Here is a 57,671-nt window from a genome sequence, read left to right as displayed (position 1 = left end):
GCCTGGCCGAGATCGCCCTCAAGGAGACCAACGAGACCCTGGAGGAGCGGGTGCGCGAGCGCACCCAGGCGCTCTCCGAGGCCAACGCGGCCCTGCGCCAGGAGAACCTGGTACGCGCCGAGGCCGAGCTTGCCCTGCGCCAGGCCAAGCAGCTGGCCGAGGATGCCAACGCCTCCAAGACGCGCTTCCTGGCGGCCGCCAGCCACGACCTGCTGCAGCCGCTGAATGCCGCGCGGCTGTTCACCTCGGCCCTCGCCCAGGAGATGGCGGCCGAGGACATGAAGCGCACCATCGGCCATATCGACAACTCGCTGCAGGCCGCCGAGGAGCTGCTCGGCACCCTGCTCGACATCTCCAAGCTGGATGCCGGCGCCCTCACCCCGCGGCGCAGCCACTTCGCCCTGGCCGACATCATCCAGCCGCTGCGCGCCGAGTTCGAGGTGATGGCCGAGGAGCGCGGCCTGGACCTGGTAGTAGTGCCGACCCGCCAGTGGGTCGACAGCGACCCGCAGATGCTGCGCCGGATCATCCAGAACTTCCTCTCCAATGCCATCCGCTACACCCAGGCCGGCCGGGTGCTGCTGGGTTGCCGCCGCCAAGGCGAGCGCATCACCATCGAGGTCTGGGATTCGGGCCCGGGGATCCCCGAGGCCAAGCAGCTCGAGATCTTCCAGGAGTTCCGACGCCTCGACCAGGCCACGCGGCACAAGGAGAGCGAGAAGGGCCTGGGCCTGGGGCTGTCCATCGCCGACCGCATGGCCCGGGTGCTCGACCATCCCATCCGGGTGCGGTCGAAGGAGGGCTTCGGCACCATGTTCTCGGTCAGCGTGCCGGTGGTCGCGCCCCGCACCGCGACACAGCAGGCCGAGGATGCCCCGAAGCGCGCCGGCAACAAGCTCGCCGGCACCCGGATACTCTGCATCGACAACGAGTCGCTGATCCTCGAGGGCATGAAGGCGATGCTCTCGGGCTGGGGCTGCGAGGTGTTCACGGCCACCACCATCGGCGGCGCCAAGTCGGTACTGCGCCACCTGGACGGCGACCCGGACGCGATACTGGCCGACTACCACCTGGACAACGAGGTCACCGGGCTGATGGCCCTGGAGGCGCTCGGCGAGCGGCTGGAAGGCGCGGTGCCCGGCATCGTGATCACCGCCGACCGCACCGAGGAGGTGGCCGAGGAGGTCAGGCGCGCCGGCTACCAGCTGCTGCTCAAGCCGGTGCGCCCCGCCGCCCTGCGCGCCCTGCTCACCCGCACCCTGCAGGCCAGCCGGGCGCCTAGCGGCGAGCTGTAAGCTGTAAGCTGTAAGCTGTAAGCTGTAAGCTGTAAGCTGTAAGCTGTAAGCTGTAAGCGATGCAGCATGACGTCATGAATAGCAGAACCCCACGATCGCATGATCCGTGGGGCTCTTTTCTTACGGCTTAAAGCTTAAGGCTTACAGCTTCTGAGCCGGCTCCGCCGGCTCAGGACTCCACCTTCGGCGGCTCGACCTCGAGCTTCTGGGCGGCGATCACCGCCTGGGTGCGGGAGTGCACGCCGAGCTTGCGCAGGATCGCGGTGACATGGGCCTTGATGGTGGCCTCGGAGACGCTCAGTTCATAGGCGATCTGCTTGTTGAGCAGCCCCTCGGTGAGCATGTTGAGCACCCGGAACTGCTGCGGCGTCAGTGAGGCGATGGCCTCGGCGAACTTGGTCTCCTCCTCGTTGGTCTCGCCCAGGGCCGCGGCCATCTCGGCCGGCAGCCAGACCTCGCCATCGAGGATCTCGCCCACCGCCTCGGCGATCAACGCCAGCGACGAGGACTTGGGAATGAAGCCCGAGGCCCCGTAGTCGATGGCGCGGCGCACCACATGGACCTCGTCACTGCCGGAGACCACCGCCACCGGGATGTCGGGCGTCTGGCCGCGCAGCTGGATCAAGCCGGAGAAGCCGTGGGCCCCCGGCATGTGCAGGTCCAGCAGGATCAAGTCGGCATCGGGATGACGGGTGACCACCTCGGTGGTGGCCTGCATGGTGTCGGATTCGACGATCTCGGCCTGGGGCGCCAACTGGCGCAGGGCCTGGGTCAGGGCCGCACGGAACAGCGGATGGTCATCGGCAACGATGAATTTCTGGGCAAAGGCCATGGATCTTCCTCCGGTTCCTCGAGCAGCTGACCGACGGTCGCCACGCTGGGCTCTACAGGTGTTGTCCGCATGTTACCCCATGGCCGCGGCGATTCCCAAGGGCTGTCGGGATATTGTCGACACTGTGCCGGCCGCCCATGAAGAAGCCGGCCCAAAAGGCCGGCTTGGCGTGTCGTTAGACGACAGGCGATGACCACCTGCCGCCGGGCGGGTAGTAGCTTCAGCGGATGGCGCGATGCTCGATCAGCTCGTCGACCACCGACGGATCCGCCAGGGTGCTGGTATCGCCCAGGCCGTCACACTCGTTGGCGGCGATCTTGCGCAGGATGCGGCGCATGATCTTGCCCGAGCGGGTCTTGGGCAGGCCCGGGGCCCACTGGATGATATCGGGCGAGGCGATCGGGCCGATGTCCTTGCGCACCCACTGGGTCAGCTCCTTCTTGAGCTCGTCGCTCTCCTCGAAGCCATCGGCCAGGGTCACGTAGATGTAGATGCCCTGCCCCTTGATGTCGTGGGGGAAGCCGACCACGGCCGCCTCGGCCACGGCCTCATGGGCCACCAGGGAGGATTCGATCTCGGCGGTGCCCATGCGGTGGCCGGAGACGTTGAGCACGTCATCGACGCGGCCGGTGATCCAGTAATAGCCGTCCTCGTCGCGACGGCAGCCGTCACCGGTGAAGTACACGCCCTTGAAAGCGGAGAAGTAGGTCTGCACGAAGCGCTCGTGGTCGCCCCAGATGGAACGCGCCTGGCCCGGCCAGGAGTCGAGGATCACCAGGTTACCCTCGGCGGCCCCCTTGAGCTCGTTACCCTCATTATCGACCAGCGCCGGTACCACGCCGAAGAACGGCAGGGTGGCGGAGCCCGGCTTGAGATCGATGGCGCCGGGCAGCGGCGCGATCATGATGCCGCCGGTCTCGGTCTGCCACCAGGTATCGACGATCGGGCACTTCCCGTTGCCGATCACCTGATGGAACCACTCCCACGCCTGAGGGTTGATGGGTTCGCCCACCGAACCGAGCACGCGCAGGCTGTCGCGCTTGCTGGAGGCCATGACGTCGTCGCCATGGGCCATCAGGGCACGCACCGCGGTAGGCGCGGTATAGAGGATGTTGACGTTGTGCTTGTCGACGATCTCGCCCATGCGGCCATGGGTCGGGTAGCTGGGCACCCCCTCGAACATCAGGGTGGTGCCGCCATTGGCCAGCGGGCCATAGACGATATAGCTGTGGCCGGTGACCCAGCCCACGTCGGCGGTGCACCAGTAGACCTCGCCCTCCTGGTAGTCGAAGACATACTGGTGGGTCATGGCGGCATGCAGCAGGTAGCCGCCGGTGGTGTGCTTCAGCCCCTTGGGCGCCCCGGTGGAGCCGGAGGTGTAGAGGATGAACAGCGGGTCCTCGGCCCCCATCTCCTCGGCCGGGCAATCGGTGGACTGCTTGGCGACGATGTCGTCATACCAGACGTCGCGCCCATCCTTCCAGTCGATCTCGCCACCGGTGCGCTTGACCACCAGCACCTTCTCGCAGACCTCGGTGCCATCGCGGGTCAGGGCGGCATCGACGTTATCCTTGAGCGGCACTTGCTTGCCGCCGCGCACGGACTCGTCGGCGGTGATGATCAGCTTGGACTCGGCCCCGATCACGCGCTGGGCCACGGCATCCGGGGAGAAACCGCCGAACACCACCGAGTGCACGGCACCGATGCGGGCACAGGCCAGCATCGCCATGGCGGCCTCGGGGATCATCGGCATGTAGAGCGTAACCACGTCGCCCTTGCCGACGCCCAGCTCCTTGAGGCCGTTGGCCAGCTGGCAGGTCTTCTCATAGAGCTCGCGGTAGGTGAGCATCTTGTCATCCTTGGGGTCGTCGCCCTCCCAGATGATCGCCGGCTGGTCGCCACGGGTCTCGAGATGGCGGTCGAGGCAGTTGACGCTGGCGTTCAGGGTGCCGTCCTCGAACCAGCGGATATCCACGTTGTGCGAGTCGAAGGAGGTGTGCTTGATCTTGGTCGGCACCTTGAACCAGTCGAGGCGCTTGGCCTGCTCACCCCAGAACCCCTTGGGGTCGTCAACCGACTGCTGGTACATGGCCTCATAGGTGGCCTTGTCGGCGTGGGCCTTGGCGGCAAACTCGTCGCTTACCGGATAGACTTTCTGCTGCTCGGTCATGGATATGCCTCTGTCCAGGGGGATGGACCCTCCAGGTGGATGTTGCCGGCCGCATAGCTATTGGGCGGGCCGGCCCCATAAAGCCTGCCCACAGCATATACGTCAGCACGCGGCCTTCCCTTTAGACATTGGTAGAAACATTTTTCTTTTTCATGACAATGACTTACAAGCGCATTCAGCAAGCGGAACGACCGAGATAGACCAAGGTCTCAGCGCAGTGCCGGCACCGATACCCCCGCCCCCGGCGGGCCAGGGCATGCCGCCGGGCGGTGAAGCCGTGTTCTCGGCAGCCGCAGCGGTAGCGATAAGGCGCCGGGCTCGCACGCCCGGTATCGAAGCGGTGGGTGGTGCGGGGCTCCAGGCCGAAGAGGCGGCGCATCACGGTCTGCCACTCGCGGCCGTGGGGCCGCGCCCGGTGGCCATCCTCCAGGTGATGCACCAGCCAGTGGGCCATCTCGTGGGGCACCACCTCGACCAGGAAGGCGAGGCGATTCTCCGCCAGCAGCACCGGGTTGAAGCGCAGCCCACCGCGACCGAAGTGCGCCTGGCCGGCGCACTTGCCCCGCAGGTCCATCCAGACCGCCGGGCGCGGCAGCGCCGGGTGCAGCTCGCGACACAACCGCCAGGCCGCCTCGACCCGCGCCATGAGCGCGCGTTGCAGGTCGGCCCGGTCGAGGGCGTCGAGCCGGATGGGGTCGGGGGCGGGAAGCGCGGGTATCGTCATGGGATGCTAGAATGGCGCCTTCGTGTCGAGGCGTAAAGCCTTCCCCCCTGCCCACGTTGTCCCTGCGAGAGCCGTCATGTCCGATGCCGAAACGCCCCTCCCCCAGCCGCTGCTCGAGGACGAGGAGCTCGACCTGCTCGACGCCTTCCTCGACTCCGAGCGGGTCGACGCCGAGGCCCTGGACCTGATCGGCGCCCACGGCTTCCTGGTCGCCCTGGCCGTGGCGCCGTGCGATACGCCCGCGGCGGCCTGGGTCGCCGAGCTGTTCCATGGCGACCCGTCCTTCACCGACGATGCCGAGCGCGAGACCATCCTGGGGCTGCTCGAGCGACTCAGGCACAACGCCATCGCGGTGCTGGAGGCGGGCGGCCTCCCAGAGCTGCCCTTCGAGCTCGAGCTCGACGACAGCGCCCCGGAGGAGACGCCGATCGGCGACTGGTGCGCCGGCTTCATGGAGGGGGTATTTCTCGACGAGGCCGCCTGGTTCGCCGACGACGAGGAAGCCGCCGCCACCCTGCTGCTGCCCTTCATGCTGCTCTCCGGGCTGTTCGATGACGAGCCCGACATGGCGGAGCTGGCCGGTGATGCGACGCGACTCGAGGGGCTCGTCACCCAGCTGCCGGAACTGGTGCTGGACCTCTACCTGCACTATCGCGTGCCCCCGGAAACGCCCAAGCCCCGGCCACGCCGCAAGCAGCCCGCCGGGCGCGACAAAGGCAAGCGGTAAGCGGGAAGCCAGCACCTGCGGGGTCAAGGTTTTTCTTCCAGCTTAAAGCTTACAGCTTATAGCTCCCGGCGAAGCCGGGCTAGCGCAGCCGCGTCAGCATCCCGTCCAGGGTCCCGTAGAGCCACTCGCGGAAGCGCTGCAAGCGTGGCCGCCGCGACCAGGCCTCGGGGTCGATCTCCGTGCTCGACGCGAAGTTGCGCTCGAACAGCCCGGCGACCTCGGCGGCGAAGCGGCGGTCATCCACCTCCTGGTTGGCCTCCAGGTTCCACTGCAGGCTCCAGTGGTCGAAGTTGCACGAGCCGAGACTGACCCAGTCATCGGCCAGCGAGAACTTGGCATGGCTGAAGATGGGCTGGAACTCGAAGATCCGCACCCCCGCTCGCAGCAGGCGGCCATAGAAGCGCTGGCCGGCATAGCGCACGCCGGGATGGTCGTGGACTTCGCCCGGCAGCAGCAGGCGCACGTCGACGCCGCGACGGGCCGCCCGGGCCAGGCGCATGCGCAGGGTGAGGGTGGGCACGAAGTAGGGGGTACAGATCCACAGCCGCTCCGCGGCCGTCGAGACCCGATGATGCAGCGAGTGGCGGATCGCCTGGTAGCGGTAGCCCTGCCCCCAGACCACGCGACCGCGCATGCCACGAAAGTCCTCGCGGCGGCGCGTCGCGAGTTCCAGCCCGCGCACCAGCGAGGCCCTGCCCGGCCCGCGACTCATGGGGGAGTCCCAGAGCCGGCAGAACAGCCGCACCCAGTCGGCCACCACCGGTCCCTCGATGCGCATCGCCACCTCGTACCAGGCATCCAGGAACTCGTCCACGGCCCCGAAGCCGCCGGTAAAGGCCTCGGCACCGTCGACCACCACCAGCTTGCGGTGGTCCCGGGTCAGGTTACGCACCAGCGACTGCGCGCCCAGGGGATTGAAGAAGCGCAACGCCACGCCCCCCTCCTCGAGACGCTGGCGGTCGGCGGTGGCGAGCCCCATGGCCCCGTAGCCGTCAAGCAATAGCAGCACCGACACGCCGCGCTCGGCCGCGCGCAACAGCGCCCCGATCAGCGCGGTGGCGAGCCGGCCGGACTCCATCAGGTAGAGCTCGATCAGCACGGACTGGCGCGCCCCGTCGACGGCCGCGAACATTGCGGGCAGGAAGAGGGCCGCCTCGGGGAGCAGTTCGAAGTGGTTGCCGTCTCGCCACATGCCGTGCATGGCACCGTCCCTGTCACATACCGTTACAGCATTGACGCATGTTTGCCGGCCGGGGAAAAGCCCGACCTCCTGACCGCCGGGAGACGGGCCGCTATACTGACGGCTCATACCCGGCACAGGCGACAGAATGGGTCTTGCACGCATGCTGGCCGACGCGCTGCGCGCGCCGCTCGAGGGACTGATGGCCCGCTGGGCCCGGATCCGGCTGATCGAGCCCGACCCCGACGCGCTCCCCCTAGAGCCGACGCTCCCGACCCTCTATGTGCTGCCGCACCCGGCGCTCTCCGATACCCTGCTGTTGGCCTCGCTGGCCCGAGCCCATGGCCTGCCAGCGGCCGGCGGCCGGCGCAGCATCGGCGCCGTTACCCTGCCCGCCTGCCTGCCGCTGCCCGCTCCGAGCCGTCGCCTGTGGCGCCGCACGCGGCGAGCGGAGGCCCCCTTCCTGTCGCTGATCGAGCAGTGCCGTGGGGACCCTGCCCGTGACGTCCAGCTGGTGCCGGTGAGCATCTTCTGGGGGCGCGCGCCGGGCAAGCGCTTCGGCCTCTGGCAGCTGCTCGCCGCGGACAGCTGGCAGCTCACCGGGCGGCTGCGCCGCCTGCTGTCGGTGATGATCAACGGCAAGGACGTGGAGGTCCATCTCGGCACGCCGCTCAGGCTCTCCGAACTGCTCGACGCGCGGGAGATCGACCTCACCAATCGCAAGGTCGCCCGGCTGCTGCGGGTGCACTTTCGCCGCCTGCGCACCCGGGTGCTGGGGCCGGACCTCTCCCATCGGCGCACCCTGATCGAGGGGATCGCCGCGAGCCCCGAGGTGCGCCGCATCATCCGCGAGGTAGCGACCGCGGAGCAGTGCTCGGTGCCGCGACTCGAAGGCCGGGCCCGCCGCTATGGCCGCGAGATCGCCTCGAGCATGACCTATCCGGTGCTGCGCTTCATGGCGGGCCTGCTGCGGCGCCTCTGGAGCCGCCTCTACGACGGCGTGGCGGTGCACGGCCTGGCGCGGGTCAAGGCCGTCGCCGGCGACCATACCCTGGTCTATGTCCCCTGCCATCGCAGCCACATCGACTACCTGCTGCTCTCCTACGTGCTCTATCGCGATGGCCTGATGCCCCCGCACGTCGCCGCAGGGCGCAACCTCGACATGCCGCTGATCGGCCCACTGCTGCGCCGCGGCGGGGCCTTCTTCATGCGCCGCAGCTTCCGCGACAACCGCCTCTATGCCACCGTCTTCAACGAGTACCTGCACCGCCTGATCGCCCGCGGCCATCCGCTGGAGTACTTCATCGAGGGGGGACGGTCGCGCAGCGGCCGCCTGCTGCCCGCCCGGCCCGGCATGCTCTCGATGACCCTGCGCTCCTACCTGCGCAGCGCACGCGGCGGCGGCCAGCCGCTGGTCTTCGTGCCGGTCTACATCGGCTACGAGCGCATCCTCGAAAGCGGCAGCTACCAGCGCGAGCTGCAGGGTGGCGGGAAGCGCAAGGAGAGCCCATGGGCACTGCTGCGGGTGCTCGGCCGGCTGCGCCAGCCCTTCGGGCAGGTCACCGTGAACATCGGCGAGCCGCTGTCGCTCTCGGCCTTCCTCGACGCGGAAGTGCCCGACTGGCGACGACGGCTCGATGACCCGCGCCCCACCTGGCTCGCCAGGGTCGTGCCCCGCCTGGGCGAGACCCTCTCACGGCGCATCAATGCGGCCGCCGCCCTCAACCCGGTCAGCCTGGTGGCCCTGGTCCTGCTGGCCACCCCCCACCATGCCATCGAGGCCAGCCTGCTCAAGCGCCAGCTGGCGCTGCTGGTGGCCCTGCAGCACCGTCTCCCGGGCGGCCACCATGTCAGCCTGCCGGAGGGCACGCCCGACGCCTGGCTCGACCGGGTGCTCGTCCTGGGGATGGTCGAGCGCCGCCCGCACCCGCTGGGCGACATCATCGTCGCCGACGACCATCAGGCCAGCCTGCTGGGCTGGTACCGCAACAACGTGCTGCACCTCTTCGCCCTCGCCGGGCTCACCGCCTTCGCGTTCCGCCACCAGGCCTGCCATGACCTGGATGGCCTGGAGGCCCTGCTCGCCCCCGGCTGGCCGATCCTCACCCGCGAGCTGATGATCGCCCCCCCGGCCTCGCTGCGCGACGACCTGGCCGGGATGCTCGCTGCGCTGGTCGAGGCGGGACTGCTGGAAGCCGAGGGCGGGAGCTGGCGACGGCCTCGGGAGTCCCTGGAGGCCGGGGAGCAGCTGCGCATGCTCGGGGGCCTGATGCAGCCTTCCCTGGAGCGCGGCTACCTCCTGCTGTCGGTGCTGTTGAGCGAGTCCTCGGGGCACTTCACCGCCGACGAGCTGACCGCGCGCAGCCGCGAGCTCGCCGAGCGGCTGGCCCTGCTCTCGGGGCTGGATGCACCAGAATTCTTCGATACCCAGCTGTTCTCCGGCCTGGTGGAGAGCCTCGAGGCACAGGGATGGTTGCACACCGAGGAGGGCCGCCTGGTGTTCGATGACCGCCTGCGCGAGGCGGCCCAGCGGAGCCGGGCGCTGTTCGACCCGGCGCTGCGCCACCGGCTGCAGCTGGTCAGTCGCCAGGAAGGGGGCTGAACTCAGGCCTCCAGGCGGCGGTGAACGTAGAGGTCGTAGCGACTGGTCCTGTCCTCGATGACGTGGCGCGGCGAGGGCCCCTCGATGGGCGGCGCCTTGCGTGGCCGCTTGACCACCACCCGATGGGTCGCCACGTCCAGTGCCGCCTCGAGCAGCCGCGGGGCGTCCGGGTCATCCCCGGCCAGGGTGCGGAAGAGCCGCATCTCCTTCTTGACCAGCGCGGACTTGTCGCGGTGGGGGAACATCGGGTCGAGATGGATCACCTCGGGGGCCACCTCGCGGCTCGCCACCAGGGTCGAAAGCTCGCGGCCGGCATCGCCGTGCACCAGGTGCATGCGCGCGGCGATCTCGCGGATCTCGGGATCGAGCCGCGCCCGCGACAGGCCGTCCTCCAGCAGCGCGAAGATCGCCGCCACCCGCTCGATCAGCAGCACCTCGGCTCCCAGGCTCGCCAGCACGAAGGCGTCGCGCCCGAGCCCCGCGGTGGCATCCACCACCGAGGGTGTGACGCCCCTGGCCAGGCCACAGGCGCGGGCCACCAGCTGGCCACGACCGCCGCCGAAGCGACGCCGATGGGCGGCACGCCCGGCGACGAAATCCACCGCCAGCGGATGGCCATAGCGTTTCGGGTCGCCGGCCAGTACCAGGCGATCGCCCTGGCGGACCAGCAGCAGCTCGGCCTCGCCCTCCGCGGCCCGGGGCAGGCCGAGACGCGCCGCCAGGGCCGGGTCCTGCACGCCCAACGGCACGGCTGACCTCATCGGCCCTTCTGCCAGGCGACCCGGTCGCGCAGATAGACCGGCTGCACCTCGTGGGCCGGTCGGGCCTCGCCGGCGACGAAGGCGTGGATCGCCAGGCGTGCCATGTCGGCGGCATCGGCCTCGAGCTCGGTCAGGCAGAGTCCCATGCCGGCCTTCACCTCGGCGGACATCTGCGGCCACAGGGTCCAGCCGGAGCCGATGCCGACCCAGTCGTGGTCGTCATGGCCGGCGGGCAGGCGCAGCCGCGCCGGTGGCATCACCGCCTCCTCGGTCAGCGCCATGGGCACGCCATCGCGGCACTGCCAGGCCGCCACGTAGATCTCGCCCATGCGGGCGTCCAGGGCGGTGATCAGCCAGCGGTAGAGGTGGCGACGATGGGCGCCCAGCGCCAGCGCCTCGAGGGTCGAGACGCCGACCAGTGGCCGGTCGAGGCCGAAGGCAAGCCCCTGGGCGACCCCCGCGGCGATGCGCAGGCCGGTGAAGGAGCCCGGCCCCCTGCCATAGGCCACGGCGTCCAGCGCCGAGGCCGGCAGGCCGGCCTCGGCGAGTACCTCGTCGACCATCGGCAGCAGCCGCCGGGTGTGCTCCCGCGGGGTCAGGGCGAAGCGTGAGATCAGTTCGTCGTCGAGGCCCTCGCGGCGGCGCAGCAGGGCGGCGGAACAGGCGCTCGAGGAGGCATCCAGGGCCAGCAGGATCGGCATGGGCAAGAGGTCGCGGCGGGAAATGTCGGGGCATTATACGCGCGCCACCGCCAACGACGAAGGCCCGCGCAGGGCGGGCCTTCGTCAAGGGACTGTGAGAGTGGGGCTCAGCCCTCCAGCGCCTCGAGCACCTGGGCGGTGATGTCGTCGATGCTGCCTACCCCTTCGACGCGATGGTATTCCGGGGCCGCCTCGGGATCCTCCTTGCCCCACTGCCGGTAGTAGTCGACCAGCGGCGCGGTCTGCTCGTGGTAGACCGCCAGGCGGTTGCGCACGGTGGACTCGCGGTCGTCGTCACGCTGGATCAGCGCTTCGCCGGTGACGTCGTCCTTGCCCTCTTCCTTGGGCGGCTGGTACTCGAGGTGATAGACCCGGCCGGAGCCCGGGTGCACGCGGCGACCGGCCAGGCGCTTGACGATCTCCTCGTCGTCCACGGCGATCTCCAGCACGTGATCGATCTTGACCTCGGCATCCTTCATGGCCTGGGCCTGGGGAATGGTGCGCGGGAAACCGTCGAACAGGAAGCCGTTGGCGCAGTCGGGCTGGCTGATGCGCTCCTTGACCAGGGCGATGATGATGTCGTCGGACACCAAGCCGCCGCTGTTCATGATCTCCTTGACCTTGAGCCCCAGCTCGCTGCCCTCCTTCACCGCAGCGCGCAGCATGTCGCCGGTGGAGATCTGCGGGATGTTGAATCGTTCGCAGATGAACTGGGCCTGAGTGCCCTTGCCGGCACCGGGGGCGCCCAACAGGATCAAACGCATCTAACAGCTCCTTATAAGTGTGTTTCTGGTCGACGAAGAAAGGTAAGGGGCGAACAATAACCGCGCCGCCGGGCGCAGACAAGCGAAGGGCCCCGACCCAGGTCGCTAAAGAGGAAAAAAGAGTGCGGCATCAAGCCGCTGCGGCCAGGTTGCACTTTGGTCTGCCCCGCTTGAGCCAAGCCCTGCATGAGGAGAGTCCCGCAAACGACAACGGCGCCTTGCGGCGCCGTTGCGTGGGTCGAGTGCTCGGGCCGAGCCAGACGGTCGACGCCTGCCTTACAGCAGCAGGCGACGGATATCCGTCAGCACCTGACCCAGGAAGGCGGTAAAGCGCGCCGCATCGGCGCCGTTGACCGCCCGGTGGTCATAGGAGAGGCACAGCGGCATCATCAGCCGCGGATGGAAGGCCTGGCCATCCCACACCGGCTTCATCTGCGCCTTGGAGATGCCGAGGATGGCCACCTCCGGGGCGTTGACGATCGGCGTGAAGGCGGTGCCGCCGATGGAGCCCAGGCTGGAGATGGTGAAGCAGCCCCCGGTCATCTCCTCCCGCTTGAGCTTCTTCGACTGGGCCTTCTTGGCCAGCTCCACGGACTCCTTGGCCAGCTCGATCAGCGACTTCCGGTCGGCATCGCGGATCACCGGCACCATCAGGCCGTCCGGGGTGTCCACGGCGACGCCGACATGCACGTACTTCTTGTGCACCAGCGTCTCGCCATCGCTCTTCAGGCTGACGTTGAACTGCGGGTACTTGCGCAGCGCGAAGGCGCAGGCCTTGATCAGGAAGGGCAGCGGCGTGAGCTTGGCGCCCTGCGCCTCGGCCTCGGCCTTCATCGACTTGCGGAAGGCCTCCAGCTCGCTGATGTCCGCCTCGTCGAACTGCGTGACGTGGGGCAGATTGACCCAGCTGCGATGCAGGTTGGTGGCGCCCATCTTCATCAGGCGACCCATCGGCTTCTCTTCCACCTCGCCGAACTGGCTGAAGTCCTGATCCGGGATCGGCGGAATGCCGCTGCCGGCGGCGGCCGGTGCCGCCGCGGCGGGCGTCTGGGCCTTGCCGTCCATGACCTGCTTGACGTAGGCGAGGACGTCCTCCTTGAGCACGCGCTCCTTGGGGCCGCTGGGCTTGACCAGCCCCAGGTCGACGCCCAGCTCGCGGGCCAGCATGCGCACCGCCGGGCCGGCGTGCACCAGTTTGCCGTCGCGCGGCTTGTGGGCGGCCATCTGCGCCTCGGGGCTCGGCGAGCCGGCGGGAGTCCCGGCCGGCGCCTCGGCCTTCTGCTGCGGTTGCTTCTGCTCGGGCGCCTTCGCCGCCGGCTTGGCGGCAGGCTTGCTGCCCGCCACCGGAGTGCCGGCCACCGGAGTGCCGGCCACCTCGATATAGCCGATCAGGTCGCCTTCGGAGACGGTGTCGCCCTCCTTGACGGTCAGCTCGAGGAGCTTGCCCTTGTAGGGGCTGGGCACGTCCATGGAGGCCTTGTCGGACTCCAGGGTGATCAGCGGGTCCTCCTCGTCGACCTCGTCGCCGGCGCTGGCGGCGATCTCGATGATCGGCACGTCGGTGGAACCGGACAGGTCCGGCACGCGGACTTCCTTGCGCTCCGGCTCGCCGCCACCGGCACTCTCGTCCTCGGCCGGGGCCTCGGCCTGCGGAGCACTCTCGGCCGGCGCGGGCGCCGACTCGGCGTCACCGCCGCCCTCGCCGGTACCCGCGTCCTCGACTTCCATGGTGCCGATGACGTCACCCTCGGAGACGGTATCGCCCTCCTTGACCGTCAGGCTGGCGATCTTGCCGGCCTGGGGGCTCGGCACGTCCATGGAGGCCTTGTCGGACTCCAGGGTGATCAGGGTGTCTTCCGCGTCGACCTGGTCGCCGGCGGCCACCGCCACCTCGATGATCTCCACGTCGGCGGAGCCGCCGAGGTCGGGCACCTTGATCTCGACGGTCTGCTTGCCGCCGCCGCTCTTCTTGGCCGCGGGCTTCTCCGGGGCCGGCTCGGGCGCCTTCTCGGGCTCGGGAGCCTTCTCGGCCTCTCCCTTGCCACCAGCGTCGGCGTCGCCGCCACCCTCGGCCTCGATCTCGACGATGTCGTCGCCCTCGGAGACGGTGTCGCCCTCCTTGACCAGCACCTTCAGCACCTTGCCGCCCTTGGGCGCCGGCACGTCCATGCTGGCCTTGTCGGACTCCAGCGTGATCAGGGTATCCTCGGGGGCGATGACATCGCCCTCAGCCACCGCGATCTCGATGATTTCCACATCGGTATCGCCACCGATGTCCGGAACTTTGATGATTTCGCTACTCAAGGTCGCGCTCCTTCAAACTCTTGACGGGGGCGGGCCCGAGGGCCCGCCATGCCACCGAATCGCTCGGGCGACGCCTCACACCGCAAGCGGGTTGGGCTTGGCCGGGTCGATGCCGTACTTCTTGAGTGCCTCGCCGACGACCTTGCGATCCAGCTCGCCACGGTTGGCCAGCGCCTTGAGCGCAGCCACGGTCACGAAGCGGCGGTCGACCTCGAAGAAGCCGCGCAGCTTCTCGCGGGTATCGGAGCGGCCGAAGCCGTCGGTCCCCAGTACATGATAGTCGGTCGGCACCCAGGCGCGGACCTGGTCGGCGAACAGCTTCATGTAATCGGTGGCGGCGATCGCCGGGCCCTTCCGGCCTTCCAGGCAGGCGGTGACGTGGGGCTTGCCCGGCTCGGCCCCGGGGTTGATGAAGGCCTGGCGATCGATCTCCAGGGCCTCGCGACGCAGCTCGTTGAAGCTGGTGACGCTCCAGGTGTCGGCGCCCACGCCCCACTCCTCGGCGAGCATCTCGGCGGCGGCCTCGACCTCGCGCAGGATGGTGCCGCAACCCAGCAGCTGCACGCGGCCCTTGTCGCCCTGGGTCTCGCGTAGCCGGTACATGCCCTTGATGATGTCGGCGGCGGGTACCTCGTCGAGGGCCGGGTGTTCGTAGTTCTCGTTCATCACCGTCAGGTAGTAGAAGCAGTTCTCCTTGTCGGTGAACATGCGCTTCAGGCCATCCTGGACGATCACCGCCACCTCATGGGCATAGGTGGGATCGTAGCTGCGGCAGTTGGGGATCATCGACGCCTGCAGATGGCTGTGGCCGTCCTGGTGCTGCAGCCCCTCGCCGTTCAAGGTGGTGCGACCGGCGGTGCCGCCGACCAGGAAGCCGCGGGCCTGCATGTCGCCGGCGGCCCAGGCCAGATCGCCGATGCGTTGGAAGCCGAACATCGAGTAGTAGACGTAGAACGGTAGCAGCGGCAGGCCGTGGTTGCTGTAGGAGGTCGCGGCGGCGATCCAGGAGGACATGGCGCCGGCCTCGGTGATGCCCTCCTCGAGCACCTGGCCAGCCTTATCCTCGCGATAGTACATCAGCTGGCCCTTATCCATGGGTTCGTACTTCTGGCCCTCGGAGGTGTAGATGCCGAGCTGGCGGAACATGCCCTCCATGCCGAATGTGCGCGCCTCGTCGGGCACGATCGGCACCACCTGCTTGCCGAAGCCCTTGTGCTTGACCAGGCCGTTGAGAATGCGCACGAAGGCCATGGTCGTGGAGACCTCGCGACCCTTGGAGCCGCCGGTTTGCGAGGCGAAGATCTTGTCGTCGAGGCCCGGGATGTCCAGTGCCTGGAAGTCGGGGTTGCGCGCCGGCAGATAGCCGCCCAGTCGCTCGCGCTGGAGATGCATGTACTTCATCTCCGGCGAGTCGTCGGCCGGCTTGTAGTAGGGCATCTCGTTTTCGATCGCTTCGTCGGAGACCGGAATGCCGAAGCGGTCGCGGAACTTCTTCAACACTTCCGGGTCGTCGATCGACTTGACCTGATGCGCCTCGTTGTCGGCCTCGCCGCCAGCGGCCCCCAGGCCGTAGCCCTTGACGGTGTGCGCCAGGATCACGGTGGGACGACCGTTGGCGTTATGGAAGGCCTCATGATAGGCCGCGTAGACCTTGAACGGGTCGTGGCCGCCGCGGTTGAGCTTCCAGATGTCCTCGTCGGACATGTCCTCGACCATCTTGGCGGTCTCGGGGTACTTGCCGAAGAAGTTCTCCCGGGTGTAGGCGCCGCCGTTGGACTTGCAGTTCTGGTACTCGCCGTCGACGGTCTCGTCCATCAGGTTCTGCAGGACGCCCTTCTTGTCCTTCTCGAAGAGCGGATCCCACAGGCGGCCCCAGACGACCTTGAGGACGTTCCAGCCGGCGCCGCGGAAGACCCCCTCGAGCTCGTCCATGATGCGCGAGTTGCCGCGCACCGGGCCGTCGAGGCGTTGCAGGTTGCAGTTGATGACGAAATTGAGATTGTCGAGCTTCTCGCGGCTGGCCAGGTGGATGGCGCCCAGGGTCTCCGGCTCATCACACTCACCGTCGCCCAGGAAAGCCCAGACCTTGCGGTCGTGCATGGGCTGCAGGCCACGCTGATCGAGGTACTTCATGACGTGGGCCTGGTAGATCGCCATGATCGGGCCCAGCCCCATGGACACCGTGGGCAGCTGCCAGTAGTCCGGCATCAGCCAGGGGTGCGGGTAGGACGACAGGCCGTCGCCATCCACCTCCTGGCGAAACTTGTCCATCTGCTCCTCGGTGAGGCGACCCTCGAGGAAGGAGCGCGCATAGATGCCCGGGGAACTGTGTCCCTGGATGAACACCAAGTCGCCCTGGAAGTCGCCGTTGGCAGCGCGGAAGAAATGGTTGAAGCCCACGTCATAGAGGGTCGCCGAGGACATGAAGCTGGCCAGATGGCCGCCGATGCCCTTGTTGGCCTTGTTGGCCCGGGTGACCATGGCGGCCATGTTCCAGCGAATCAGCGAACGGATGCGACGTTCCATGAACAGATCGCCCGGCATCGGCGCCTCGCGGTGCACCGGTATGGTGTTGCGATGCGGGGTGGTCACCGAGAAGGGCACCTGCATGCCATCGCGACGCACGCGGTCGGCGAGGCGCGTCATCAGGTACCGGGCACGATCCTCGCCCTCGCGATCCAGGACCGACTCCAGGGAATCCAGCCATTCCGTGGTTTCGACCGGATCGAGATCTTCTCTTGTTTCCAGACTCATAGACGTCTCTCCGAATGACGGTGGTGACTACGGCCCCGCAGAGGGGCGAGTGGCGCTCATGTTCAGACTTGCAGACCGAACGCGTCAGGCCTGTAGTTATTTTACTAGGCAGTGTCTGATGTGCCGCTGCTATTGGCGCGAAGATACCGTAAACACCAGGCCCTGCCAATTCAATATAGAATGGAAATAGTTTCCATATAACCCATATTGCACCGCAGCACAGCGGATTACGTGCGCCCTGCCCATCGAAATCGACCCTTCTCAGACAGTTGTAGTTAAACTACCGTATGAAGCAAGCGTGCCATTCAGACTTAATCGATTAAGCCTTTTTGACACCCTTCAGGACATCCTCTGGCCATTTCCTGGCGAAAGTAGGCCCAGTCGAAGGCGGGCCCAGGGTCGTTCTTGCGCAGCGGTGCCACCCGGGCATGGCTGGTGATGCGCGTCTCGTCGAGGGCCGGGTAGGCCTCCAGCAGCGCGCGGGTGACGGCCGCGAGCGTTCGGTACTGGGCGCCGGTGTAGGGGCGGACTTCATCGCCCTCCAGCTCGATGCCCAGGGCGAAGTCATTCAGCGCCCGGCGCTCGCGCCCTCCGTCCCGCCACCGCGAGTGCCCGGCATGCCAGGCCCGCGCCTGGAAGGGCACGAACTGCACGCACTCGCCGTCGCGCCGGATCAGCAGGTGAGCCGAGACGCGCAGGTCGGCGATGGCCGCGAAGAAGGGATGGGCCGCGGGGTCGAGCCGGTTAGTGAAGAGCCGCTCGATATGCTCGCCTCCGAAGGCCCCGGGCGGCAGGCTGATGGCGTGCAGCAGCAGCAACGAGATCTCCCCGGCCGGGCGTTCGTCCTGGTTGGGCGAGGGAAGTCGCCGGGCGCCGCGCAGCCAGCCGTCGTCGATACGCATGGTTTTTCCCTGACGTCGATGCATGGGTTTCCCTATAATGACCGTCTCAAGCTTCCCCGCACAGAGATGGACCCGCCATGCATTATCAGGACGCCCTTGCCGAAGATATCCGTGACAGTGCCGCCCGGCTGCTGGCCGAGGACGTCGGCCCCGGTGACATCACCGCCCAGCTGGTTCCCGAGAAGCAGATGGCCCGGGCCCGGGTGATCACCCGGGAGGCGGCGGTGCTGTGCGGCGTGGCCTGGGTCGACGAGTTGTTCCGGCGCCTCGATGCCCGGGTCGCACTGCACTGGCAGGCCGCCGATGGCGACCGCCTCGCGCCCGGCCAGGCCTTCCTCGAGCTGGAGGGCCCCGCGCGCAGCCTGCTCACCGGGGAGCGGGCCGCGCTCAACCTGCTGCAGACCCTCTCCGCCACAGCGACCCGCACCCGCCACTACGTGGACCTGCTCGAGGGGACCGGCGCACGCATGCTGGACACCCGCAAGACGCTGCCCGGGCTGAGGCTCGCCCAGAAGTACGCCGTAACCTGCGGCGGCGGTCATAACCACCGCATCGGCCTCTATGATGCCTTCCTGATCAAGGAGAACCATATCGCGGCCTGCGGCGGCATCGCCGCCGCCGTCGACGAGGCGAGGCGCATCGCCCGCGACCTGCCGGTGGAGGTGGAGGTGGAGACCTTTGACGAGCTGGACCTGGCGCTCGCCGCCGGGGCCGACGTGATCATGCTCGACAACTTCGGCCTCGACGACATGCGCGAGGCGGTGCGTCGCACCGCCGGGCGTGCCACCCTGGAGGCCTCGGGCAATGTCGACGAGACCACGCTGTGCGCCATCGCCGAGACCGGCGTGGACTGCATCTCCAGCGGCGCGTTGACCAAGGATGTCGAGGCCATCGACCTGTCGATGCGTATCGTCGAGCAGGCGATCTGAACGGCCCCTCAGGTCTCGACCGCGACCAGCCGCTTCTCGAGCCGCTGGCGGTAGAGCTGCTCGCCGCCGCGTTCGACCCAGTCGTCGCCCAGCCGCTGCCAGCCGCGGTGCACCAGGCCATCGACCAGCATGGCGCTGGCCTCGATGGCGGCCCGGGTCACGCCCTGTTCCAGCAGCATCCGCTCGGCATGCACCAGCAGGGTCGAGCCGATCCCGCGCCGGCCCAGCGACGGCCAGACATAGAGGGTCTCGATCCGCCCGCGGGGGATGTCCAGCTCCAGGAACCCCACGCAGCGGCCTTCGCAGTCGGCGACCAGGGTGGTGTAGAGCGCCTGGCGCGCCGCCCAGGCACTGCCATCCCGGGGCAGCGCCATCGCCCAGGCCTGGCGCTCGGCCAGCGAGTAGTGTCCCGCCGCCCCCTGCATCACGGCGTGGTGGAAGACCTCGGCCTGGTCGGCGGCGTCGCGGACCCGGGCCGTGCGATAGACGATGCGCGGACCACGGCGATGCCCGAAGGGCGGCGGCTCGGCCGGCGCGGGACCGTTATCGATGTCGGCAAGACGCATGCGAGACCTTCCTGAGATGATGATCGACCCAGCAGACTACCCAAGCCACGCCGCGGGGCCAAGCCCTGTAGGTGGACACTGTCAGGATATGCCATGAACGATCTCCCCGCCCCACTCGACGCCTTCCATCTGACGCCCATCGGCATCATCGAGAGCGACTTCCCGGACAAGTTCGGCATCCCGCGCCAGCCGGGGCTGGCAACGGCGGCCCGGGCGTCCCTGGTGCTGGTCCCGCCCTTCGATGACCCGCTGGCGGTGCGCGGCCTGGAGGCCTTCAGCCACCTCTGGCTGACCTTCGTCTTCCACCTCAGTCCCGAACAGCCCGACCCGGCGCGCTGGACCCCGCTGGTGCGCCCGCCTCGCCTCGGCGGCAACACCCGGGTGGGGGTCTTCGCCAGTCGCAGCACCCACCGCCCCAACCGCCTGGGGCTGTCGCTGGTGGAGCTGGTCGACATCGACACCACCCGCGGGGTACGCCTGCGGCTTCGCGGCGCCGACCTGGTCGACGGCACCCCGGTACTCGACATCAAGCCCTATCTTCCCTGGGCGGAGGCCCGCCCCGAGGCCCACGCCGGCTTCGCCCCCGAACCGCCGCCGACCCTGGCGGTCAGCCTCTCGCCCGAGGCAGAGGCCGTGCTGGCCGAGCGCCCCGACGGTGACGCGCTGAGTGAACTGATTCGCCAGGTGCTGGCCCAGGACCCGCGCCCCGCCTACCGCAGCGGCGCCGAGGCGCGGGTCTACGGGGTCCGGCTGCGCGACGTGGATGTGCGCTTCCAGGCCCGCATCGACGCCACGGGCGAGACGCGCCTGGAGGTCGTCCAGATCGCGTCGATTTAGACAGAGGACACATATGGCAAGAAGATGTGCTGATTCATGTTGCGAGCGATGAGAGGCTGGCCGCCGCCGGAGCACAGCCACCGGAATGTAGCCTGCTACATGAGGATGGCGACGGTCCGACGCCTCGGCACCGCCGGCGGTCAGGATATCGAGCGCAGCAATGAATCAGTGCGTCTTCAAGAGAAGTGGATGCCGATGCGCCGCCCGACCTCCTCGTAGGCCTCGATCACGCCGCCCAGCCCCTGGCGAAAGCGGTCCTTGTCGAGCTTCTCGCGGGTCTTTGCATCCCACAGGCGACAGCCGTCCGGGGAGAACTCGTCGCCCAGCACGATCTCGCCCTTGAACAGGCCGAACTCCAGCTTGTAGTCCACCAGCAGCAGGCCACCCTCGGCGAACAGCGCCTTGAGCACCTCGTTGACCCGGAAGGTGAGCACCTTCATCTCGGCCAGCTGCTCGGGGCTCGCCCAGCCGAAGGTCTCGGCCAGCGACTCGTTGATCATGGGGTCGTGCAGGGCATCGTTCTTGAGGAACAGCTCGAAGGTGGGCGGGTCGAGCACCTGGCCCTCCTCCACGCCGAGACGCTTGACCAGGCCGCCGGCGGCGATGTTGCGCACCACGCACTCCACCGGGATCATCTCGAGCCGCTTCACCAGGCTCTCGGTGTCGGAGAGGCGCCGGTCGAAATGGGTGGGGATGCCCGCCGCCTGCAACGTCTCCATGATGAAGGCATTGAAGCGGTTGTTGACCATGCCCTTGCGGGCCAGCGATTCCATGCGCTCGCCATCGAAGGCGCTGGTGTCGTCGCGGAAGGTCAGGATCAGGCGATCGGGGTCATCGGTGGCATGGACCGACTTGGCCTTGCCGGCATAGAGTTCTTGGCGCTTTTCCATGGGAGCCTCCAGAGGCGCGGATACGGATCAGGATGGTCGTTCAGCCGAGGGTCTGCCAGACCAGGCCAGCGTCCTGGGCGGCGACCCTCAGCCGGGATTCGTCGCCGTCGAGCAGCGGCACCAGGGCCTCCAGGGCCAGCTCGGGGCGGTTGTTGTGGTCGGATAGGTGGGAGCAGACGATGCGCTGCAGGCGATCGAGCCCCAGCCGGGCCAGCAGCCAGGCCGCCTGGCCGTTGGCCAGGTGCCCCCAGTCGCCGCCGACCCGTCGCTTGAGGCTCGCGGGATAGGGCCCCTCGGCGAGCATCCGCGGGTCATGGTTGCACTCCAGCACCAGGCCGTCGCAGCCGGCGAAGGCCTCGACCACATGCGCGCTGGGATGTCCCAGGTCTGTGAGCAGACCTAGGCACCGCTCGCCCGCGGCGATGCGAAACTGCACCGGCTCCCGGGCGTCGTGGGGCACGGTGACGGGATCGATGGTCAGCCCCTTGACCGCGAACCGGGCCTGGGGGGTGATCCAGTGGCGGCACGGCAGCTCGCCGAGCCGACTCGACAGCCAGGTCCCCGGCGTCAGATAGACCGGCATCCCATGGCGCCGGGCCAGGGGGCCGACGCCACGCACATGGTCGCCATGCTCGTGGGTCACCAGCAGGGCATCGAGCTGGCGGGGATGCAGCCCCAGGCGGGCCAGGCGGCGCTCGGTCTCGCGCAGGGTGAAGCCGCAGTCGACCAGCAGGTGCGTCTCGCCGTCGCTGACCAGGGTGGCGTTGCCCTTGCTGCCGCTACCCAGGGAGGCGAAGGAGAGGCACCCGCCCCCACCCGGCACCATGCTGCTCATCAGCGCAACAGGCCTGCCACCCGCTCGAGCAGCTCGCGCTGGTCCTCGGTGGAGAGCTCGCCGTCACTCGCACTCTGGGCTGTCAATACGGTCTCCTCGGGACCAAGAGCCTCCAGCACCAGGCGCACCTGCTGCGGCTCCTCACCCAGGTTGAGGGTCGCAAGCGAGCGCCAAAAACCTCGCTCTCGCTCGCTCCGTGTCAGGTATCCCACCAGGAAGCTGCGCGACGCGGGGTCGCGCTCGAGCAGCTCGCGACGCCCCTCGACCGCGAAGTCGAGTTCCAGCTGGTGGCTGAGTTCGGCCCACAGACGGTCCGCCTCGAAGGGCAGGATCACCTGCCAGTCGTCACCGCGCTGCTCGAACCGGGCACGATTCTGGGCATCGGGCCGCTGGGCGGCCAGCGAGGCGGCGCTCGACGACATGCTGCGTGCCTCGAAGTGGCGCTCCAGCGCCGTCAGGCAGGCGGCCTGGGTGCTCCCGCCCTGCTCGCAGCGAATCTCGCTGTCGCCACTGCGCAGCGCCGGGCGGACACTGATCCTGGCCTGGTCGGTTTCCAGGATGCCGCGGCGAGAGTCGCTGGCGGTGATGGTCAGGCCGCGGCTGCGCACGAAGCGCTCGAGCTCCGGCCAGACCGTTGCCGGTTCGGCGCCCACCACCAGCCAGCGCTCGTCGCCGACCGCGCGACGCTCGACATAGCCTCGCTCCATGCTGCGCCCGGGCGACAGGGCCTGGGGGAGCGGTGCCTCGACCACGCCATCCTCGGCGGGCCGCGTGCCACTCACCTCGGGGACCGGCATGGTATCCCGGTAGCGCTCGGCATTGCGGCCCTCCGGCAGCACCAAGGGCGCGTTCTCCTCGGCCTCGCCGTAGTCGAGGTTGCGGTCATGGTAGAAGCCATCACGGGCACAGCCGGCCGTGGCCAGGGCGAGCACCGCCACCAGCGGCATCCATTTCAGCGCAGAGTTCATGCGTCCACCTTGCCTAGAGTTGTGCGGGGTGCGGTGCCAGGCACCGCTCAATCGTCGATCAGGCCCGCCAGCTGCAGGGCCTCGCTGACGGTAGAGTGGTACTTCTCGGAGAGCCAGGTCAGCGGCAGCCGGATGCCGGGCTCGAGGTGACCCATGCGGTACAGTGCCCACTTGACCGGAATCGGGTTGGACTCGATCCCCAGGTTAGTGTGCAGTGGCATCAGGCGGGTGTTGATCTGGTGGGCCCGGTCGGCATCCCCGGCCACGGCAGCGCTGCACAGTTCATGCATGGCCCGCGGCGCCACGTTGGCCGTCACCGAGATGTCGCCATGGCCCCCCATCAACATGAAGTCGCAGGCGGTGGCATCATCCCCGGAATAGAGCATGAAGCCGCTGCCCCTGAGGCGCGCGATCAGATCCTCGGCGCGTTCCAGGTTGCCGGTGGCGTCCTTGAGCCCGATGATCTTGTCGACATCGGCCAGGCGCAGCACGGTCTCGTTATAGATGTCCGAGCAGGTGCGCCCCGGCACGTTGTAGAGGATCACCGGCAGGTCGCTGCTCTCGGCGATGGCCTTGAAGTGCCGGTAGAGCCCTTCCTGGGTGGGCTTGTTGTAGTAGGGTGCTACGGTCAGGCAGCAGTCCGCCCCGACCTCGCTGGCATAGCGGGCCAGCTGCACCGCCTCGGTGGTATTGTTGGAGCCGGTGCCGGCGATGACCGGAATGCGTCCGCTCACCTCCTCCACTACGGTGCGGATGACATCGAAATGCTCGGCGAACGACATGGTGGTCGGCTCGCCGGTGGTGCCGGCCGCCACGATCGCATCGGTGCCGTTGTCGAGATGAAAGTGCACCAGGCGGCGCAAGGCCTCCCAGTCGATATCGCCGTTGACCTTCATCGGCGTCGCCAGCGCGACAATACTGCCAGTGATCATCCTCTCGATTCCTCTCGATTCGCCTGCATTCTCGGCCTCTCGGACCTCGGGCAACGCCCCGGAGCCTACCCCGGTGCCAAGGGCCAAATGGTACTCAGGCCTCGGGAGCCTGTACAGCCGCGACTTTACAGTTCGCCACGGGTTGCGTGTAATCGGGACGCCTTCCCTCACCCACGACAGGAGCACGACCATGAGCGTCAGTCCCGGCGAGCCCGTTCCGGACTTCACCGCCACTGCCACCGGCGACACTACCCTCACCCTCGCCGACCTGAAGGGGACGCAGGTAGTGGTCTACTTCTACCCCAAGGCCAGCACCCCCGGGTGCACCACCGAGGGCGGCGACTTCCGCGACCGCAAGGAGGCCTTCGACGCCGCCAATACCGTGATCCTCGGCGTCTCCCGGGACGGCCTCCGCGCCCAGGAGAACTTCAAGGCCAAGCAGGGCTTCAACTTCCCGCTGATCTCCGACAAGGACGAGTCGCTCTGCCGGCTCTTCGACGTCATCAAGCTGAAGAAGCTCTACGGCAAGGAGCACCTGGGGATCGAGCGCAGCAGCTTCCTGATCGATGCCGACGGCAAGCTCGCCCTCGAGTGGCGCGGCGTCAAGGTCAAGGGCCATGCCCAGGAGGTGCTGGGCGCCGCCCAGGCCCTGCACGCCGGCTGAGCCCTTCTCTCCTGTCGGTCCGCGCGGACGACCGCCCTCGCCCCGGGGCGCTCACGGCTCGACGGTCGTCTCGGCCGACTCATGCAAGTGGCGCTGCTTGATGCCTCGCGGCCAGGCGTAGACCAGCGCCTTGAGCAGGGTCGCCAGGGGGATGGCGAAGAAGACCCCCCAGAAGCCCCAGATCCCGCCGAAGAAGAGGATCGCCAGGATTATCGATACCGGGTGGATGTTGACCGCCTCGGAGAACAGGATCGGCGACAGGACGTTGCCGTCCAGGGCCTGCAGTACGCCATAGGCGACCAGCACATAGAGGAACTCGTCCGTCAGGCCGAAATGGAAGCCGGCCACCGCCGCCACCGGCAGGGTGGTCACCGCCGCGCCGATATAGGGCACCAGCACCGAGAGGCCCACCACCACCGCCAGCAGCGCCGTATAGGGGAGCCCGAAGTAGGCGAAGGTGAAGAAGGCCACGGTGCCGACGATGATGATCTCGATGAACTTGCCGCGCACGTAGTTGGCGATCTGGTCGTCCATCTCCTCCCAGACGCGGGTCATCAGCTCGCGCCGCTGGGGCAGCAGCGATGTGGTGAAGCCCACCAGGCGGTCGCGGTCCTTGAGCATGAAGAACACCAGGATCGGCACCAGGATCAGGTAAACGATCAGCGTCAGGACGTTGCCCAGCGAGGCCAGCGACAGGGTCAGAGCGCGCTGGCCGAGCTGCGTCACCTGGCGGCCGGCGACGTCGATCCAGTTCTGCATCTGGTCGGGGGTGACCAAGTTGGGATAGCGTGCCTGGAGATCATCCAGCAAGCGCTGGCCGCTGGCGAACATCCGCGGCGCCTCCTGGACCAGCCCCACCAGCTGGTTCCAGATCAGTGGCATCAGAATGAAGGCCAGCGCCAGCAGCACCCCGATGAAGGCAAGGAACACCACGAACACCGCCAGCAGGCGCGGCATCCTGCGCCGTTCCATCCAGCTCACCGGCCCCTGCAGCAGGAAGGCGGCCACCAGGGCGATGAGGAAAGGCGCCAACATGCGCCCGAACAGGATCACCGCGGTGAAGCCCAGCACCAGCACCACCAGCAGGATCACCGCCTCCTCGTCCGAAAAGTAGTGATCCATCCAGCGCCTGAAGACCGACCTCAGGCTCATGAAGGCCGCCCCTCGCCCTTGCAGATCCAGTAGTGATAGACGTCACCGCGCTCTTCCCTGGCCGGCATCTGGTGCGCGCTCTGGGCCACAAAGGTCTCGAAGTCGCGCCAGGAGCCCGCATCGGTAGCCATTACCTCCAGCAGCTGGCCAGGCGCGAGGCGTGACAGCGCCTGCTTGGCCTTGAGCAGCGGTAGAGGGCAGGGAAGACCGCGGGCATCGAGCAGGTCATCGGGTTGCAGCGCCATGGTGTCTCCCGGGAAGATGCAGTGGCACGTGCCGGCCGTGGGCCCGCACGCAAGTCCCTGCGATTTAAAGGCACTTTGCAGGCCAAATCAATGTCAGACCAGGATACCTGCCACCCCTTGCGCTCCCCTTGACGAGGACGGCCATGCTGCGTCGAACCGGAACCTACCTCACCGCCTGCGCCCTGAGCCTGGCGCTCTCCCTGCCGTCCCAGGCCCAGTCCCCCGGCCGCTATGAAGCACCCGGCCTGACACGAAGCCCGGCGGTCGCGGCCGGGGGCGACTACGGGCTGCCCAGCCTGACCCGCCATGGGAGCCAGGCCGTCAGCGGCGAGGAGTACCGCCTGGGCCGCGCCTGGCTGCGCCAGTTCCGCGCCCGCGCCCCCGAATGGCAGGATGCCATCGCCCAGGACTACGTGGAGTCGCTGGTGGCCCGCCTGCTGCCCCACAGCGACCTGGGAGACGCCCGCACTGCCGTGACCCTGGTGGAGAGCCGCCTGCTCAATGCCTTCGCCGTGCCTGGCGGAGTGATCGGCGTCAACGCCGGGCTGTTTGCCTTCGCCGAACGCGAGGCCGAGCTGGCCTCGGTGGTCGCCCACGAACTCGGCCATCTCTCCCAGCGCCACTATGCACGCGGCCAGGCCCGCGCCGAGCAGACCCAGATCCCGGCGATGGCGGCCATGCTCGCCGGCATGCTGATCGCCGCCGGGGGCGGTGGCGATGCCGGCATCGCCGCCGCCATGGGCTCACAGGCGGCCTTCATCCAGGACCAGCTGAGCTACTCCCGGCGCTTCGAGCAGGAGGCCGACCGCGTGGGCCTGCAGGCCATGGCAGACGCCGGCTATGAACCGGGCGCCATGGTCGAGATGTTCCGCGCCATGCAGCGCATGATGAGCCTGCAGGGGGGCAATCCCCCGGAGTTCCTGCTCACCCACCCGGTGACCGAGTCGCGCATCAGCGATACCCAGGCCCGCGCCGACCAGGTCTCGGTGACGGCGCCGCGTGACGGAGACCTTCACTACCAGCTGGTGAGGGCCCGGGCGCTGCTGACGATCCACGACCGCGACCCGCAGCAGGCCACCACCCGCCTGGCCCAGGACCAGGCGCCCGAGGCAGCCCGCCGCTACCTGGCCGCGCTGATCGATGGCCGCGCCGGGCGCACCGACCAGGCGCTGGACGCGCTCGACGCCCTGGCCCGGTCACAGCCCGACCTGGCGATGCTGCCGGCCTCGGCGGCCCAGATCGCCTTCGAGGCCGGCCGCGTCGACGAGGCCATCGCGCGCAGCCGTCGTCAGCTGCGGTTGATGCCGGACTACTCGCCGGCAAGCCGGCTGCTGGGCGAGGCGCTGCTGCAGCGCGATCCCGACGAGGCCTATCGCGTACTGCGTGAGCTGGCCGACGCCCGCCCCGAGGACCCGCAGGCGTTCACGCTGCTCGCCGAGGCCGCCGGCCGCAGCGGTCACGAGGCCTGGGGCCATCTGGCCCGTGCCGAGCAACTGCAGCTCACCGGTCGCATCGACCGCGCCATCCGCCAGCTCGAGGTGGCGAAGGACGTGGCCGAGCGCGAGGGCGACAACGCCGCCGCCAGCCAAATCGAGCAGCGTCGCGAAGACTTCATCGGCTATCGGGAGACGCTGGAGAAGTTCTAGCTGCAAGGAGCAAGCTGGAAGGCAGCACCTATAGGTTCAAGGTCTTTCTTCCCGCTTCAAGCTTCCAGGCGCGAAGCGCCGCTCTTCCAGCTCCAGCGCTAGGCGAAGCCTAGCGCTGGAAGTTGAGCATCCGCTCGAGGGGCTTGAGGGCGGCCAGGCGCAGGGCGTCGTCGACGAACACCTCCCCCGTTCCCTCGCGCAGCGCGCCGGCCAGGTTATCCAGGGCGTTCATCGCCATCCAGGGGCAGTGGGCACAGCTCTTGCAGGTCGCGCCGTCACCGGCGGTGGGCGCCTCGAACAGCGTCTTCTCGGGCACCGCCTGCTGCATCTTGTAGAAGATGCCGCGGTCGGTGGCCACGATCAGCTTGTCATGGGGCAGATCCTTCGCCGCCTTGATCAGCTGTGACGTGGAGCCCGCCACGTCGGCCAGCTCGACCACCGCAGCCGGCGACTCCGGGTGCACCAGCACCGCGGCATCGGGATAAAGTGCTTTGAGGTCCTCGACGCCCTGGGCCTTGAACTCTTCGTGGACGATGCAGGCGCCATCCCAGAGCAGCATGTCGGCGCCGGTCTGCTTCTGGATGTAGCCGCCCAGGTGCTTGTCCGGAGCCCACAGGATCTTCTCGCCGCGCGCCTGAAGGTGCTCGATCACGTCCACGGCGATTGAGGAGGTCACCACCCAGTCGGCGCGCGCCTTCACCGCCGCGGAAGTGTTGGCATAGACCACCACGGTGCGCTCGGGATGGGCGTCGCAGAAGGCGCCGAATTCGTCGGCCGGGCAGCCCACGTCCAGCGAGCAGGTCGCCTCCAGGGTAGGCATCAGCACTCGCTTCTCCGGGGAGAGGATCTTGGCGGTCTCGCCCATGAAGCGCACGCCGGCCACCACCAGGGTGTCGGCCTCGTGGCGGGCGCCGAAACGGGCCATCTCCAGGGAGTCGGCCACGCAGCCGCCGGTTTCCTCGGCCAGCTGCTGGATGGCATCGTCGGTGTAGTAATGCGCCACCAGCACGGCATTGTTGGCCTCGAGCAGACGCTTGATCTCCTCGATGCGCGCCTCGTCTTCGGCGGGAATGCGGGTGGGGCAGTAGGTGCGTGCGAGCTGCTCGCGCAGATCGGCACGGGAAGTCATGATCGTCATCGTGTCTACCACTGTGACCGGCAGGGGCTCCCCCTGCGTTACACCAGGTGCCGCCGCTCGTGCACTCCGCACGGGGCAACACGCCAGAGGGTCAACCGCTGCGTCTCTCGCGATGGCCGACCCAATGTCATTCTAGACCAGATTGTCCGGCGATTGTTCGTTTCAGGCGAGGAAAGTCTCTGCCGGGGGCTGCCGGGGAGAGGCATCATGCCCCCCGGACGCAGAGCGCCCCCGCCTCACGGGGAGGCGGGGGCGCGAATCTGGTGGGTCGTGTAGGATTCGAACCTACGACCAATTGGTTAAAAGCCAACTGCTCTACCAACTGAGCTAACGACCCGGTGCTTGCGGGCAAGCATACAGGCTCGGATGGTGGGTCGTGTAGGATTCGAACCTACGACCAATTGGTTAAAAGCCAACTGCTCTACCAACTGAGCTAACGACCCCTTCCGACCCTTCCGAACGGGGGCAGATACTACTGATCTGCCCCCGTGATGGCAAGCGGTTTTTGCCTTTGGTCGCAGCTCAGCGCCCGCGCTGGGCCTTGGGCTTGCGCATGGCCTGCACCGGCCGGCGCTTGTGCTTGTCCCGGCTCCAGCGGTTCTTCTCATCCGGGGTCAACTCCGGCACCTTGCGAACCGCCAGGCCGGCCGTCGCCGACAGGTCATCGATCTCGTCCTGGGAAAGCTCCACCCACTCACCGGCCTTGGTCCGCTTGTCGAGGAAGATGTTGCCGTAGCGCACCCGCTTGAGGCGGCTGACGGTGAGCCCCTGGGATTCCCACAGGCGTCGCACCTCGCGGTTGCGACCCTCCATGATCACCACGTGGAACCAAGTGTTGATGCCCTCACCGCCGAACTCCTGAACGTCAGTGAAGCGCGCCGGCCCGTCGTCGAGCATCACGCCCTCGACCATGGCCACCACCTGCTCCTTCTTCACCTCGCCCATCACGCGCACGGCATATTCGCGCTCCACCTCGGTGGAGGGATGCATCAGCTTGTTGGCCAGCTCCCCATCGGTGGTGAACAGCAGCAGGCCGCTGGTGTTGATGTCTAGGCGGCCGATGGCAATCCAGCGCTCGCCCTTGAGGCGCGGCAGGCGATCGAAGACAGTGCGCCGTCCTTCCGGGTCCTTGCGGGTGCACAGCTCGCCCTCGGGCTTGTTGTACATGATCACCCGGCGCGGCACCTCCTCGGCGCCACGCAGGGTCACCGGGCGGTCATCGACGGCCACCCGGTCACGCATCTCGATGCGGTCGCCCAGGGTCGCCACCTTGCCGTTGACCTTGACCCGGCCATCGGCGATGGCCGTTTCCATCTCGCGGCGCGAGCCCAGCCCGGCACGGGCCAGGACTTTCTGCAGTTTCTCGCTGGTAGTGCTCATCGGTCGTCATTCTCACTGGGTGTGGATTCCGTGCCCGGGGCGGCGTCATCGTCGACGCGGCCCCGGGCACGTTCGGACAGGCGGGCCTCCAGATCAGCGAAGCTCAGCCCTGCCCGCTCGGACGCCGTCCCGGCGTGGTCATCGTCGGCCTTCCCGGCCGTCGGGTCGGTGGCCTGCGGGGCCACCTCGCCGCCCGCCTCGGGCGACGCCTGGTATTCTGCCTCACCTGCCTCGGGCGAGTCATCGACCTGCTCGTCCGCCTGGGCCAGCAGCTCGTGCTGGGGAGGCGGCGGCTCTTCCTCCAGGATCGGCTCCTCGAAGTGCCTGAGCTCATGCATCGGCGGCAGTTCGTCGAGGGTCTTGAGGCCAAAATCGTCGAGGAAGCTTCGCGTGGTGGCGAAGACCGCCGGTCGCCCCGGCACGTCGCGTTGACCCACCACGCGGATCCAGCCGCGGTCGAGCAGGGTGCGCATGATCGAGCCGCTCACCGTGACACCCCGCACCTCCTCGATGTCGCCACGGGTCACCGGCTGGCGATAGGCGATCAGCGCCAGGGTCTCCAGCAGCGCCCGGGAGTAGCGCTGGGGCCGCTCATCCCACAGCCGCGAGACCCAGGCCGAGAGTCGCGGCCGGATGCGCAGCTGATAGCCCGAGGCGGTCTCGATCAGCTCCATGGCGCCCCGCTCATGGCGGCCCCCCAGGCGCTCCAGGGCCTCGCGCAGGGCGCGCCGCGGCGGGCGCTCGTGGTCGTCGAACAGCCCTTCCAGGCGCTCCAGCCCCAGCGGCTCCCCGGCGGCCAGCAGCGCCGCCTCGAGGATCTCGTCGAGGGCATCGGGAAATTCCATAGCGGTCATGCCGGGTCGCTTCCCTCTGGGTCAACGACAGGACAGCCATCCACGGGACGGTCATCGAAGGCGCTCTCGCCGCCTTCTTCCTCAAGGAACGCCTCCTCGGGCCCCTCGTCCCGGGCGGCCCTGGCGCGCACATGGATCGGCGAGAGCGGGGCATTCTGCACGATCTCGATCATCGCCTCCTTGGCGAGCTCGAGGATCGCCATGAAGGTGACGATCACCCCGGGCCGCCCCTCCTCGAGGGTGAACAGCGTCTCGAAGGCAGTGTAGTGCTCGTCGTCCAGGCGCTCCATGATCGCCAGCATACGCTCCCGGGTCGAGAGCCCCTCGCGGCTGATCTGGTGGGCCTGATTGAGCTCGGCGCGGCGCAGGATGCCGGCCAGGGCCCCGAGCAGCTCGTCGAGCCCCACGTCGGGGTGGATCACCCGGGATTCCAGCGGCGGCAGCATGGCCCGCGCCGGAAACCAGTCGCGCCCCAGCCGCGGCAACTCGGCCAGCGACTCGGCAGCGTACTTGAGCCGCTCGTACTCCTGCAGGCGGCGGATCAGCTCGGCCCGCGGGTCCTGTTCCTCGTCGTCCCCGCCCTCCTTCGGCGGGCGCGGCAGCAGGGTGCGCGACTTGATCTCGGCCAGCATGGCCGCCATCAGCAGGTACTCCCCGGCCAGCTCGATCTCCATGGCCTTCATCAGCTCCACGTACTCGATGTACTGGCGGGTGATGGCGGCCACATCGATGGCCAGGATATCCAGGTTCTGGCGGCGGATCAGGTAGAGCAGCAGGTCCAGCGGCCCCTCGAAGGCCTCGAGGAAGATGCGCAGCGCCTCCGGCGGGATATAGAGATCCTCCGGCAGCTGGGTGATCGGCTCATCGAACAGCCGCCCCAGTACCTCGGCGTGGCCGGCCGCGGCATCGGTCTGTTGGGGGGTGGCGGTATCGGGGGTGGCGCTCACGCGGCGTGCCTCTCCGGGGACGCAGGATCAACGGGGCAGTCTAGCAAGAGCGCGGCGCCGGAGACAGTTCTGACACTCTGACTGACGTGAACGCTCGGGACTTCCCCGGCGACAATGCCTGCCTCCTTCTTCTATTACTCCACCTCGCTGGCCTTGCGGTAACGCCCGGTGTAGTCGAAGAGCTTCTCGCGCACCTGCCAGTGGCGGCCCACCTTGCGGCCCACCACGAAGTCGGGGTGGCGCAGGCGGTGGCGCTCGGCGATCACCTCCTCGGGGGAGGTGGGACGGAAGGGCACGCCCGGGGCACGCAGGTGCTCGCGCAGGAAGGCCGCGGCGAAGGCGCCGCGCTGGGCCGGGGTCTCCAGGGCGAACCACTCCGACAGGGTGGCACCGTCCTCGTCGTGGTAGGTGACCTTGAGCCGCGGCAGCCCCCGGCCGTTGACGGTGGCCTCGAGCTGCATGCCGGCGACCCGCAGCACCCGGGCATCGCGCAGGCGCAGCGCCTCCTTGAGCTTGTCGTCGGCGTCCACCAGCAGGGTCTCGCAGCCGTGACAGCACCGGGCGGCGATATCGTTCTCGGTGCCGCACTCGGGGCACACCTTGAAGCGAAAACGGAAGTCGCACTGAGTGCGCTTGCCGCGCTCGTCCTCCACCAGCCCCTGACAGCGACGCCCGAAGTGCTCGATCACCAGTTCGCCGTCTCGCCGCCCCCAGAAGAGGTTGGCGTGACCGCAGGCGGGGCACTCGACCTGCACCGGCTCACTGTCGCCGGTCGGCTTCGGCGATCCCACCTCCGGGGCATAGAGGTCCCAGGGGTTACCGGCATAGTCGAGGATCAGGCAGTCGCGCTTGCCCGGCGAAAGGCGCAGGCCGCGCCCGATGATCTGCTGGTAGAGACTCACCGACTCGGTGGGGCGCAGGATGGCGATCAGGTCCACGTGGGGCGCATCGAAGCCGGTGGTCAGCACCGCCACGTTGACCAGGTACTTGAGCTCACGCGCCTTGAAGGCGGCGATGAGCCGCTCGCGCTCGACGGAGGGCGTCTCGCCGGTGACCAGCGCCGCCTCGCCCACCGGCAGGTAGCCGAGGATCTCCTCGGCATGAGCCACGCTTGCCGCGAAGAGCATAACGCCCTGGCGCTCCCGGGCGTGCTCGACCACCTCGGCGATGATGCCCGGCGTCGCGCGGTGACCCGCCACCACCCGGTTGAGCTCCTCCTCGCGGAAGAGCCCGCTGGAGCCCGGGGCGAGGGCCGAGAAGTCGTAGCGCAGCTCTTGTCCATCCTTGAAAAGCGCGGCGTCGACGCGCCGGGGCTCGGCCAGGTAGCCCTGCTTGACCATCAGCCGCAGCGGCTGCTCGAAGACGCAGTCGCGAAAGAAGGCGTCCGCCTCGCCGCGCACCATGCCATGGTGATGGCGGTAATAGATGAACCCTTGGCCGAGTCGATAGGGGGTCGCCGTGAGGCCGAGAATCTTGAGCCGCGGGTTGGCCGCGCGCAGCTGGTCGATCACCTGGCGGTAGCTCGAGTCCTCCGCCGGCGACACCCGATGGCACTCGTCGACCACCAGCAGGGTGAAGGGGCCGCGCGGGTGGTCCGGCGCGGCGAAGCGTTCGAGGTTGCGCACCACCGACTGCACCGAGCCGAACACCACCTGGCGCCCGGCCTCCTTGCGCCCCAGGCCGGCGCTGAAGATGTCGGCCTCGAGGCCGTAGGCCAGGTACTTGGCGTGGTTCTGTTCCACCAGTTCACGCACGTGGGCCAGCACCAGCACCCGCCCCCGCGCCAGGCGCGCCAGCTCGGCGATCACCAGCGACTTGCCGCTGCCGGTAGGCAGCACCACCACCGCCGGGTCGTCGGCGCCGCGGAAATGCTCGACGACACGGCGCACCGCCTGCTGCTGGTAGGGCCGAAGGCTGGGCGGTGCGGCGGTCATGCAAGCTCCTCGAGTAGGACGCGACTTGACCCGTACCGGGACAGCCATGGTATCTAGAAGGGTAATGGGACGACTGGAACGCCATTTGCCGAGACAGGAGACACCTCTATGAAAGTGAAGACCAGCCCCGAATGCCCCAAGTGCGGCAGCCGCGAGAAACGATTCCCACCGGGTCGTGAAGATCAGTATCACGTCTACTGCGATGGCTGCGGCCACGACTTCGGCCGCTTCGACCACTTCCAGAGCCAGTTCCGTCATCTTCTCGACGACCTCGAGACCCAGCTGAAGCGCGAGGAAGCCACGGACGACGACGCCACCTGACGCTATCCACCCCCTTACCCACGACGCCCGGGCCATGGCCCGGGCGTCGTGGGTTCTCGAAGGGCGAGCATTTCAGCCCAGCCAGACCCGGGCGTTGCGGAACAAGCGCATCCAGGCGCCATCTTGGGTCCACTCGGCGGGACGCCAGGAGTTGGTCACCGCGCGTACCACCCGCTCGGGGTGAGGCATCATGATGGTGACCCGGCCGTCGGGGGTGGTCAGGCCGGTGATGCCGGAGGGCGAGCCGTTGGGGTTGGCCGGGTAGCGGGTGGTCACCTGGCCATGGTTGTCCAGGAAGCGCAGGGCGACCTGGCCGCTGCCCTGGATGCCGCGCAGGTGGGCACTGTCGCGGAACTCGGCGCGGCCCTCGCCGTGGGCCACGGCAATGGGCAGGCGCGAGCCCTCCATGCCGGCCAGCAGGATCGACGGGCTCTTCTCCACCTGAACCATGGAGACCCGGGCCTCGAACTGCTCGGACTCATTGCGCACGAAGCGCGGCCAGGCCTCGGCGCCGGGGATCAGCTCCTTGAGCTGGGCGAGCATCTGGCAGCCGTTGCACACCCCCAGCGAGAAGCTGTCGTCGCGCTCGAAGAAAGCCGCGAACTGCTCCCGGGCGCGGGGGTTGAACAGCACCGACTTGGCCCAGCCGCCGCCAGCGCCCAGCACATCGCCGTAGGAGAAGCCGCCGCAGGCCACCAGGCCCTTGAACGGCTCGAGGTCGATACGCCCTTCCAGGATGTCACTCATATGCACGTCCACGGCCTCGAAGCCGGCCCGGTCGAAGGCCCAGGCCATCTCCAGCTGGCCGTTGACGCCCTGCTCGCGCAGCACCGCCACCGCCGGGCGGGCCGTGTTGACCTGGGGTGCCTGGACCTGGGGTGCCTCAAGATAGGGGGCGGTGATGTCATCGTCGACATCGAAGGTCGGCTGAGCGGAGAGCCCGGGGTCGCGGCCATCGAGCAGGCCGTCGAACTCGCTCTTGGCGCAGTCGGCGTTGTCACGCAGCGCCTGCAGACGGTAGCTGGTCTCGGCCCAGGTCCGCTCGGCGAGCAGCCGGGTGGTCTCCAGCAGCGGCTCCTCGAAGAGGGTCACCCGCACCTGGTCGTCGTAGCGCGGCCGGGCGATGACGCCGCAGGTCTCGATGCCGGCAGCGGCGAACTGGGCCAGCACCGCCTCGGTGTGCTGGCGGTTCACCTGGATCACCGCCCCGAGCTCCTCGGCGAAGAGCGCGTTGAAGGCGTCGACGGGCTCGTCGATCAGCCAGTCGAGCTTGATCTCGAGGCCCGCATGGGCGGCGAAGGCCATCTCCAGCAGCGTCACCAGCAGGCCGCCGTCGCTGCGGTCGTGGTAGGCCAGCAGCGTGCCCTCGGCATTGAGCCCCTGGATCACCGCGAAGAACGCCTCGAGGTCCTCGGGGTCGTCCAGGTCCGGGCACTCGTTGCCCACCTGGCCATAGACCTGCGCCAGGGCCGAGCCGCCCAGACGGTTCCGGCCGCCGCCCAGGTCGATCAGCAGCAGGTCGGATTCGTCCTGCTCCAGGTTGATCTGCGGGGTCAGGGTCTGCATGGCGTCGCTGACCGGCGCGAAGCCGGTCACGGAGAGCGACAGCGGCGAGGTGACGCTCTTCTCCTCGGCCTGCCCGTCTTCCGCGCCACTCTCCTCCTGCCAGGCGGTGCGCATGGACATGGAGTCCTTGCCCACCGGGATGGCGATGCCCAGCGCCGGGCAGAGCTCCATGCCCACCGCCTGGACGGCGTCATACAGCGCCTGGTTCTCGCCCGGGTGGTCGGCGGCGCTCATCCAGTTGGCGGAGAGCTTGATGTCGCCGAGCTTGTCGATGGGCGCGGCGGCCAGGTTGGTGATGGCCTCGGCCACCGCCAGGCGCGCGCTGGCCGCCGGGTCGATCAGCGCCACCGGCGGACGTTCGCCCATGGCCATGGCCTCACCGGCATGGGTGTCGAAGCTCGCCGTGGTCACGGCCACGTCGGCTACCGGCACCTGCCAGGGGCCGACCATCTGGTCGCGGGCCACCTGGCCGGTGATGGAGCGGTCGCCGATGGTGATCAGGAAGCTCTTGGAGGCCACGGCGGGCAGACGCAGCACCCGGTCCATGGCCTCGCGCAGATCGAGGTTGTCGAGCATCACCCCGGAGAGGGTATTAGCCTGGCGCTGGAACTCTCGAGTCATCTTCGGCGGCTTGCCGAACAACACGCTCATCGGCAGGTCCACCGGCTGGCTCTCGAAGTGGCCATCGGTCACCGCCAGGTGGTGGGGCTCGAGGGCTTCGCCCACCACGGCATAGGGACAGCGCTCGCGCTCGCACAGCGCCTCGAAGGTGTCGAGGTCCTCCGGCGCCACCGCCAGCACATAGCGCTCCTGGGCCTCGTTGCACCAGATCTCCAACGGGCTCATGCCTGGCTCGGCGTTGGGCACGGCACGCAGATCGAACAGGCCGCCGCGCTCGCCATCCTTGACCAGCTCCGGCAAGGCGTTGGAGAGGCCGCCGGCGCCCACATCGTGGATGAAGCGGATCGGATTCTCGCTACCCAGCGCCCAGCAGCGGTCGATGACCTCCTGGGCGCGGCGCTCCATCTCGGGGTTGCCGCGCTGCACCGAGGCGAAGTCCAGGTCGGCGCTGGAGGCCCCCGAGGCCATGGAGGAGGCCGCGCCGCCGCCCAGGCCGATCAGCATCGCCGGGCCACCCATCACGATCAGCTTGCCGCCCACCGGGATCTCGCCCTTCTGGACGTGACCGTCACGGATATTGCCGTAGCCGCCGGCGAGCATGATCGGCTTGTGGTAGCCGCGGCGCTCGATGCCGTCGTGCCCCAGGGCGTCCTGCTCGTAGGTGCGGAAGACCCCGGCGAGATTCGGGCGGCCGAACTCGTTATTGAAGGCGGCTCCGCCGATGGGCCCCTCAAGCATGATCGCAAGCGCCGACTGGATGCGCTCGGGCTTGCCGTAGTCGAAGGCCTCCCAGGGCTGCACGAACTCGGGGATGCGCAGATTGGAGACGGTAAAGCCGGTCAGGCCCGCCTTGGGCTTGCCGCCGATGCCGGTGGCGCCCTCGTCACGGATCTCGCCGCCGGCGCCAGTGGCCGCCCCCGGGTGCGGTGCGATGGCCGTCGGGTGGTTGTGGGTCTCCACCTTCATCAGGATCTGGATCGGCTCGAGGGCGCTACCATAGACGGCGCGCTCGCCGTCCTTGCCGGTGAGCGGTGCCGGGAAGAAACGCGGCGCCTCAGCGCCCCGGATCACCGCGGCGTTGTCGCTGTAGGCGGAGAGGATGTCCCCGGGAGAACACGCGTGGGTGTGCTTGATCATCCCGAACAGCGAGTGGCTCTGCGCCTCGCCGTCGACCACCCAGTCGGCGTTGAAGATCTTGTGGCGGCAGTGCTCGGAGTTGGCCTGGGCGAACATCATCAGTTCGACGTCCGTGGGGTTGCGACCCAGGTCGTGGAACGCCTCGACCAGATAGTCGATCTCGTCCTCGGCCAGCGCCAGCCCCAGTGCCGTATTGGCGGTGACCAGCGCCTCGCGGCCGCCCTCGAGCAGGTCGACGCTGCCCAGCGGCGCCGGCGCGTGGTGGGCGAAGAGCTTGGCGGCGTCGGAGGCGTCGGCCAGCACGCTCTCGGTCATGCGGTCGTGCAGGGCGGCCTGGATCTGCTCGAAGGCCGCCTCGGCGAGGGTGCCGGCGACCTTCACCCGGTAGGCGATGCCGCGCTCGATGCGCCGCACCCTGGCCAGCCCGCAATTGCGGGCGATGTCGGTGGCCTTGGAGGACCAGGGCGACTGGGTGCCGATGCGCGGCACCACCAGGAACAACTGGCCCTCGGCACGGCTCTGGTCCTGTCGCGCGGGGCTCTCGTTATGTCGCTCGGGGCCGTAGTCGAGCAGCTGCTCCAGCAGGCGCCGCTCGTCGTCCCCCAAGTCGCCGTCATGGTCGACGAAGTGGACATGGTCGGCGTGCAGGGACTCGACCTCGGGAACGGATGCGCGCAGGGCGTCCAGCAGCTTGGCATGACGGAAAGCAGATAGGGCGGGCGCGCCTCGCAGTTCGAGCATATCCTGGAACCTCTGAAACAGGGAGAGTTCGGGGCCGCGGCCGGCGGCAATGAGCGCACATGTTACTGGAAAGCGCCGGATGCGAGAAATCGGCGTAGGTGACAGCCGCTCGCGGGCTGGTTAAGGTTGTGGGTCTCATCGCCGCACATCGCCCACATGCTCGCATTCCCGACTGACCCTACCCGGCGCCAGTGGCGCCGGGCCGCCCTACTGTGCAGCGCCCTCCTGCTGGCGCTGCTGCCCGGGCGTTCCGGTATCCCCGAGGGCCAGCACCTGAGGGAGGTGCTGGCGCGCGACTTCCTCAGCGTGCACACCCGCAACACCCCCACCACTTACTACGAAGGGCGCCAGGGACCTACCGGCTTCGAATACGAGCTGATGCGGCGCTTCGCCAACCACCTGGGGGTCAGCCTGACCCTGGATGCCGACCATCATATCCAGGGCGTGCTGGACGCCGTGCGCGAGGAAGGCGACCTGGGCGCCGCCGCCCTGCCCCTGGACCCGACGTTGGACGGCCTGATCTTCAGCCGACCGATCATGCTGCTGCAGCCGCTGCTGGTCTATCGCCGCGGCCTGAACCCGCCGGAGAAGATCGCCGAGCTCGAGGGGCTGGAGATCGGCACCCTGCGCGGATCCGGGACCGACCGGGTGCTGCGCGAGCTGCAGGCCGAGCATCCTGGGCTGAGCTGGAAGGAATCCAGCGAACTGGAAGTGGCCGAGCTGCTTGGCCAGGTGGCCCGCGGCACCCTGGATGCCGCGGTGATCTTCGAGCGCCAGTTCCGCCTCAACCGGCTGTTCTTCCCCGAGGTCGAGGATGGTTTCACCCTCGGCAAGCCGCTCTCCCTGGCCTGGGCCTTCCCCGCTGGACGGGGCCTGGGGCTGGTCAACGCCGCCAACCGCTTCCTCGACGACCTGCGCCGCGACGGCGAACTCGACGCCCTGGTGGCCAGCTACTTCGACCACGACGACTACCTCGAGTATGTCGGCGCACGCACGTTCATCCAGCAAGCCCGCAAGCGCTTGCCGCCCTACACCGAACTGTTCCGCGAGGCCGCCCGCAACTCCGGCTTCGACTGGAAGCTGCTGGCCGCCGTGGGTTACCAGGAGTCGCACTGGGACCCCGCAGCCACCTCGCCCACCGGCGTGCGCGGGCTGATGATGCTGACCAATGCGACCGCCGGTGATCTCGGCGTCGACAATCGCCTCGACCCCGCCCAGAGCATCCACGGCGGCGCTCGCTACCTGCGCAGCCTCGAGGAGCGGCTGCCGGCATCGATCACCGGTGACGACCGCCTGTTCATGGCCATGGCCGCCTACAACGTCGGCCTCGGCCATCTCTACGATGCCCGCAAGATCGCCGAGCAGCGCGGCGACGACCCCGATCGCTGGCGCGACGTGCGCGAGGCCCTGCCACTGCTCCAGGAGCGCGAGTGGTATAGCCAGACCCGCCACGGCTATGCCCGCGGCGGCGAGCCGGTGATCTATGTGCGCAACATCCGCCGCTACTACGAGATCCTGGCCTACCTGGACCGCAGCCAGGAGCAGTTTTACGAACTCAATGCGCGCCTGCCCGACAAGGACGACGGCGCACTGTTCGAGCAGGTCCCGCCCGTCCTCTAGTCAATGGACTCCGGTAGTCAGTGGACTCCGGCCTCAGTCGTTCTCCAGGCCGTCGCGGCGCGCGGCGAAGAAATCCCGCAGCAGGCGGGCGGCGCGGCCGGCCAGCACCCCGCCCTCCACCGAAACTCGGTGGTTGTACCAGGGCTGGGCGAAGAGGTTGGCTTTCGATTCCGCCATGCCACTGCGCGGCTCGGCGGCGCCATAGACCACCCTCGCCAGGCGGGCATGGATGATCGCCCCGGTGCACATCAGGCAGGGCTCCAGGGTCACGAAGAGGGTGCTGCCGTCCAGCCGGTAGTTGCCGAGCCGCTCGCCGGCATCGCGCAAGGCACGAATCTCGGCATGGGCGCTGGGGTCGTGCTCCCCGACCGGGGCGTTGAAGCCGGCGCCGACGATCTCGCCCGCGGCGTCCACCACCACCGCACCCACCGGCACCTCGCCGGCTGCCAACCCCCGCCGGGCCTGATCCAGCGCCCGGTGCATGTAGAACTCGTCGCTGCGCACTGTCATGAACTCCCGTAGACTGGATGGCACTCAGACGATCGTATGGTAGCGATGGCCGGCACGCCATCGCTCCGGAGGAGAACGATGAAGCCCGATGCCCTGAACGCCCTGGTGGACCTGCTCGGCCTGGAGGCCCTTGAGGAGAACCTGTTCCGCGGCCGCAGCCAGGACCTGGGCCTGCCCCAGCTGTTCGGCGGGCAGGTGCTGGGCCAGGCGCTCTCGGCAGCCAGCCAGACCGTCGACCCGGCGCGCCGCACCCACTCCCTGCATGGCTACTTCCTGCGCCCCGGGGACCCGCATCGCCCGGTGGTCTACCAGGTCGACGCGGTGCGCGATGGCGGCAGCTTCACCACCCGCCGGGTCACCGCCATCCAGAAGGGGCGGCCGATCTTCTTCTGCAGCGCCTCCTTCCACGGCGAGGAGCAGAGCATCGCCCACCAGCCTGCCATGCCCGAGGTCGCCCCGCCCGAGACGCTGGCGGACGGCGATGCCCGCCTCGAACGCTTCCCCGGCCATCCCATCGAGTTCCTGCACCTGGGCGACGAGGCCGAGGCGGGCCGACCGGCGCGCAAGCGCCTCTGGTTCCGGCTGGTCGGCGAGCTGCCCGATGACCAGGCGCTGCACCGCTATCTGCTCGCCTACAGCTCCGACTTCAACCTGCTGACCACCGCCCTGGTGCCCCACGGCATCGACTTCCGCGACCCGCAGCTGCAGATCGCCAGCCTCGACCACGCCCTCTGGTTCCACCATGACGTCAGGGTCGACGACTGGCTGCTCTACGACATGGACAGCCCCTGGGCCGGCGGGGCACGAGGCTTCGCCCGCGGCAGCATCTACGACCGCCAGGGCCGGCTGGTCGCCTCCAGCGCCCAGGAGGGGCTGACCCGGCTGCGCCGCTGACGCCTGGCATCGGGCCCTGAGCGGCGCTACCATGCCCCTGCGCCGCAATAGCTCAGCTGGTAGAGCAACGCATTCGTAATGCGTAGGTCAGCGGTTCGACTCCGCTTTGCGGCACCAGAAATTCCTGAAGAAACGGTCACTTGGCTCATCGAGGCAGTGGCCGTTTCGCGTGTCGGCCTGTTCAGGCGGCAAGCAGGCAGCGCCCATCGGAGCGCCGCTCTGCTTCTCCGCTCGGACCGCCATGCCAGGACTTTCCCTTCCAGTTGCATGCAACTCTAGCCTAAAGTCTAGTAATACGGCACCCTGTTTCTCTTCTATCTTACAGATTGCATGCAATCCAGGACTTCCGCCGTGAGCACTAGCCGACACCTCGATGCCGCCCCCGTCGCCAGAACGGCCACCGCCCAGGTCCACGAGGCGCTCAAGCAGCGCATCCTCGACGGCAGCTACCGGCCCCACGACTACATCCGCGAGGCGAGCGTGGCCCGCGAGCTCGCGGTGAGCCGCACGCCGGTGCGCGAGGCGCTGCGGGAACTGGTTTCCGAGGGCTGGCTCGAGGCGATCCCCCACCATGGCGCCCGGGTGGTCGCCTGGACCGACAAGGACGCCCGCGAGGTCTTCGAGCTGCGCCTGGTGCTGGAACCCATGGCGGTACGGCTGGCCAGCGAGCGCCTGGACCGGTCACGGCTGGACCACCTGGCGTCACTGGCCGAGCGCATGGAGGCCCTGACCGAGCGCGTCGAGACCGACCCCGGCGTGCGCAACGAGATCGCCTTCCTCAACCACGAGTTTCACCGCGAGCTGGTGCTGGCCAGCGACAACCAGCGCCTGGCCAGCGTGCTGGAGAGCGTGGTGCGCACCTCGGTGATCCGTCGCAACTTCGGCAACTACGACCTCACCAACCTGCGCCGCAGCATGCGCCATCACCGCGAGATCCTCGAGGCCATCGTCGCCGGCAGCCCCGAGTGGGCTGAGCACGTGATGCGCGCCCACCTGCTGGCCGCCCAGGCCCTGCATGTCCGGTCAACCGACGTCCCCGACGGCGCCCCGCCGGGGACCTCCCCCCACTGACACCCAAGAGGCACCACAACAACAATGACGCCGCACGATACCCAATCCCCGACGCCCCTCAGCGACATCAAGGTCCTCGAGCTGGGCCAGCTGATCGCCGGCCCCTACTGTGGCCAGGTACTGGCCGACTTCGGCGCCCAGGTGATCAAGGTCGAGCCGCCCGGCAAGGGCGACGCCATGCGCCAGTGGGGCGAGGCCGACCGCGACACCGGCGAACCGCTGTGGTGGAACGTCATCGGCCGCAACAAGCAGTCGCTGACCCTGGACCTGCGACAGCCCCGCGGCCAGGAGCTGCTGCGCGAGCTGGCCAGCCAGGCCGACGTCATCATCGAGAACTTCCGCCCCGGCACCATGGAGCGTTGGGGGCTCGGCTACGATGAGCTCTCGCGGCACAACCCGGGCCTGGTGATGGTGCGCGTCACCGGCTTCGGCCAGGACGGCCCCTACGCCTCGCGGGCCGGCTTCGCCTCGGTGTGCGAGGCCATGGGGGGCCTGCGCCACCTGAGCGGCTACCCGGACCGCCCGCCGGTGCGCGTGGGCATCTCGCTGGGCGATACCCTGGCCGGCCTGCACGCGGCACTCGGCACCATGATGGCCCTGCACCAGCGCGACCGCAGCGGCCGCGGCCAGGTGGTCGACAGCTCGATCTTCGAGTCGGTGCTGGCGATGATGGAGAGCCTGGTCCCCGAGTACGCCCGCGCCTGCAAGGTGCGCGAGCGCAGCGGCAGCTTCCTGCCCAAGATCGCCCCCTCCAACGCCTATCCGGCACGCGATGGCCGCGACGTGATCATCGGCGCCAACCAGGACACGGTGTTCCGCCGCCTCTGCGAGGCGATGGGCCAGCCGCGCCTCGCCGACCACCCCGACTACGCCACCCACCGCGCCCGCGGCGAGCATCAGGCGGCCATCGATGACCTGGTCGCCGCCTGGACACGCGAGCACGATGCCCAGCAGGTGGTCGACATCCTGGCCGAGGCCGGCGTCCCGGCGGGGCTCGTCTACCGTGCGCCAGACATGCTCGATGACCCGCACTTCCAGGCCCGGGGGTCGATCGTCGAGGTGCCCGACCGCCACGGCCGCCCGCTACCCATGCAGAACGTCTTCCCGCGGCTCTCCGACACGCCGGGACGCGTCCGCGAGGTAGGGCCGGCACTGGGTGAGCACACCGAGCAGGTGCTCACCGGCTGGCTGGGTCTGGCACCCGAGGCCCTCGACGCCCTGCGCGCCGACGGCGTGATCTGAGGACACCGCCCCCATGGATCCCATCATCGTGCTGGTCGTGCTGGTCGTGCTGATCACCATCGGCTTCCCGATCTTCCTGGCCCTCGGCCTCTCCGGCCTGGTCGGGCTCTACATGGCCCGCGGCTCGCTGGCCTTCTTCTTCGCGCCCTCGTCGCTGTTCGGCCAGCTCAACGCCTTCGAGCTGATCGCCCTGCCGCTGTTCATCCTGATGGGCAACTTCCTGGGCGCCACCCCGGTGGGCTCGAGCCTGTTCACCGCCGCGGTGCGCTGGCTCAACTGGCTGCGTGGCAGCCTGGCGATCTCCTCGGTGGGGGCGTCGGCGATGTTCGGGGCCGTCTCCGGCGTGAGCCTGGCCGGCGTCGCCGCGGTGGGCTCCATCGCCGTGCCGCAGATGCTGGCGCGCGGCTACAGCCGTTCGCTGGCCGCCGGCGCCGTGGTCAGCGCCGGGGCTCTCGCCATGCTGATCCCGCCCAGCGTGCCCTTCATCATCTACGGCGCGGTCTCCAGCGTCTCGGTGGCCGACCTGTTCATCGGCGGCATCGTGCCCGGCATCGTGCTGGCGCTGGCGCTGTCGCTGTTCATCTACATTCGCGTGCGCCTCAACCCGGCCGAGGCGCCGGCCAGCGAGGAGCGCTTCACCTGGCGCCAGCGCTGGGCGAGCCTGGCCAATATCTGGCACGCCGGCTTGCTGGTGGTGGCGGTGCTGGGCTCCATCTACTCGGGCCTGGCCACCCCCAGCGAGGCGGCCGGCATCGGCGCCGCCGGCGCCTTCCTGATCGCCACGGTGGTGTTTCGCAGCCTCAGCTGGAAGACGTTCCTGTCGATCCTCGCCACCACCGCCCGGATCAGCGGCGCCATCCTGCTGATCATCGGCTGCGCCAAGATCTTCGGCGACTACCTCAACATGGTGCGGGTCCCGCAGCTGCTCACCGAGGCGCTCACCGCCACCGGCCTGCCCGCCTGGGCGATCCTGGTGGCAGTGATGCTGCTGCTGATCCTGCTCGGCATGATCGTCGACGCCGTGTCGCTGATCGTGGTGACCACCCCGGTGCTGCTGCCGCTGATCACCGCCCTGGGCTATGACCCGCTGTGGTTCGGCATCGTCATGGTGCTCAACCTCGAGATTGCCGTGGTCACCCCACCGGTGGGGCTCAACCTCTACGCGCTGCGCGGGGTCTGCCCCGAGCTCTCGGTGGAGGAGATCATCAGAAGCGCCCTGCCCTTCGTCGCCGTGCAGTTCCTCGTGCTGATGCTGTTCGTGTTCTTCCCCGGCCTCAGCCTGTGGTTGCCGGGGCTGATGTAGCCCCGGTGTGTCAACGTCAGTGACGTGAACCGTCACAACCGACCGTCACAACCGACCGTCACAACGGTCCATCACAACAACAAGCAGGAGATTCACCATGACTCTGTCCCGTCGCCAAGTCCTCAAGTACGGCACCTTCGCCACCGCCGGCGCCACCCTGTTCGGTAGCCAGAGCCTGCTGGCGCCGTATAGCCACGCCGCCACCACCCTCACCGGCGTCACTTACCTGCCCAATTCCTACAAGGCGCTGACCTACGGTTCCAACCGCTTCGTGGAGTTGCTCAAGGAGCACGGGGGCGATGCCCTCTCGGTGGACTTCTACGACTCCGGCCAGCTGCTGAAGGTGGACGAGCAGCTGCCGGCGCTGCGTGCCCGCAGCATCGACTTCATGTTCCATACCTTCTCCTACGTTACCCGCTCGATCCCGATCCTCGGTGTCACCGGCCTGCCCGGGGTAGCCGGCGAGCTCTACCGCCACCCGGAGCGCCTGCGCCAGGGCAGCCCGCTGATGACGCTGATCAATGAGGTGCTGGCCGAGGACAATCTCTACATGCTCACCTCCGGCGGCGGCATCCTCGAGCCGGAGTACCTGTGGAGTACCGAGGCGAGCCCGATCCGCCGCCTCGAGGAGGTGCGCGGCAAGAAGGTGCGCATCGTCGGCTTCGAGGCCACCCAGGCCTTCGAGCCCTACAACATCGGTGCCACCCGCATTCCCTCCTCCGAGACCTACATGGCCCTCCAGCGGGGCACCGTGGACGCGGGGGTCTTCAACATCTCGACGGTCATCGGCCGCAGCCTCCAGGAGCAGCTCAAGGTCTGCTACAAGCTACCGATCACCGGCTTCTCGGTGGCGCCCTTCATGCTGCGCGATACCTGGGACAACCTCGACGACGACGTCCGTGCCGTGCTGCAGAAGGCCGCCGACTGGTACGACGCCAACTTCATCGAGCACTGCAACAACGACATCTACCCCAACGAATACTGGCCCCAGGTCGAGCAGGCCGGCGTCGAGATCGTCGAGCCCACCGAGGAGGACCTCGAGACCTTCAATGCCGGCGTCCAGGACGTCTGGGACCACTGGAAGGGCGAGGTCGGCGAGGAGGTCGGCAGCCGGGCCATCGCGCTGGCCCTGGGCGAGGCCTGAGGGAAAGTGCCATGACGATGACTGCCCTGCGCGGCTGGGACGGCCTGCTGGCCGTCCTGCGCTGGACGTCGATGGCGGTGCTGGTGTTCATGATGGCGTCGATCTGCTACGACGCCATCATGCGCTACGTCTTCACGGCCCCGACCAGCTGGAGTCTGGAGATCAACTCCTTCCTGCTGGTCTACCTGGCCGTGATCGGCGCCGCCGAGGCCCAGCGCCACGACGCCCATATCCGCATCACCTACTTCAAGGACAAGCTGCCGTGGCGCCTGCGCGGTGCCATCGACCTGGCCACCGGGCTGCTGGGGGTCGCCTTCTGCACCATTCTGGTGTGGCGCGGCGGCATCATGGCCCTGCAGGCGCTGGAGTACAGCGAACGGGTCTCCAGCTCGCTGGGCACCCCCATGGTCTATCCCTATGCGCTGCTGCCCATCGGCTTCGCCGCCCTGGGCCTGCAGTTCCTGATCGATGCCGGCTGCACCCTGTTGCGCCTGCGCCATGGCCACGACGAGGAGGCGACCTCCCATGGCTGACACCCTGAGCCACAAGCTGATTCGCGACCACCTGGTGGGCGGCGAGATGGTGCCCGGCCGCGAGATCGCCCTGCGCATGGACCAGGCCCTGCTGCAGGACATCCTCGGCACCCTGGTGATGCTCGAGCTCGACGCCATGGGCCTCGAGCGGGTGCACACCTCGCCCAGCGTGCAGTACATCGACCACACCCTGATCCAGCAGGACAACATCAACGCCGACTCCCATCTGTTCCTGAAGAGCGCCTGCGAGCGCCTGGGGGTCTGGTACAGCGGCCCGGGCAACGGCATCAGCCACCCGGTGCACATGGAGCGCTTCGGTGTGCCCGGCCAGAGCCTGGTGGGCTGCGACAGCCACACCACCGCGGCCGGGGCGCTGGGAATGCTGGCCATCGGTGCCGGCGGCATCGAGGTGGCCATGGCCATGGCCGGCCAGCCGCTCTACCTGCCGATGCCGGAGATCGTCGGCGTCCACCTCGAGGGCGAGCTGCCCGACTGGGTGAGCGCCAAGGACGTGATCCTCGAACTGCTGCGCCGCCACGGAGTCGCCGGGGCGAAGAACTGCATCCTCGAGTACCACGGGCCGGGCCTGGCCACGCTCGACGCCATGGACCGCCACGTGCTGGCCAACATGGGCACCGAGATGGGCGCCACGTCGAGCGTCTTTCCCAGCGACGAGGTGACCCGCGACTTCCTGCGCTCGCGGGGCCGCGAGGCCGACTGGGTGGCGCTGGCCGCCGATCCGGGCTGTCGCTTCGATCGCACCGAGCGAATCGACCTCTCGCGTCTCGAGCCGTTGATCGCGCTGCCCTCCAGCCCCGACCGGGTGGTGGCGGTGGCCGAGGTCGCGGGGCAACCGCTCTACCAGGCCTACATCGGCTCCTCGGGCAATCCCGGCTACCGCGATATCGCGGTGGTGGCCGAGATCGTCAAGGGCAAAAACGTGGCCGGCAACGTCTCCCTGGACATCAATCCCTCGACCCGGCGGATCCTCGCCGCGCTGATCGACGAGGGCCACCTGGGCGCCCTGGTCGCCGCCGGTGCCCGCCTGCACCAGCCCGGCTGCAACGGCTGCATCGGCATGGGCCAGGCCCCGGCGGCGGGGCGCAACAGCCTGCGCACCGTGCCGCGCAACTTCCCCGGGCGCTCCGGCACCCGCGAGGACAGCGTCTTCCTGTGCAGCCCCGAGACCGCCGCCGCCTCGGCGCTCGGGGGCGTGATCACCGACCCGCGCACCCTCGACATGCCCTGCCCGCGGCCTCGCGAGCCCGCCGACATGGCCCTCGACGATGCCTGGTTCCTGCCGCCCTTGCCCGCCGACCAGGCCCGCGGCGTCGCGCTGCTGGCCACCGACAACACCCCGCCGCTGCCGTTGATCGCGCCGCTGCCCGCGACCCTGGAGGTGCCGGTGCTGCTGGCGGTGGGCGACAACGTCTCCACCGACGACATCATGCCCGCCGGCGCGCGGGTACTGCCGCTATGGAGCAATGTCCACGCCTCGGCGGAGCACCTCTTCGAGGCCGTCGACCCCGACTACGTCAGCCGCGCCCGCGAGCAGGGCGAGGCCGGCCACGCCATCGTCGGCGGCGCCAACTACGGCCAGGGCTCGAGCCGCGAGAACGCCGCCCTGGTGCCGCGCCTGCTGGGCCTTGAGCTGGTGATCGCCGAGAGCATCGCCCGCATCCACTGGCAGAACCTGCCCTGCTTCGGCGTGCTGCCGCTGACCCTGGCCGACCCGGCCGACCGGGCGCGGCTGACCCGGGGCACCCGCGTGCGTATCGAGGGCTGGCGCGAGCAGCTCGCCGCCGGCCGCGAAGTCACCGCGACCCTGGACGACGGCAGCCCCCTGGCCCTGACCCATGAGCTCAGCCCCCGCCAGCAGGCGATCCTCGCCGCCGGCGGGGTGATCAACTACCTCTCCTCCCCACCATGAACGACGAGATCGCTGCCATGACCCTACTCACGCCCCCCGAGCGGGTGGACATCGTCGAGGTCGCCCCGCGCGACGGTTTCCAGTCGATCCGCGAGCCGCTGCCCACGGACGAGAAGATCCGCTGCATCCAGCTGCTGATCGAGGCCGGCGTCACGCGCATGGAGATCGGCTCCTTCGTCAGCCCCCGGGCCATCCCGCAGATGGCCGATACCGGGGCGCTGGTCGCCGCCTTTTCCGACCGGGCCGCCATGCGCTTCTCGGCCCTGGTGCCCAACCTCAGGGGCGCGGAGCTGGCCCTGGCCCAGGGCATTCGCGAGCTGGTCTTCGTGGTCTCGGTCTCCGAGTCCCACAACCAGGCCAACGTGCGGCGCAGCGTGGCCCAGTCCCTCGAGGACCTCGCCCGCATCGTCGAGCTGCTCGAGCGCGACGGCAACGCCTGCCTGCGCCTCGACCTGGGCACCAGCTTCGACTGCCCCTACGAGGGCACCATCGCCTGGCACCAGGTCGATGACGTGCTCTCCCGGGCTCGCGCCCTGTGCGGGAACCTCCACCTGGAGGTCGCGCTGTGCGACACCACCGGGCGCGCCACGCCCTACCAGGTGGCCGAGCACTTCCGCCAGCTGGTCGCGCGACACCAGGGGCCGCGGCTGACCTGGGCCTTCCATGGCCACGACACCTACGGCATGGGCGTGGCCAACGCGCTGTTCGCCATCCACCACGGCGCCACCACGGTGGACACCGCCTGCGCCGGGCTGGGCGGCTGCCCCTTCGCCCCCGGCGCCACCGGCAACACGGCCACGGAAGACCTCGTCTACGCCCTCAACGGGGGCCAGGTCTACAGCGGGATCGACCTGTCGCGGCTGCTGGCGGCGGCCGATGCCATCGCCGCCCTGCCCGGGGGACAGACCGCCAGCCACCTGCGGCAAGTGCCCAGGGACCGGGTAGCCTGAACCGCCGTGCCGGTCGTCCTGCTCGCCACCACCCTGGTGCTGGCCTTCTCCTCGCTGGTGGCGCTGTTTCCCGCCGCCATCGCGCCGGAGGTGGCCAGGGCCCTGGGGGTCTCCTCGGCCACGGTGGGCCTGCAGGTCAGCCTGATCTTCGCCGGCGCCATGCTGACGTCGCTGGTGGGTGGCCCCCTGACCCGGCGCCTGGGCCCCTGCCGCACCAGCCAGCTCTCGCTGGCCCTGCTGGGCGGCGGCGCCGGGCTGCTGGCCATCCCCACCCTGCCGAGCTTCGCCGTCGCCTCGCTGGTGGCCGGCCTCGGCTATGGCCTGACCAACCCCTCGGCCTCCCTTCTGCTGGTGCGCTTCACCCCGCCCGGGCGACGCGGGCTGATCTTCTCCCTCAAGCAGTCCGGCGTGCCCCTGGGCGGGGTGATCGCCGGCGCCAGCGCCCCCTTCCTGGCGCTGCTGATCGGCTGGCAGGCGGGGCTGCTGGTGCTCACCGGCCTCGCCCTGGCCGGCATCGCCGCCCTGCAGCTCGCCCGGCCTCGCTGGGACGACCAGCGCGACCCCCACACCCCCTGGCTGGCCACCCCCTTCGCCGGGCTCGCCGTCGTTTGGCAGCAGCGTTCGCTGCGCCACGTGGCGCTGCTCAGCCTCTGCTTCTCGGCGATCCAGCTATCGGTCTCGGCCTTCACCGTGGCGCTGCTGGTGGAGGACCTGGCCTTCGGCCTGGTCGAGGCGGGGCTGGTGATGTCCGGCGTGCAGGTCGTCGGGATCGTCGGGCGCATCGGCTGGGGCTGGGTCGGCGACCGGCTGGGCGACCGCCTGACCGCTCTCGCCCTGATCGCCTGCACCACCGCGGTCGGCGCCCTGCTGGTGGCCACCATGACGCCGGCCTGGCCCAGGCCGCTGGTCACTGGCCTGCTGTGCCTGCTGAGCCTCTCCTCGCTGGGCTGGAACGGCGTCTTCATGGCCGAGATCACCCAGCTGGCGCCGGCCGAGCGCATCGCCGATGCCGCCGGCGGCTGCCTGGTCTTCACCTATGGCGGCGTGCTGCTCGGCCTCCCCCTGTTCACGGCACTGCACGGCCTGTTCGGCCGCTACACGCCGGTCTTCGCCGTCCTCGCGGGCATCGCCCTGGTCGGCCTGTGGCTGATCCGACAGGCCCGCCTCGCCGCCCGCCGCGAGGCAACCGAGCGGTCAACGAGCGGGAGCGGCGACGGCTAGCGCCTCAGGGCTTGCCGGCGGGTCAGGCGCCGGCCTGCGACTGGCCGACGTCCCCGGGAATGGAGGCGCCGTTGACGATGCCGTCACCACCACGGCTTGCGGCACGTTCTCAGCGCGTCTTGACCCGCATCAACTCGTCCCAGCGGGTGGTGTAGCGCGAGGTGCGCCGCTGGCAGCGCAGCGCCCAGGCGGTGCCCCGGCGCGGCAGGCCGAAGCGCACGGTATCGCGGCCCATCTCGCGGTTGAGCCGGTCCACCGTCGCCATCAGCCGCTGGCTGCGCCCGCGCGCCGCCTCGCTGCGTGGCGCCAGCAGCGAGAGCTGATGGCGGTCGGCCTCCACCAGGTCGAGCAGCATCACCCCGCACTTCTGGTAGCGCACGCCCTCGAGGAAGATCGCCGCGAGCCCCCGGGCGGCGGCCTCGAGCAGCTCGCGGCTGTCGTCGCTGGGGGCCGGTAACGCCACCACCACGCTGTTGCGGTACTGGCGCTCGCCGGCCAGGTGCGGGTTGCTGCGCACAAAAACCATCAGCGCCCGGGCCTGGCTGCCCTGGTCGCGCAGCTTCTCGGCGGCCCGGGCGGCGTGCTGGCGCACGGCCTCCTGCAGGTCCGGGAAGGCGCCGGTCAGCCGGCCGAAGGAGCGCGAGACCATGATGCGCTGGCGCGGCTCATGGAGGTCATCGAGGACGATGGCCGGGCGGCCGCGCAGCTCCCAGACGATGCGCTCCAGCACCACCGAGAAATGGCGGCGGACCTGCTTGGGGTCGGCCTGGCGCAGCTGCCAGGCGGTGTGGATCTCCATCAGCGCCAGGCGTTCGGCGGTGCGTCGCGCCACGCCCCACAGCTCGGTCACCGGCAGCCCCTCGAGCAGCGCCCGGGTGGCGGGCCCCTCGGCCTCGAGCAGGCAGACGCCCTCGTAGGCCGCGAGCGACTTGGCCGCCCGGTTGGCCACCTTGGCCAGCACCCGGGTCGGCGCCAGCCCCACGCAGACGGGAATGCCGGTATCGCGGCGTACCGTCTCGCGCAGCCGCTGGGCATGCGCCTCCAGGCCGGCCGGGGCGAAGCCGGAAAAGCCCACGAAGCTCTCGTCGATGGAGTAGGCCTCCACGTCCGGCGAAAACTCGGCCAGGATCAGGTTGACCCGGCGGCTCATGTCGCCGTAGAGCGCATAGTTGCTGGAGAGCAGCACCGCCTGGCGGCGGATGGCCGGCGGCAGCAGGTGCATCGGCGCGCCCATCGCCACGCCCAGCGCCCTGAGCTCGTTGGAGCGCGCCACCACGCAGCCGTCGTTGTTACCTGTAGGTTTGCACTAGATTCTGCATTACTGTAGATTTAATGAAAATGGACCGAGAGCAAGGTAAAGTGGAAAAATCTAAGGTATTGATATTACCAACATTAATATTGACGGAAACGTGTCAGAAATCTGATCAGAATGCCATTAAAAACATTATTCCTGCTAGCCGTGGTGGTGTGTCAACAACTTACTATTCACGCCCCTTTGGGGATCATAGCGGGAAATATAAAAAAATTGACGATTATTCATATAACTATTTTCCAGTTGTACTGAATGGGGTTAATGCGCCTTGGAAGGAAGCAAACCTATACCTTCTAGCTCGATTTGAAAATGGTTTAAAAGGCTCTATATCAACCTTTCATTCCATCGCCTCCGACTTGTCTTATTATAAAAAATTCCTTGAAAATGAGGGGCTAGACCCATTTGAGTTCCCTAAAAGGAAGTTGCTAAGACCAACCTATAGGTATAGGAATTCTCTAGTTTTATCCGTACAAGCTGGTGACCTTTCATCAACTACAGCTTCACGCAGAGTAAGTTCAATCCTTGGCTTCTATCGTTGGATTATAGGCGAAACAGCGATTACATTGAGTAACCCACCTTGGGATGAGCATGATGCTTATATCAGTATCAACGACCGGTACGGGTCTGCAAAATCTAAGAAAGTTGCTGCTACTGATATAGCGATAAAATCGCCTAAATTTGATGATCCATACTCAGACTCAATCAATGACGCAGGAGAATTAAGGCCGTTACCTCTTGATGAACAGGTAGAACTAATAAGAATACTTGCTAGGCTAGGGAATGTAGAGATGACGCTAATACACCTTATTTCCCTATTTACCGGTGCACGAATACAAACAGTCCTTACTCTCAGGGATAGGCACTTCACTGAGAGCAGGTTGAGTAGCGGTAACGAGGTTCGAATAAAAGTTGGTCCATCTACTATGGTCGATACAAAAAATGGAAAGCGGATGGTGTTGAGATTCCCAGTCTGGCTTTTTAATAAATTAAGAGTGTATATAAGTAGTGAAAGGGCAGCAAGCAGAAGGGAAAAGTATAAAGGCGACAAGGAAAAAGTAAATGTATTCCTAACAAACCGAGGAAGTCCTTATTACGATTCAAAATCTGATCTTTCAAATTTCGACCCAAGTAATACGAAAAGGCGTGCTAGGGATGGCGCGTTAGTAAGGCAGTTTATCTCCCAGCATGTTTTGCCACTGATGCGACTTAGACTTAATGATAGCAATTATAGATACAAGTTTCATGACTTGAGAGCCACGTTTGGAATGAACCTCACAGAGATGAAGCTTCGAGAAGTCCAGTTAGGAGTGATTACTCTACACCAAGCTAGAGACTTTGTTAGATCAGCTATGGGTCATGAAAAATTAGAGACGACCGACCTGTACTTGAATCATGAATATAATATCAAAATGGTCAGGGATACCCAGAAAGGTTATGAAACCCACCTTGAGAAGTTGATGAATGCTGTGGGTGATATCAGTGAAATTTACTAATTTTAAGGAGATAGAGAAAGAATATAAGCTTCCATTAAGAGGATCAAGCATAATAGACCCAAGCAAAGCCATACTGGTTACCGAGGATAACCAGAAGATTTGGGTAGGGGGGATGTGTTACTTTTGGAGGTACTTGACAACGCAAAAACGCTTTGTGGTTATTGATAGCTTAATGGAAGACCGCATCTCTTATGTCCATGAAGTTATTTCTTATTTCGATAATTTGGTAATGTATGATTCTAGAAAAGGAATATCACTAAGCGGTTTGTTTAGGTCTTGCTGTAAATTCATAACTTGGTGTGATGAAAGCGGGCATGATGAATTTCATCATAGCAAAGAAAATGCTAAAAAAGCCTATGTAGGATTCGTAAGATATTTGCATGAGCAGGTAAATACATATAAGTTAAAGACAGGCACGGCAGTTCCTTATCAAGCAGCCGCAAGAGACTTGCTATCATATACCATGGACTATGGTGATATTAACTCAGGAGTCAATGAGCTTTACACAAGAAATGACTCAGAGTCTCGCGAACCTCCATCGGAAGATAGACAGTCAATCTCACTTTCAGTCTGTGACGCTCTGTTTGAGAGAATTTCAGATTTTATAATGAATAAAGAAGACTATCCTTTCCACATTAGTTTCCCCAAGTGTATAGGTCTTCCTGAGCCTGATCAGTGGGTTTTCCCCTCGTACTCGTTCTTCTATAAAGAACTTGATAAGTATGGATCAGTGGCCGATTACAGGAATTCTAGATTCATTAATCGTCGTGAGGGCCGCCTCAGGACTCCTGAGGAATATGAACGAGCTTACGGAAACGCCAGCGGAATCGTAAAGAATAATTACCATAAAGCACTATCGGCACTTACAAAAACAAATAAGAAATATTTTCATCATTCAAGAATTCAGCTGGCTCGTTTGGCGACGTTATCTTTTGCTACCCTGTTTTTGGCTAATACTGGGATGAATAGTGCTCAGGTTTTTAACCTTAAATGGAGCGAAGACTATGAGCTAAAGAAAGAGCGATACGGATTTAAAGCAGTAAAGTTTCGAGCTGGCAATAGAAAGGTAAGCTTTGAGATCCAAAATAAGTTTGTCAAGAAGTTCAAAAAATACATAAAAATGAGAAAGTATCTTGCTGAAGTAGTAGAGTCTGATGCACTGATACTTACGGGCCTTAAAGCGCAAGAAACTATGTTTCCCGTAACCAGAGCATTCGAAAAGCTAGGTGTCCCAGCAAGCCTTGTCATGCCTAGTGAGTGGCGAGCTGCAAAATCCGATTGGCTAATCTCTAACTCTGATATCTCCACCACGGCAACTCTTCTTCAAAATACAGAGTATGTGGTAAAAAATAACTACGCTGCAGGGTCTCACACAACACATGTTGACCAAATGGGAGCCTTCCTAAATTATCTTTCTAGTAGCGCGATTATTATTTCTGATCGTGATGAAGATATTAGTTTAGGATATATAGAGAGTGCTGTTGGATCTTGCAAAAGCCAGGGCGATCCAACAAAGCCGAATGCTGATACTTCAATAGTCCCAAATTGTGTTCAGCCTGAAGGGTGCTTGTTTTGCGAGAATTATGCTGTTCATGCTGACGATAAGGATATAAGGAAGTTATTAAGCTGCTTATATATGGTTGAGCTTGGGAAACCATTAAGCGGTACAATAGATGACTTTGATCGAATGTTTGGCTCTGTTATCCATCGAATATGGGAACTGATAAACCATATCAAGGAGCGATCTAAAGAACACCAGGATATGGTTTTAAGAATTGAAAATGAGGTTTTTGAAAAAGAAGAATTAGACCCGTACTGGGAGCATAAAGCTATAATGTTAATCGAACTGGGAGCGGTTTAATTTTGAGTGTTAATAATACGGTTTGGCAGTCGAAAATTACTGTTCCTGTTGGTATTACGCCTCCGGATGATTTCATTGGCCGGTTGGGGGATTATCCCACACCCTCGTTCGTTATCTCTCGCGATAGGTCCGGTAATCCAGTATCAGTATTTGAAGACGACTGCTGGGATTTTAGAGCCTACGACATTAAATATAGGCCAACAGCTTTGTATTTTGGTTATTGGATATCCGGAGACATTGATTTCAGAAATAGAGAGATACTGGATTCTCTGAAGAGACTTATCTTCTGCTTGATATGGTTTCACCCTAGAAAAGCACACTCTACCAAAAGCATTACCAAGATAAGCTCCGCTCTTAAACTTATTGGCGAGTTCGCCTATAAGCAGAATGTTAGTGTAGAGCAGTTGTTATCAAGTTATGAGCTTCTAGGAAAGATGGCTGAAGGTGATAGAGGGCAACCCGTCTCAGGCGATACTCTTTTTGCTTTAAAGAATCTTATCCAGTCATTGTTCAAAGTGGGACCTCAAGCTTTAGGGTTTGAAATATGTACTGTTAATAAATTAACAGATTTTTTGTCGAGTTTGTATGAATACAGAAAAAGCCTCCGTCAGACCCCACCTATCCCCTCGCGCATCTATTCAAAAATTATTCGGAATAGTTGTAGCTTTCTCGATATTATTGAGCCAAAGATGGATGATCTTATATGGCTTATAGAAAAACATGAAGACAATTCTTATACGGGTTTGACACATAATGCTCAAAAAACCAAGGCCCGCAAAGAAGGCAAGATGTTCGTTCAGCATGATCGTTTTCTCAAGCATGCGATAGAGGCTGGAAAACCCTATGTCGATGCTCGACTTTACAAAACTTTGGACGATTTAATCGAGGAAAAAGAACTCGATGAACTATTTGAAAAAATAGAATTCAGCCGAAGCCCTCATGGTTTAGCAACAGGAATTATGAAAATTCAGTACCTTTGCAAAACCATTATCCAAATTTTTACGGGAATGCGTCATGAAGAAGCACGATTCCTGCCATTCGATTGCCTAGACGTGCAAGTTAGAAATAGGAATAGATTCTATCTGATCGAAGGATTAACGACAAAGTTTGGAGAAAAAAATGCTAAATGGGTAACCAACGATGCTGGTGCCAGAGCGGTAAGACTTGCCCAAAAATTAGCAAATTTTGTTTATAGGTTTATAAATGTAGTGCCTAAAAAAATGTTGGAAACTCCCTTGTTTATCACTCCTGGCTATACAGGCGTAGGAACTAATTTTATCCCTCTTCCAGAGGATGGTGTTTTGGTACCCCAGGTGATGTCCGCGAATGAATATAAAAGGGCTTCCTATCTTCATGTCGAGATCACTGAGAATGACGTATCTGAGCTTGAATCTATTGACCCATTTCGCTCATGGAGAGAAGAAAGTGAGTTTTCCATTGGTAGTATCTGGCCTTTGAAGAGTCATCAGTTTAGGCGCTCTTTGGCACTTTATGCTTCCTGTTCTGGAATGGTGTCACTTCCATCCTTAAGGAGGCAGTTAAAGCATATAACGAATGATATGTCTTTATATTATTCTCAAGGAAGTTCTTTCGCCAAAAATATGCTCAGTGAAGTTAAAGATCACTTTATAAAGGAGTACCAAATCGCTCAGCCTATTGCTCAGTCACTTGCCTATCTTTCAGATGTTCTTCTTTCAGATGAGCGCTTATTTGGTGCTGCTGGGGCTTTGGTTACGGCTAGAGCAGATGGTCACATCCTGGCCGAAGAGAGGAAAGTAATCGAGCGCAGGTTTAAGAATGGAGAAATCGCCTACCAAGAAACCGTATTGGGCGGTTGTATCGCTGTGAATTCTTGCGATAGAAAGGCTCTTAGGTCGCTTACAGCATGCATTGGCTGTGATAAGGCAATTCTCAAAGGGTCTAAACTCAGGAGAGTTATAGGTGCTCAAGAAAGATTTTTGGAAAAGCTTAATAAAGACTCAGTTGAATATAGAACCGAAGTTTCTGAGTTGAAAATTCTTAAGTCTATGTACTCAAAGGTCGAATCCAGGGAGACAGAAAATGGATGAAGTTTTGTCAGAATACTTTGCTGCTCTTGATCGCCTTAAAAGGAATAAGCCCATCCGTGTTGCGAAAGGATCAAAAATCACGAATGATTCAGTAGCCCTTGAAGCGGGTAGAAAAAAGGGCACTATCAAAAAATCTAGGGTTATTTACTCAGCGCTTATTGATGAAATCAATCAAGCAAAGAGGAAAAGCAAAGTGCCTGATACGTCAAGCGCCCAGGAGTTAAGAGAGGCGAAGATGTTGGCCAAAAAGTATAAAAGCCTCTGGGAAGAGGCTCTTCAAAGGGAGATATCTCTGCTTCATGAAAATCATGAGTTAAAAGAAGAGAGAGCTTTGCTCTTGAAGGGAAAGGTGGAAAAGATTCGCTAGCAAGATCCGTTAAGAAATTATGGGTATCCGGATTAAGTGGTTGATTTTCTAATGATCACAGTATGAGACAAACAGTACCCTCAGCGGATTAGTTGGTTGATCACAAGGCAGAGGGGGGTTATTGAAATCCCT

At 65.9% G+C, this 57,671-nt stretch carries 47 protein-coding genes, 3 tRNA genes and 1 pseudogene (1 of these 51 running past the window's edge); 23 read left to right on the top strand and 28 right to left on the bottom strand.

Features of this window, described 5'->3' with window-relative positions; all coding sequences use genetic code 11:
- Positions 1-1,295, top strand: the final stretch of a protein-coding gene (locus OP498_RS07880; protein ID WP_280553170.1) for a NahK/ErcS family hybrid sensor histidine kinase/response regulator. 2,653 nt of this gene lie to the left of the window's left edge; 1,295 of the gene's 3,948 nt are visible here — the last part of the coding sequence; its start codon lies beyond the left edge, outside the window; it ends in the stop codon at positions 1,293-1,295.
- A gap of 169 nt (positions 1,296-1,464) precedes the next feature.
- Here the strand turns inward: OP498_RS07880 and OP498_RS07875 are convergent, their stop codons facing one another.
- The 3 genes from OP498_RS07875 to OP498_RS07865 all read right to left on the bottom strand — a co-directional run bounded on the left by OP498_RS07875 (position 1,465) and on the right by OP498_RS07865 (position 5,021).
- A complete protein-coding gene (locus OP498_RS07875; protein WP_280546115.1) occupies positions 1,465-2,127 on the bottom strand; it encodes a response regulator transcription factor in 663 nt (220 codons plus the stop codon).
- A gap of 220 nt (positions 2,128-2,347) precedes the next feature.
- Positions 2,348-4,297, bottom strand: a complete 1,950-nt coding sequence (gene acs / locus OP498_RS07870; protein WP_280553169.1) for an acetate--CoA ligase — start codon at positions 4,295-4,297, stop codon at positions 2,348-2,350.
- A 175-nt stretch (positions 4,298-4,472) separates the two neighbouring features.
- Complete coding sequence (locus OP498_RS07865) at positions 4,473-5,021, bottom strand: SprT-like domain-containing protein (RefSeq protein WP_280553167.1); 549 nt, start codon at positions 5,019-5,021, stop codon at positions 4,473-4,475.
- 76 nt (positions 5,022-5,097) lie between these two features.
- Here OP498_RS07865 and OP498_RS07860 point away from each other — a divergent pair, with 76 nt between their 5' ends.
- On the top strand, positions 5,098-5,748 hold the full coding sequence (locus OP498_RS07860; RefSeq protein WP_280546120.1) for a YecA family protein: 651 nt from the start codon (positions 5,098-5,100) through the stop codon (positions 5,746-5,748).
- A 79-nt stretch (positions 5,749-5,827) separates the two neighbouring features.
- Here OP498_RS07860 and OP498_RS07855 read toward each other — a convergent pair whose 3' ends face one another.
- Positions 5,828-6,949 carry a phosphatidylserine/phosphatidylglycerophosphate/cardiolipin synthase family protein gene (locus OP498_RS07855; RefSeq protein ID WP_280553166.1) on the bottom strand — a complete coding sequence of 374 codons (1,122 nt, stop codon included), beginning with the start codon at positions 6,947-6,949 and terminating at the stop codon, positions 5,828-5,830.
- Positions 6,950-7,076: 127 nt separating this feature from the next.
- Between OP498_RS07855 and plsB the strand changes: the two genes are divergently transcribed.
- Entirely contained in the window at positions 7,077-9,530 is a 2,454-nt protein-coding gene (gene plsB, locus OP498_RS07850; RefSeq protein ID WP_280553164.1) for a glycerol-3-phosphate 1-O-acyltransferase PlsB, read from the top strand.
- Positions 9,531-9,532: 2 nt separating this feature from the next.
- Here the strand turns inward: plsB and OP498_RS07845 are convergent, their stop codons facing one another.
- From OP498_RS07845 to ampD, 6 genes are all read right to left on the bottom strand, one after another.
- Positions 9,533-10,291, bottom strand: coding sequence for a class I SAM-dependent methyltransferase (locus tag OP498_RS07845; protein ID WP_280553163.1), 759 nt, complete (start codon positions 10,289-10,291; stop codon positions 9,533-9,535).
- Positions 10,288-10,992: a tRNA (adenosine(37)-N6)-threonylcarbamoyltransferase complex dimerization subunit type 1 TsaB gene (gene tsaB / locus OP498_RS07840; protein WP_280546127.1), complete on the bottom strand. Its 705-nt coding sequence runs from the start codon at positions 10,990-10,992 to the stop codon at positions 10,288-10,290. The genes OP498_RS07845 and tsaB overlap by 4 nt, the downstream gene beginning before the upstream one ends.
- A 107-nt stretch (positions 10,993-11,099) precedes the next feature.
- Positions 11,100-11,756 (bottom strand): adenylate kinase, encoded by a 657-nt coding sequence (gene adk / locus OP498_RS07835; RefSeq protein WP_280546128.1) that lies wholly within the window; start codon positions 11,754-11,756, stop codon positions 11,100-11,102.
- A gap of 276 nt (positions 11,757-12,032) precedes the next feature.
- Positions 12,033-14,060 (bottom strand): pyruvate dehydrogenase complex dihydrolipoyllysine-residue acetyltransferase, encoded by a 2,028-nt coding sequence (gene aceF, locus OP498_RS07830; RefSeq protein WP_280553162.1) that lies wholly within the window; start codon positions 14,058-14,060, stop codon positions 12,033-12,035.
- Positions 14,061-14,135: 75 nt separating this feature from the next.
- A complete protein-coding gene (aceE, locus tag OP498_RS07825) occupies positions 14,136-16,814 on the bottom strand; it encodes a pyruvate dehydrogenase (acetyl-transferring), homodimeric type (RefSeq protein WP_280553161.1) in 2,679 nt (892 codons plus the stop codon).
- A gap of 311 nt (positions 16,815-17,125) precedes the next feature.
- Positions 17,126-17,716 carry a 1,6-anhydro-N-acetylmuramyl-L-alanine amidase AmpD gene (gene ampD, locus OP498_RS07820; RefSeq protein WP_280553160.1) on the bottom strand — a complete coding sequence of 197 codons (591 nt, stop codon included), beginning with the start codon at positions 17,714-17,716 and terminating at the stop codon, positions 17,126-17,128.
- Between the two features lie 77 nt (positions 17,717-17,793).
- On the opposite strand from ampD, the gene nadC reads away from it, so the two are divergent.
- A complete protein-coding gene (gene nadC / locus OP498_RS07815) occupies positions 17,794-18,645 on the top strand; it encodes a carboxylating nicotinate-nucleotide diphosphorylase (RefSeq protein ID WP_280546133.1) in 852 nt (283 codons plus the stop codon).
- Between the two features lie 8 nt (positions 18,646-18,653).
- Here the strand turns inward: nadC and OP498_RS07810 are convergent, their stop codons facing one another.
- Positions 18,654-19,211, bottom strand: a complete 558-nt coding sequence (locus OP498_RS07810) for a GNAT family N-acetyltransferase (protein ID WP_280553159.1) — start codon at positions 19,209-19,211, stop codon at positions 18,654-18,656.
- Between the two features lie 93 nt (positions 19,212-19,304).
- Here OP498_RS07810 and tsaA point away from each other — a divergent pair, with 93 nt between their 5' ends.
- Entirely contained in the window at positions 19,305-20,048 is a 744-nt protein-coding gene (gene tsaA, locus OP498_RS07805; protein WP_280553158.1) for a tRNA (N6-threonylcarbamoyladenosine(37)-N6)-methyltransferase TrmO, read from the top strand.
- 176 nt (positions 20,049-20,224) lie between these two features.
- Here tsaA and purC read toward each other — a convergent pair whose 3' ends face one another.
- The 4 genes from purC to dapA are packed head-to-tail and all read right to left on the bottom strand — an operon-like array spanning position 20,225 to position 23,673.
- The gene (purC, locus tag OP498_RS07800) at positions 20,225-20,938 is read right to left on the bottom strand and encodes a phosphoribosylaminoimidazolesuccinocarboxamide synthase (RefSeq protein WP_280553157.1); all 714 of its coding nucleotides are present in this window, start codon (positions 20,936-20,938) and stop codon (positions 20,225-20,227) included.
- Positions 20,939-20,978: 40 nt separating this feature from the next.
- Positions 20,979-21,773: an MBL fold metallo-hydrolase gene (locus tag OP498_RS07795; RefSeq protein WP_280553156.1), complete on the bottom strand. Its 795-nt coding sequence runs from the start codon at positions 21,771-21,773 to the stop codon at positions 20,979-20,981.
- Complete coding sequence (locus OP498_RS07790) at positions 21,773-22,741, bottom strand: outer membrane protein assembly factor BamC (RefSeq protein ID WP_280553155.1); 969 nt, start codon at positions 22,739-22,741, stop codon at positions 21,773-21,775. The genes OP498_RS07795 and OP498_RS07790 overlap by 1 nt, the downstream gene beginning before the upstream one ends.
- 47 nt (positions 22,742-22,788) lie before the next feature.
- Entirely contained in the window at positions 22,789-23,673 is an 885-nt protein-coding gene (dapA, locus tag OP498_RS07785) for a 4-hydroxy-tetrahydrodipicolinate synthase (protein WP_280546141.1), read from the bottom strand.
- A 190-nt stretch (positions 23,674-23,863) separates the two neighbouring features.
- Between dapA and OP498_RS07780 the strand changes: the two genes are divergently transcribed.
- Positions 23,864-24,337, top strand: coding sequence for a peroxiredoxin (locus tag OP498_RS07780; RefSeq protein WP_280553154.1), 474 nt, complete (start codon positions 23,864-23,866; stop codon positions 24,335-24,337).
- Positions 24,338-24,388: 51 nt separating this feature from the next.
- On the opposite strand, the gene OP498_RS07775 is transcribed toward OP498_RS07780, so the two are convergent.
- Both OP498_RS07775 and OP498_RS07770 read right to left on the bottom strand, forming a co-directional pair.
- Positions 24,389-25,489, bottom strand: coding sequence for an AI-2E family transporter (locus OP498_RS07775; RefSeq protein WP_280553153.1), 1,101 nt, complete (start codon positions 25,487-25,489; stop codon positions 24,389-24,391).
- Positions 25,486-25,734, bottom strand: coding sequence for a sulfurtransferase TusA family protein (locus OP498_RS07770; protein WP_280546145.1), 249 nt, complete (start codon positions 25,732-25,734; stop codon positions 25,486-25,488). The genes OP498_RS07775 and OP498_RS07770 overlap by 4 nt, the downstream gene beginning before the upstream one ends.
- 143 nt (positions 25,735-25,877) lie before the next feature.
- Here OP498_RS07770 and OP498_RS07765 point away from each other — a divergent pair, with 143 nt between their 5' ends.
- On the top strand, positions 25,878-27,380 hold the full coding sequence (locus tag OP498_RS07765) for a M48 family metalloprotease (RefSeq protein ID WP_280553152.1): 1,503 nt from the start codon (positions 25,878-25,880) through the stop codon (positions 27,378-27,380).
- Positions 27,381-27,489: 109 nt separating this feature from the next.
- On the opposite strand, the gene nadA is transcribed toward OP498_RS07765, so the two are convergent.
- From nadA to OP498_RS07730, 7 genes are all read right to left on the bottom strand, one after another.
- A complete protein-coding gene (nadA, locus tag OP498_RS07760; RefSeq protein WP_280546148.1) occupies positions 27,490-28,518 on the bottom strand; it encodes a quinolinate synthase NadA in 1,029 nt (342 codons plus the stop codon).
- A gap of 261 nt (positions 28,519-28,779) precedes the next feature.
- Positions 28,780-28,855: transfer RNA gene (locus OP498_RS07755), tRNA-Lys, on the bottom strand.
- 30 nt (positions 28,856-28,885) lie between these two features.
- Positions 28,886-28,961, bottom strand: a tRNA-Lys gene (locus tag OP498_RS07750).
- Between the two features lie 79 nt (positions 28,962-29,040).
- Positions 29,041-29,898, bottom strand: a complete 858-nt coding sequence (gene rluB, locus OP498_RS07745; protein WP_280546149.1) for a 23S rRNA pseudouridine(2605) synthase RluB — start codon at positions 29,896-29,898, stop codon at positions 29,041-29,043.
- A complete protein-coding gene (scpB, locus tag OP498_RS07740; RefSeq protein ID WP_280553151.1) occupies positions 29,895-30,752 on the bottom strand; it encodes an SMC-Scp complex subunit ScpB in 858 nt (285 codons plus the stop codon). Before scpB ends, rluB begins: the two co-directional genes overlap by 4 nt.
- Positions 30,749-31,633 carry a ScpA family protein gene (locus tag OP498_RS07735; RefSeq protein WP_280553210.1) on the bottom strand — a complete coding sequence of 295 codons (885 nt, stop codon included), beginning with the start codon at positions 31,631-31,633 and terminating at the stop codon, positions 30,749-30,751. The genes scpB and OP498_RS07735 overlap by 4 nt, the downstream gene beginning before the upstream one ends.
- Positions 31,634-31,833: 200 nt before the next feature.
- Entirely contained in the window at positions 31,834-33,633 is a 1,800-nt protein-coding gene (locus tag OP498_RS07730; RefSeq protein WP_280553150.1) for a DEAD/DEAH box helicase family protein, read from the bottom strand.
- A 108-nt stretch (positions 33,634-33,741) separates the two neighbouring features.
- On the opposite strand from OP498_RS07730, the gene OP498_RS07725 reads away from it, so the two are divergent.
- Positions 33,742-33,954, top strand: a complete 213-nt coding sequence (locus OP498_RS07725) for a hypothetical protein (protein ID WP_280546152.1) — start codon at positions 33,742-33,744, stop codon at positions 33,952-33,954.
- 72 nt (positions 33,955-34,026) lie between these two features.
- Here the strand turns inward: OP498_RS07725 and purL are convergent, their stop codons facing one another.
- Complete coding sequence (gene purL / locus OP498_RS07720; protein WP_280553149.1) at positions 34,027-38,019, bottom strand: phosphoribosylformylglycinamidine synthase; 3,993 nt, start codon at positions 38,017-38,019, stop codon at positions 34,027-34,029.
- A 156-nt stretch (positions 38,020-38,175) separates the two neighbouring features.
- Here purL and mltF point away from each other — a divergent pair, with 156 nt between their 5' ends.
- Positions 38,176-39,639, top strand: a complete 1,464-nt coding sequence (gene mltF / locus OP498_RS07715; RefSeq protein WP_280553148.1) for a membrane-bound lytic murein transglycosylase MltF — start codon at positions 38,176-38,178, stop codon at positions 39,637-39,639.
- A 33-nt stretch (positions 39,640-39,672) separates the two neighbouring features.
- Here the strand turns inward: mltF and tadA are convergent, their stop codons facing one another.
- Positions 39,673-40,143 (bottom strand): tRNA adenosine(34) deaminase TadA, encoded by a 471-nt coding sequence (gene tadA / locus OP498_RS07710; protein ID WP_280553209.1) that lies wholly within the window; start codon positions 40,141-40,143, stop codon positions 39,673-39,675.
- Positions 40,144-40,227: 84 nt separating this feature from the next.
- On the opposite strand from tadA, the gene OP498_RS07705 reads away from it, so the two are divergent.
- From OP498_RS07705 to OP498_RS07660, 10 genes are all read left to right on the top strand, one after another.
- Complete coding sequence (locus OP498_RS07705) at positions 40,228-41,043, top strand: acyl-CoA thioesterase II (RefSeq protein WP_280553147.1); 816 nt, start codon at positions 40,228-40,230, stop codon at positions 41,041-41,043.
- A gap of 41 nt (positions 41,044-41,084) precedes the next feature.
- Positions 41,085-41,160 (top strand) — tRNA-Thr (locus tag OP498_RS07700).
- A 234-nt stretch (positions 41,161-41,394) separates the two neighbouring features.
- Positions 41,395-42,114, top strand: coding sequence for a GntR family transcriptional regulator (locus OP498_RS07695; RefSeq protein ID WP_280553146.1), 720 nt, complete (start codon positions 41,395-41,397; stop codon positions 42,112-42,114).
- Between the two features lie 24 nt (positions 42,115-42,138).
- Positions 42,139-43,356, top strand: a complete 1,218-nt coding sequence (locus tag OP498_RS07690; protein ID WP_280553145.1) for a CaiB/BaiF CoA-transferase family protein — start codon at positions 42,139-42,141, stop codon at positions 43,354-43,356.
- Between the two features lie 13 nt (positions 43,357-43,369).
- Positions 43,370-44,659 carry a TRAP transporter large permease gene (locus OP498_RS07685; RefSeq protein WP_280553144.1) on the top strand — a complete coding sequence of 430 codons (1,290 nt, stop codon included), beginning with the start codon at positions 43,370-43,372 and terminating at the stop codon, positions 44,657-44,659.
- Between the two features lie 97 nt (positions 44,660-44,756).
- Positions 44,757-45,803, top strand: coding sequence for a TRAP transporter substrate-binding protein DctP (gene dctP / locus OP498_RS07680; protein ID WP_280553143.1), 1,047 nt, complete (start codon positions 44,757-44,759; stop codon positions 45,801-45,803).
- An 11-nt stretch (positions 45,804-45,814) separates the two neighbouring features.
- Positions 45,815-46,336, top strand: coding sequence for a TRAP transporter small permease (locus OP498_RS07675; protein ID WP_280553142.1), 522 nt, complete (start codon positions 45,815-45,817; stop codon positions 46,334-46,336).
- Positions 46,329-48,266, top strand: a complete 1,938-nt coding sequence (locus OP498_RS07670; RefSeq protein WP_280553141.1) for an aconitate hydratase — start codon at positions 46,329-46,331, stop codon at positions 48,264-48,266. Before OP498_RS07675 ends, OP498_RS07670 begins: the two co-directional genes overlap by 8 nt.
- 17 nt (positions 48,267-48,283) lie before the next feature.
- Positions 48,284-49,216, top strand: a complete 933-nt coding sequence (locus OP498_RS07665) for a hydroxymethylglutaryl-CoA lyase (protein ID WP_280546168.1) — start codon at positions 48,284-48,286, stop codon at positions 49,214-49,216.
- A 6-nt stretch (positions 49,217-49,222) separates the two neighbouring features.
- Positions 49,223-50,437: an MFS transporter gene (locus OP498_RS07660; protein ID WP_280553140.1), complete on the top strand. Its 1,215-nt coding sequence runs from the start codon at positions 49,223-49,225 to the stop codon at positions 50,435-50,437.
- 109 nt (positions 50,438-50,546) lie between these two features.
- Here OP498_RS07660 and OP498_RS18585 read toward each other — a convergent pair whose 3' ends face one another.
- A complete protein-coding gene (locus OP498_RS18585) occupies positions 50,547-50,702 on the bottom strand; it encodes a DUF4113 domain-containing protein (protein WP_348533479.1) in 156 nt (51 codons plus the stop codon).
- 57 nt (positions 50,703-50,759) lie between these two features.
- Positions 50,760-51,716, bottom strand: a pseudogene (locus OP498_RS07655) (Y-family DNA polymerase); the annotation flags it as partial.
- Positions 51,717-51,796: 80 nt separating this feature from the next.
- Between OP498_RS07655 and OP498_RS07650 the strand changes: the two are divergent.
- Genes OP498_RS07650 through OP498_RS07635 form a run of 4 tightly spaced genes read left to right on the top strand, consistent with a single transcriptional unit; the run spans position 51,797 to position 57,539 of the window.
- Entirely contained in the window at positions 51,797-53,242 is a 1,446-nt protein-coding gene (locus OP498_RS07650) for a site-specific integrase (protein WP_146742455.1), read from the top strand.
- Complete coding sequence (locus OP498_RS07645) at positions 53,229-55,103, top strand: hypothetical protein (protein ID WP_146742454.1); 1,875 nt, start codon at positions 53,229-53,231, stop codon at positions 55,101-55,103. Before OP498_RS07650 ends, OP498_RS07645 begins: the two co-directional genes overlap by 14 nt.
- A 2-nt stretch (positions 55,104-55,105) precedes the next feature.
- A complete protein-coding gene (locus OP498_RS07640; protein WP_258395864.1) occupies positions 55,106-57,172 on the top strand; it encodes a TerB family tellurite resistance protein in 2,067 nt (688 codons plus the stop codon).
- Positions 57,165-57,539 carry a hypothetical protein gene (locus OP498_RS07635; RefSeq protein WP_112053167.1) on the top strand — a complete coding sequence of 125 codons (375 nt, stop codon included), beginning with the start codon at positions 57,165-57,167 and terminating at the stop codon, positions 57,537-57,539. The genes OP498_RS07640 and OP498_RS07635 overlap by 8 nt, the downstream gene beginning before the upstream one ends.
- Positions 57,540-57,671: the final 132 nt, after the last annotated feature.

The organism is Halomonas sp. 25-S5 (assembly GCF_029889845.1).
Lineage (GTDB): Bacteria > Pseudomonadota > Gammaproteobacteria > Pseudomonadales > Halomonadaceae > Halomonas.
This window is presented reverse-complemented; position numbering and strand designations above follow the sequence as displayed.

Coding starts and splice junctions, on each gene's coding strand:
- OP498_RS07875 (WP_280546115.1), bottom strand. CDS start 2,127: ATGGCCTTTGCCCAGAAATTCATCGTTGCCGATGACCATCCGCTGTTC.
- acs (WP_280553169.1), bottom strand. CDS start 4,297: ATGACCGAGCAGCAGAAAGTCTATCCGGTAAGCGACGAGTTTGCCGCC.
- OP498_RS07865 (WP_280553167.1), bottom strand. CDS start 5,021: ATGACGATACCCGCGCTTCCCGCCCCCGACCCCATCCGGCTCGACGCC.
- OP498_RS07860 (WP_280546120.1), top strand. CDS start 5,098: ATGTCCGATGCCGAAACGCCCCTCCCCCAGCCGCTGCTCGAGGACGAG.
- OP498_RS07855 (WP_280553166.1), bottom strand. CDS start 6,949: ATGCACGGCATGTGGCGAGACGGCAACCACTTCGAACTGCTCCCCGAG.
- plsB (WP_280553164.1), top strand. CDS start 7,077: ATGGGTCTTGCACGCATGCTGGCCGACGCGCTGCGCGCGCCGCTCGAG.
- OP498_RS07845 (WP_280553163.1), bottom strand. CDS start 10,291: ATGAGGTCAGCCGTGCCGTTGGGCGTGCAGGACCCGGCCCTGGCGGCG.
- tsaB (WP_280546127.1), bottom strand. CDS start 10,992: ATGCCGATCCTGCTGGCCCTGGATGCCTCCTCGAGCGCCTGTTCCGCC.
- adk (WP_280546128.1), bottom strand. CDS start 11,756: ATGCGTTTGATCCTGTTGGGCGCCCCCGGTGCCGGCAAGGGCACTCAG.
- aceE (WP_280553161.1), bottom strand. CDS start 16,814: ATGAGTCTGGAAACAAGAGAAGATCTCGATCCGGTCGAAACCACGGAA.
- ampD (WP_280553160.1), bottom strand. CDS start 17,716: ATGCGTATCGACGACGGCTGGCTGCGCGGCGCCCGGCGACTTCCCTCG.
- nadC (WP_280546133.1), top strand. CDS start 17,794: ATGCATTATCAGGACGCCCTTGCCGAAGATATCCGTGACAGTGCCGCC.
- OP498_RS07810 (WP_280553159.1), bottom strand. CDS start 19,211: ATGCGTCTTGCCGACATCGATAACGGTCCCGCGCCGGCCGAGCCGCCG.
- tsaA (WP_280553158.1), top strand. CDS start 19,305: ATGAACGATCTCCCCGCCCCACTCGACGCCTTCCATCTGACGCCCATC.
- purC (WP_280553157.1), bottom strand. CDS start 20,938: ATGGAAAAGCGCCAAGAACTCTATGCCGGCAAGGCCAAGTCGGTCCAT.
- OP498_RS07795 (WP_280553156.1), bottom strand. CDS start 21,773: ATGAGCAGCATGGTGCCGGGTGGGGGCGGGTGCCTCTCCTTCGCCTCC.
- OP498_RS07790 (WP_280553155.1), bottom strand. CDS start 22,741: ATGAACTCTGCGCTGAAATGGATGCCGCTGGTGGCGGTGCTCGCCCTG.
- dapA (WP_280546141.1), bottom strand. CDS start 23,673: ATGATCACTGGCAGTATTGTCGCGCTGGCGACGCCGATGAAGGTCAAC.
- OP498_RS07780 (WP_280553154.1), top strand. CDS start 23,864: ATGAGCGTCAGTCCCGGCGAGCCCGTTCCGGACTTCACCGCCACTGCC.
- OP498_RS07775 (WP_280553153.1), bottom strand. CDS start 25,489: ATGAGCCTGAGGTCGGTCTTCAGGCGCTGGATGGATCACTACTTTTCG.
- OP498_RS07770 (WP_280546145.1), bottom strand. CDS start 25,734: ATGGCGCTGCAACCCGATGACCTGCTCGATGCCCGCGGTCTTCCCTGC.
- OP498_RS07765 (WP_280553152.1), top strand. CDS start 25,878: ATGCTGCGTCGAACCGGAACCTACCTCACCGCCTGCGCCCTGAGCCTG.
- nadA (WP_280546148.1), bottom strand. CDS start 28,518: ATGACGATCATGACTTCCCGTGCCGATCTGCGCGAGCAGCTCGCACGC.
- rluB (WP_280546149.1), bottom strand. CDS start 29,898: ATGAGCACTACCAGCGAGAAACTGCAGAAAGTCCTGGCCCGTGCCGGG.
- scpB (WP_280553151.1), bottom strand. CDS start 30,752: ATGACCGCTATGGAATTTCCCGATGCCCTCGACGAGATCCTCGAGGCG.
- OP498_RS07730 (WP_280553150.1), bottom strand. CDS start 33,633: ATGACCGCCGCACCGCCCAGCCTTCGGCCCTACCAGCAGCAGGCGGTG.
- OP498_RS07725 (WP_280546152.1), top strand. CDS start 33,742: ATGAAAGTGAAGACCAGCCCCGAATGCCCCAAGTGCGGCAGCCGCGAG.
- purL (WP_280553149.1), bottom strand. CDS start 38,019: ATGCTCGAACTGCGAGGCGCGCCCGCCCTATCTGCTTTCCGTCATGCC.
- mltF (WP_280553148.1), top strand. CDS start 38,176: ATGCTCGCATTCCCGACTGACCCTACCCGGCGCCAGTGGCGCCGGGCC.
- OP498_RS07705 (WP_280553147.1), top strand. CDS start 40,228: ATGAAGCCCGATGCCCTGAACGCCCTGGTGGACCTGCTCGGCCTGGAG.
- OP498_RS07690 (WP_280553145.1), top strand. CDS start 42,139: ATGACGCCGCACGATACCCAATCCCCGACGCCCCTCAGCGACATCAAG.
- OP498_RS07685 (WP_280553144.1), top strand. CDS start 43,370: ATGGATCCCATCATCGTGCTGGTCGTGCTGGTCGTGCTGATCACCATC.
- dctP (WP_280553143.1), top strand. CDS start 44,757: ATGACTCTGTCCCGTCGCCAAGTCCTCAAGTACGGCACCTTCGCCACC.
- OP498_RS07675 (WP_280553142.1), top strand. CDS start 45,815: ATGACGATGACTGCCCTGCGCGGCTGGGACGGCCTGCTGGCCGTCCTG.
- OP498_RS07670 (WP_280553141.1), top strand. CDS start 46,329: ATGGCTGACACCCTGAGCCACAAGCTGATTCGCGACCACCTGGTGGGC.
- OP498_RS07665 (WP_280546168.1), top strand. CDS start 48,284: ATGACCCTACTCACGCCCCCCGAGCGGGTGGACATCGTCGAGGTCGCC.
- OP498_RS18585 (WP_348533479.1), bottom strand. CDS start 50,702: ATGGCGACGGTGGACCGGCTCAACCGCGAGATGGGCCGCGATACCGTG.
- OP498_RS07635 (WP_112053167.1), top strand. CDS start 57,165: ATGGATGAAGTTTTGTCAGAATACTTTGCTGCTCTTGATCGCCTTAAA.